The following is a 55,313-nucleotide window of genomic DNA, read 5'->3' as shown; positions in this document are numbered from 1 at the left end:
TAGTTGCGCAGGGGCTTGCCGGTTTCCAGGGTGTGCTCGACCCGGGCCAGGGTGCCGGGGGTGCGCACGAGGCGCATGAAGGCTTCCCGCTCCATCTTCAGAACCGCGTCCTCGCTCACCGGCTCGGTATGGTCGGCGCCATCGCCGCCGGTCAGAACGTCGGCGAGTTCGCTCGCCACCACCATGTCGTGCTCGGTCGCTACACCCTTGGCGTAGAGGTCGCGCAGGGCAAAAGCGATGGAGGCCTTGCCGGAGGGGCCGGGCAGGCTGAGCTCGACAGGCTCCGGCGGCTGGTAGCCCTCAACCAGGGAAAGCGCCTTTTCCTTGGCATCGGCCAGCAGACGCTCGCGGTTGAAGGTGACGTGGTCCTCGCCACGCAGGAAGCCCAGTTCCTTGGCCTCGAAGGCGGACTTGGCGACCTGCGCCATGCCGATGGTCTCGAAGGCCTTGGCGACCGGCGGCATCGGTCCCTTGGGGCGCTTGGGGTCGCGGGCGAGACGGCTCAGCAGTTCCTTGCAGCCGCCCCAGGCCGGCACCACGCCGACGCCGGCCTCGACGAGGCCGATGTAGCTCTCGGCATGGGCCTGCACGGCGTCGGAGGCGAGCAGGATCTCGCAGCCGCCGCCCAGCGCCAGGCCGGAGGGCGCGGCCACCACCGGGAAGGGTGCGCGTTTCAGGGCCGTGTAGATCTTCTGGCCCTGGGCCACCATGTCCTCGATCATCGGCCAGGCGCCGACATTGGCGGCGAACATGGCCAAGCCGAGGTTGGCGCCGGCGGAGAAGTGGCTGCCCTCGTTGTAGATCACCAGCGCCTTGTGCTCCTTCGGCACGAACTGAACGGCCTGGCCGATGATCTTGAAGACCTCGGGATCGATGGTGTTGAACTTGGTGTGGATCTCCAGGCAGACGACACCGTCGCCGATGTCCCAGAGAGAGGCCGAGCCGTTCTTCGCCAAGGGCTCGCTGCCAAGCTTCACGTCGGAGAGCAGCAGGACGCCCTCGCCCCGTTCGACATCGGCATAGCCGCCCTCTACGGTCAGGTGCTGCAGGCGGCCGTCCTGGACCCGGTAGAAGCCCTCCGCCGCCGCAGCCTTTTCCAGCAGCGGCGGAACAGGACGCCCTTCGGCCTTCAGCCGTTCGGCGAAGTCGGCGGCGCCCAGTTTGTCGATCAGTTCGAAGGGCCCGAATTTCCAGTTGTAGCCAAGGCGCATGGCCCGGTCGACGGCGGGCACGTCGTCGGCAATCTCCGGCACCAGGGCGGCTGCGTAAGAGAGAGTCCGGGAGAGGACTGCCCAGGCGAACTGCCCGCCCTTGTCGCCATGGGCCACCAGCGCCTTAGGGCCGCCGCGACGGCTGGCGGAGACGCTGGCCAGCGACGGCTTCTGCGCCGGCGCGTAGTCGCCGCTCTCCAGATCGATGGCCTCTTTCACCCGCGCGCCGTTGGCCTTGTTCAGGCGGTAGAAGCCACCCTTGCCTTTGCGGCCCGTGTAGCCCTCGGCAATCATCTTCTCCAGAAGGGGGAAGGGCTTGCGCAGGCCCTGGTAGGGATCGTCCTTGGTCAGGGTGGCGGCGAGCGAGGCGTCCACCTTGGGCATAAGGTCGAGGCCGACCAGATCCAACAGCGCGAAGACACCGGTCTTGGGCACGCCGATGGGCCGGCCCATGACGGCATCGGCCTCCTCGACCGTCAGCCCGCGCTCCAGGGTCTCCACCACCGCGCACTGCAGCCAGAAGGTGCCGATGCGGTTGGCGACAAAGCCCGGCGTGTCGTGACAGAGCACCACGCCCTTGCCGAGCGACTGGTCGGCGAAGGCGGTCATGGTGTCCAGCACCTCGGCCCGGGTTTTCTTCCCCACCACCAGCTCCAGCAGCGGCATGTAGCGCGGCGGGTTGAAGAAGTGGGTGATCAGGAAGTCGCCCTGAAAGCGGGCCGGCATGTCCTGGGTCAAAAGCGACAGCGGCAGGGTCGAGGTGTTGGAGGAGACAATGGAGCCGTCCTTACGCACCGCTTCGATCTTCTCATAGAGGGCGCGCTTGATCTCCGGGTCCTCGATCACCGCTTCGACGATCCAGTCGACCCCGGCCAGCTTCTCCAGGTCGTCCTCGACGTTGCCGGGAGTGACGAGCTTGGCCAGGCGCTTGGACATGAAGGGCGCCGGATCGGCCTTCAGCATCTTGGCGATGGCCCCCTCGGCGAGGGCGTTGCGGTTGCCGCCCTCCTTGGGCACGACGTCCAGAAGCAGCACGGGCACGCCCGCGTTGGCAAGATGCGCGGCGATGCCCGCCCCCATCACGCCAGCGCCGATGACGGCAGCGGATGCGATGGTCATCAGGCCGCCTCCAGCACCGTGGCGATGCCCTGGCCGCCGCCGATGCACTGCGTCGAGAGGGCGAGTTGCTTGCCTTCGCGCTTGAGCAGCTGCGCGGCCTTGCCGGTGATGCGTGCGCCGGTCGCGCCCAGGGGGTGGCCGAGGGCGATGGCACCGCCGTCGATGTTGGTCTTGTCGAGATCGAGGCCCAGCTCGTCGGCGCAAGCCAGCGCCTGGGAAGCGAAGGCCTCGTTCAGCTCGATGATGTCGAGATCGCCGACCGCGATGCCCGCGCGCTCCAGCGCCTTGCGGCTGGCCGCCACCGGACCGATGCCCATGACCTCCGGATCGCAGCCGGCCACGGCGATCGAGCGCAGCTTTGCCAGCGGCTGCAGCCCGTGGGCCTTGGCGTAGTCCTCCGAGGTTACCAGCACGGCGGAGGCGCCGTCGGTGAGCGGAGAAGCAGTGCCGGCGGTGACGCTGCCGTCCGTCGAGAAGGCCGGCTTCAGCTCCGCCAGGGCCTCGGCGGAGGTGTCGGGCCGGATGCAGCCGTCGGCCTCCACCGCCATGCCGTTGGCCTGGATGGGGACGATCTCGTCGCTCAGCTTGCCGGCAGCCTGGGCCGCGGCGGCCTTGACGTGGCTGGAGACGGCAAACTCCTCCTGCCGGCCGCGCGGGATCTGGTGCTTCTGCGCGACGTTCTCCGCCGTTTCGCCCATGGAGATGTAGGCCTGGGGGAACCGTTCGGCGAGGCCGGGGTGGAGCAGCGGGTTGAAGCCCGCCATCGGCACCCGGCTCATGGACTCGATGCCGGCGCAGATAAAGGCCTCGCCGGCGTCCATCTGAATGTTGCCGGCAGCCATGTGGATCGACTGCATGGAAGAACCGCAGAAACGGTTCACCGTCGTGCCGGCAACCGAGATCGGCAGGTCCGCGAGAAAGCCGATCAGCCGCGCCACGTTCAAGCCCTGCTCGCCTTCGGGGAAGGCGCAGCCGACGATCAGGTCCTCGATGTCCTTGGGATCGACCCCGGTCTTGCCGATCAGGCCGCGCACCACCTGGGCCGCCATTTCGTCCGGGCGAACCTTCACAAGGTCGCCCTTGTTGGCGAAGTGAAAGGGGGAACGGGCGTAGCCTGCGATAACAACGTTCTTGTGCATGGGTCGGACCTTTCGGCGTTGAACTCCGGACCGCAGCGCAGATGCCGGCGGCGGAGCGTAAGACGGTTACTCGGCGGCCTCGATACTGGCGCCCTTGGACTTCAGAAAATCCTCCACGTCGGAGGCAATGCTGCGCAATTCGTCGAGCGTCTGCTGCAGATCGCGATGCTGCGCCTCCAGGGTCTCGATGCGATCACGGGCCTTGTTGAGGGTCAGGCGCATCTGTTCGACCTGGCCCGGGTCGCTGTCATAGAGATCGAGCCACTCGGCAATCTCCTTCAGCGAAAACCCGAGGCGTTTTCCGCGCAGGATCAGGATCATGCGTCCGCGGTCGCGGTGCGTGTAGACGCGCGTCTTCCCGGCGCGCTGCGGCGCGATCAGGCCCTTGTCCTCATAGAAGCGCAAGGCCCGCGGCGTGACGTCCAGTTCCTGCGCCAGCTCGGTCACCGAGTAGAGCTTTGTCATGAACGGTTTTGCCCCTGGTTCACCGACCCCGCCTCTTGCGGCGATGCTGCAGCGGCGTGTTTGGCACGCTCCTCGGCGATCAGTTCTTTCTTGGAGAGCTTGCCGATCATGGTCTTCGGCAGCTCGTCCCGGAACTCTGCCTGACGCGGCATCTCCATGGGCGAGAGCTTGTCCTTCAGGAAGTCCTGCAGGGCTTCCAGTGTCAGGTGCTCACCCTCCTTCAGACGGATGAAGGCCTTGGGCACTTCGCCGCGATAGTCGTCCGGCACGCCGATGACCGTGACCTCCGCCACCAGCGGATGCCGGTAGATCGCTTCTTCTATGTGACGTGGGTAGACGTTGTAGCCGCCGGAGATGATCACCTCCTTGAGGCGGTCGATAAGGAAGGTATAGCCCTCCTCGTCCATGTAGCCGACGTCGCCGGTATGGACGCTGCCGGCGCGCAGCGTCTGTGCGGTTTCCTCGGGCCGCTGCCAGTAGCCGGCCATCACCTGGGGTCCGCGGATGCAGATTTCGCCCACCTCGCCCAGGGGCATCAGCTTGTCGGGGTTCTCCAGGGAGCGGATCTCGATGGTGGTGCCGGGCATGGGCAGGCCGATGGAGCCATCCTTCTGCGTTCCGATCAGCGGGTTGCAGGTAACCACCGGGGAGGTCTCGCTGAGGCCGTAGCCCTCCAACACGTTGCAGCCGGTGAGGTTCTGGAAACCCTCGCGCACCTCCTGCGGCAGAGAGGCGCCGCCGGAGAGGCAGTAGTTGATGCAGGAGAGGTCGTAGCGCGCCAGCTTCGGGTAGTGGATGATGGCGTTGTAGAGCGTAGGTACACCGGGAAAGCAGGTCGGCTTGGTGCGGGCGATCGCCTTCAGCAGCATGGTGATCTCGAAGCGCGGCAGCAGAACGATCTCCGCCGCGCCGCGGATGCCGAGATGCATGATCACCGTCATGGCGAAGACATGGAACAGCGGCAGCACCGCCATCATGCGTTCCTTGCCCATCTCGGCGCCGATGAACCAGGTCCAGAGCTGGCTGGTGTTGGCGGAGAGGTTGCCGTGGGTCAGCATCGCGCCCTTGGGCGTACCGGTGGTGCCGCCGGTGTACTGCAGCACCGCGACGTCTTCGACGGCCACTTCCGCCGGCTCGAACCGGCCGTCGTTGTCGATCATGCGGGAAAAGGCGAGATAGCCGTCGTCCTTCGGCATCTTGGCCAGCTCGCCGCGCTTGGCGATGGCGAAGAGCTGGCGCTTTGGGAAGCGCAGGATGTCGCCCATGGCGCAGACCACGACCTTCTTCAGCGGCGTTTTCCTGAAGGCGGTGACCAGCTTGGGCAGCAGCAGCTTCAGGTCCAGGGTGACCGCCACCTCGGCGCCGGAATCCGCCAGCAGGTCGATGACCTCCTCCTCGGCGTAGAGCGGGTTCACGTTGACGACGATGGCGCCCAGCTTCATCAGCGCGAAGTAACAGATCACGTAGTAGGGCGTGTTGGGCAGGAAGAGCGCGACCCGGCTGCGCTTCGCGACCCCCAGATCCTGGAAGCCCCGCGCGGCGCGGTCGACAAGATCGCTGACCTGCTGATAGCTGTAGCGCTTGCCCAGGAAGTCGAGACAGGGCTGGCCGCCGTACCCGGCCACCGCCCGGTCGAAAGCCAGATAAAGCGGTTCCTGAAGCACCGGGCCGTCCCACGTGACGCCGGGCGGATAGCTTTTGTCCCAGGGCTGCCCGGGATCAGCGACACTGGATTGGTCTAGGGCCATGTCTCACCATGCGGTTGTTGTCGGCAGCGATGGTTTGGCGCCGCCGCACCCTGTGCCTCAAACCCGGCGGCGAGCGGCAGGCCCGAAGGCGCACCGCAGAAACCGCCGGCTCACAAGTGTCCGACCAAGTGATTACGACTCTCTATACATGTAACGTTTTGCCAGATAACGTCAAGAACATGACGCATACGTGAACTAGCGGACATTGTGTCAAATTCGGTCAGGTTTCGGCATCGCCGATTGCCACCTGGAAGTGTGTCAGGATGAGATGCTGACGGGAATGGCGAAAAATGCGCCGGCCCGGCCTCCGGGGAAGGGAGAGGCCGGGCCGGCAGCCCGCGCAGGCCTGGGACCGGCCGCCGCTATTCGGGGGACGCTGCGATCACGGCAATGGCGATCCGTCCGAGACGGCTGCTGCTGTGCTCCACCCGGTCGCCCGGTTGCAGGAAGCGCCGGCTTTCCAGATCCCGCTCGATGGCGCGCTCAATCACGTAGTCGCGCGGCGAGGCGACGGAGAGGAAGCCGGCAAGACAAACATAAGCAACCGCCCCGCAGCCGATCTCCCGCTCCGTCGGCGGACGGAACAGGATGCCCGCCGGTGTGCCGGACAGCAGCACCGTGCCCCGGCGAAGCACACCGTCGGCGGTCAGAGGCACAGGGCGGCCTTCGAACACCCAGCGCGCGGCATCGCCGGCCTCCAGCACGAAGCCGGCCATCTGCCGGAAATCGAGGATCATCTCCGCACCGGAACCGGACTGCATCGGCGTGCCGTTCCGGACGGTCGCGATCGCCTCCTCCGAGACAAAGCGGCGCCAGTCTTCGGGCACCACCAGGTAGGGCCCGGTCGGCATGCGGCCCTGACCGCTTTTCGCGTCGCTGAAGCCGAGGCCGCTCAGATTCTCTTCATCGGGCAGGTTGCGCAGCAGCGCCGCGCGGTCGGTGAAGTCGCCGCAGAGAAAGACTCCTTTCAGGGCGGCATCGAAGTCACCGATGTTGCGGATATCCCGGTCGAAGCGCATGCAGAGTTCGACCTCGTAGTCGAAGAGCCCGGCCTCGGCATCGACGCCAAAGGCGCCAAGGGCAGCCGTCGGGCGGGTGAACTTCGGAAAAGCGAAAACGCCGTCGTTGTTCACCTCCTCCCCGTGGTCGGCGAAGTTGGTGCCGAAGGCGATGTGTTCTTCCCCCTGCGCCACCGGCATCAGCCGCTCGACCCCGTAGCGCCGGGCCATGCCCGCGGGGTTGCGCGCCAGTTCGAGCAACGCCGGGCGGCCGAGCCTGCGGATGGCGTCGAAGGCATCGCCGACCTGCCCGTCCAGCAGCGGCGCGAGGTCGATGCCGATCACAGCTTCCTCCGCCTCACCGGTCACCAGCAGCACTGTTTCGGACCCCTCGGCGCCGCCCAGCCGCGCGAAGGTCAGCGCCTCCTCGAAGGGCGCGATCGATCCGGCCGGCTGCGGGCCGACCTCCGCCGTCTCGAGGGACCCGGACGGGGATGCACAGATCAGGAAGTAACCGGCATAGACCGCCGCGACGACCACGGCCGAAACCAGAAGTGCGCATCGTTTCTTGCTGATGGTCATGATGGACTCCCGATTTGCGTCAGAAGGAGAAGGAAATGGCGAGACCGGCGAAGACCTGGTCCGGCGAACCCTCGTCATCGACGACCGGACTGTCGGCGGCATCGCCGACGAGACGGGTGTATTCGAGACGGCCGACGACGCCCCAGCGTTCGGAGAAGGCATAGCCGAGCGAAATCTCCGCCACGACGTCCTTCAGGCCGCCTTCGGCGTCGAACGCCGAGAGGCCGCTGCGCGCGGAGTCGGCCGCGTCGATCCCGAAGTAGGTCTCCGCATAGTCGTCGCTGGCAAAGGTGACGCCGGCATCGAAACCGAAGCGCCAGCGCTGCGCAAAGAAGGTTGCATAGCCGCCGCCGAGGCCGACGGTCAGCCCTTCATGGGTGCCGGTGACATCGGCCAGGACCTCGATGCCAAGTTCCAGTTCGTCCTGCGGCCGCAGGACCTCGACGAACTGGTAGCGCAGAAAGCCGCCCAGTTCGATGGCGTCGTCGATTTCCGACAGGCGGTCGACGGCATTGCTGCTCACGTCGTCGCGGCCCGGACGATAGGTGAAGGAGGGGCCGAACTGCAGCCCCGGCCGGTTGCGCAGGTTGAGCCGCGCGTCGAGGCCGTCGATCTCCAGACCCAGGCCATAGCCCTCGATCCGGCTGATGATGAGGGGCACGGCCTCGTAATCGGAGGCGCCCTCGTACTCCGGCGAGAGAGCGGGGCCGAGCGCGATAAAGCCGCTCACCCCGCCGCCGCCGTCTTCGGACTGGCCGTCCTGGGCCAGGGTTGCGACGGGAAACAGCATGGCGCCGCCGGCAAGCGCCGGCAGTAAGGAACGAAAGGACACGAAGTGCTGCTGCACGTTCCGGAACCTCCTCTTGCATTGTCCACTTGAGAGCTGATCGGCGCCGCCGGCCCGGTGCCGGGTCTTGGCGGCGGTTGTGGCTGCAGTGTGAGCAAGGGCTTACGTTCTGGAAACTCGCATTCCGCAGTGCAGCAAAACCGTGCCGCGCGAACTGCGGGGGCTCAGGAATGCTGCTTTATATAAGCATCGTCAAAAGGATAGACGGGACACCCTGCGCTGCACCCTACTCGCGTTTCGGGCCGCCCAAGGCAGTCGACGGGACCGCGGAAGCGGGTTAACCTGCCTCCAATATGAGTAAATCCTCACGTCCATCCGGGGTCTGCCGCCCGGCCAAGGTACGGCGCCAGCCGCGCCAGGAGCGCTCCCGCGCGATGGTCGACGCCATCGTCGAGGCGACCTGGAAAGTGCTCGCCGAAGAAGGCTATGCCGCAGCCAGCACCAACCGCATCGCCGAGCGGGCCGGCACCAGCGTCGGCTCGCTCTACCAGTACTTCCCCAACAAGGACGCCATCGTCGCCGCCGTGCAGCGGCGCCACCATGCCGACCTCAGTGCCGTGATGGCCGCCGCCTTCGCCGAGGCCGCCGGACAACCGCTGGCGGTCGCCACCCGCCTGCTGATCCGCGCCAGCCTGGACTCCCACCTGCTGGACCCGGACCTGCACCGCACGCTTTCGGAAACCGTGCCGGCCTCGGTGAACCCGGAGACGCGCACGACGCTGCTCAACGGCATTCACGCCCAGATTCGCGGCTGGCTGATGAGCCACCGGGCCGAAGTGACGGTGACGGATTTCGACACTGCGGCCTTCATCATCCTCAACATGGTGGAGTCCTGCTGCCATGCCGCCGTTCTCGGGCAGGGGCCGGCGGTGGATGCCCAGAAGGTCGAAGACGAGCTGACCGCAGCGGTCGTGGGCTACCTGACTCGGTAACGGTCGATCAGGGCCGCAGCACCGCGGCGCCCTGAAGCCGCCCCGCGCGCAGGTCGTCCAGCGCCCGGTTGGCCTCGGCGAGGGGATAGTCGCGGGTGTGGGTCCTGACCGGCACCTTGGGCGCCAGGGCCAGGAACTCCTCGGCATCCCGGCGCGTCAGGTTGGCGACGGAGCGGAGCGTGCGCTCCTCCCAGAGGATGCGGTACGGAAAGCTCGGGATGTCGCTCATGTGTATGCCGGCGCAGACCACGGTGCCGCCGCGCGCCGTGCGTCTCAACGCCTCCGGCACCAGAGCGCCGACCGGGGCGAAGAGAATGGCGGCGTCGAGCTCCTCGGGCGGCGCCTCGCCGGAGGCGCCGGCCCAGGCAGCGCCGAGGCCGCGGGCGAAGCCTTGCGCCTCTTCATCGCCGGGACGGGTGAAGGCGAAGACCTCCCGCCCCTCCCAGAGTGCGACCTGGATCATGATGTGGGCGGCAGCGCCGAAGCCGTAGACGCCGAGGCGCTTCGCCTCGCCGGCCATGCGGTAGGCGCGGTGGCCGATGAGGCCGGCACAGAGCAGCGGCGCCGCCTCGGAGTCGCTGTAGCCCTCCGGCAGGGCGAAGGCATAGCGCGCGTCGGCCAGGCAGTGCTCGGCATAGCCGCCGTCGATCTGGTAGCCGGTGTAGCGCGCTTCGCCGCAGAGGTTCTCCCGCCCCGTCGTGCAGTAACCGCAGGTGCCGCAGGAAAAGCCGAGCCAGGGCACGCCGACGCGCTGTCCGACTTCGAAGCGCTCGACGCCCGCGCCCAGCGCCTCCACCGCGCCGACAATCTCGTGGCCGGGAACGATGGGCAGCTTAGGGTCGGGCAGCTCGCCGTCGACGACATGCAGGTCGGTGCGGCAGACCCCGCAGGCACTGACCTTCAGGCGGATCTGACCGGGGCCCGGCTCGGGCAAAGGAAGGTCTGCCGCTTCCAGTGCGCCGGCGGCCTCGTGACGCAGAACCATCGCTCGCATAGGCCTCAGCCTAGCAAGCACCCCGCCTCAGCGATAGATCAGGGTCGGCAGGAACATGGAAATCCCGGGCACGAAGGTGATCAGCATCAGGACGGCGACCAGCGGTACGAGAAAGGGCACGGTGGAGGCGACGCAACGCTCGAAGGGCACGCCGGAGACCCGCGAGAGCACGTAGATCACCATACCGACCGGCGGCGTCAGCAGGCCGATCATCAGGTTCAGCACCATCACCACACCGAAGTGCACGGGGTCGATGCCGAGCTTGACGACGATCGGCAGCAGCACCGGCACCAGAATGGTGATAGCGGCAATGGTTTCCATGAAACAGCCGACGATCAGCAGGATGATGTTGATCATCAGCAGGATCAGGATCGGGTTCTCGGTGACCTGCAGGATCAAGTCGGCGAAGAGCTCGGTCACCCGGTTGCTGGTGAGGATCCAGGCGAAGATCGAGGCCGCAGCCACGATGAACATGACGATCGCCGTCGTCTCGATGGTGTCGTAGCTGACGCGCAGCAGGCGGCGGATGGTCAGGGTGCGGTAGACCAGCACACCAAGAAGCAGGGCATAGGCCGAAGCGGCGATGGCCGCCTCCGTCGGGGTGAAGACGCCGCCCAGGATGCCGCCGACGATGATCACCGGGGTCAGCAGCGAGAGGAAGGCGCGGCGCAGGCTGCCGAGCAGCAGGCCCCAGGCGAAGCGCGCATCGCGCGGGTAGTTCCGCTTGCGCGCGTACCAGGCGACCATGACCATCAGGGCGGCGGCCATCAGCAGGCCGGGAATGAACCCGGCGGCGAAGAGCTGGCCGATGGAGGCCGAGGCGACGACGCCGTAGATCACCATCGGCAGCGAGGGGGGAATGATCGGCCCGATGGTCGAGGAGGCCGCGGTCACGCCGACGGCAAAGTCCGCGTCATAGCCGGCGTCGCGCATCGCCTTGATCTCGATGGTGCCAAGCCCGCCGGCGTCGGCCACCGCCGCCCCCGACATGCCGGCAAAGACCACGCTGGCACCGACGTTGACGTGGCCCAGCCCGCCGCGCATCCAGCCGACGCAGGCCTTGGCGAAGTCGAAGATGCGGTTGGTGATGCCGGCGGTGTTCATCAGGTTGCCCGCCAGGATGAAAAAGGGCACCGCCAGCAGGGGAAAGGAGTCGACGCCGTTCACCATGCGGTGGATCACCACCAGGTCGGGCACCTGGCCCGACAGCAGGATGAAGACCAGCGACGAAAAGGCCAGTGCAATGGCGATCGGTACCCCGAGCACCAGCAGCACGAAGACCATGATGAAAAGAAGCGCCATCAGCATCGCAAAAGGGTCCCGGTCAAAACGGTCATCTGGTCAATCGATCACCTGGCCAATCGATCATCGGGTCAATCGATCATCTGGCGCCCGCCGGGCCGCGTCAGTGCGGAGTAGCCCTGGCGCCAGTGACGCCAGGCCACGCGCAGCGCATAGAGCGTCATCGCCACGAAGGCAGCGAAAACGACCCAGTAGACCACGTCCTTGCCCAGCTCGATGGAGGCCATCTTCTGGTTGGTTCTGAGCGCCAGCTTGGCGGTGATCCACGTGCAGGCGGCAAAGAAAACCACCCGCAGCAGGTCGACGAAGGTCGAGAAGGCCCGTCCCCAGACACCGGGCAGGTAGCGATAGAAGAACTCGACCGCGATGTGGCTGTTCTTGCGCACGGCAAGGCCGGCACCGACGAAGGTGACGCCGATCAGGAGGTAGCGCGCAATCTCTTCCGTCCAGCCGATGGAATCGTTCAGGACGTAGCGGGAAAAGAACTGGAGAAAGACGACCGCCGCCAGCACCCAGAAGATCACCAGAACGAGCCCGTCCTCCGGCCTGATGTCGCTCAGGTCGATGGCCTTGTCGCCCTCTTCGGACAGGGGGTCTTCGGACAAAGGGTCTTTGGCCGACGGCGGAGCGGGAGGCGCGGGCGGCGCCTCCCTTCCTCCGTTCCGGTCATCGCTCACGTGACGCTCGGGGATGCAATGCTCGGGTCCAGGGCCGGCTACTGGATGGCCTGAAGCTTGTCGTAGGTCGCCTGATCCCAGGTCGCCGCCGGCCCGTTGTGCAGCGGCACCACCGCGGCGCGGAAGGCGGCCCGGTCAACCTCGTTGACCGTCTTGCCCTGGTCGCGGAACCAGGCCACCAGGCTTTTCTCCGCCTCGATGATCTCGTCCGTCGCGCCCTGCGCGGCCTCTTTCAGGACGCCCTCCAGCAGCGCCTTGTCGTCATCGGAGAGGCCGTTCCAGGTCGACCCGGAAACGATGGTCATCAACGCGTCGGTGATATGACCGGTGAGCGTGATGTAGTCCTGGACCTCGTAGAACTTTTTGAACTGGATGGTCGGCAGCGGATTCTCCTGCGCATCCACCACGCCCTGCTGCAGGGCCAGATAGACCTCCGCGAAAGCGATCGGCGTCGGGTTGGCGCCGACGGCCTCCGGGAACATCTTGTAGAGCGGCGCGTTGGGGACGCGGATCTTCAGGTTGTTCATGTCGTCCGGCGCCTTGATCTCCTTGTTCGAGGTCACGTGGCGCTGGCCGTAGTAGGTCAGGGTGATGACTTCGTTTCCGGTGCTGTCGCGGTAGCCGCCGACCATCTCCTGAAACAGGCCGCTGTCCCGGTAGGCCGCCCAGTGATCGTAATCCCTGAACATGTAAGGCGACCCGCCGATGGCGATCGGGCCGTAGGAGCGCCCGGCAAAGAGCTGGCCGGTATAGATGATGTCGACCGTGCCGAGAGTCAGGCCCTCGTTGATGTCGACTTCCTTGCCCAGGGAGGAGGCCGGGAAGACCTCGACCGCATAGCGGCCGTCCGAGCGCTTCTTGACCTCCTCGGCCGCCCATTCGGCCCACTTGTGGTAGGGAGATCCGGTCTCGTAGACGTGGGCCCACTTCAGGGTCTCGGCCGCAACGGCCGGGCCCGAGGGGCCGCCAAGGACGGCGGCTGTGGTGACAGCGGCAGCGACAATCAGAGCTGATGACTTCCACGAAGTCGGCATCGTTTCCTCCCGATGGTTCTTTGTTGAGACGCCACATCCTTGGGATGTGCGCGGTACCGAATAATTGGTCTGACCACCTGATAGCTTGACCTTCCTACCATTCCTTTGCACCCTGTGACCAGAGGGAATCAGCGCGCGCCGGCGCCAGGAACCCTGTAGCCTTCGGGCTCCAGGCGGGAGTCCCGCAGCGTGCCTGCCGAAACGGAGGAAAGCCCAGCGTCATGCCGGTCGAGGCGATTCAGACCAAGCGCCTGTTCCAGCAGGTCTTCGAACAGCTCGCGAAGCTGATCGCCGCGGGGGAGTTTCCAAAGGGCGAACGCCTGCCGGCGGAGCGCGACCTGGCACGGCAGCTGGGCGTGAGCCGGGCCACCGTGCGGGAGGCGATGATCGCGCTGGAGCTTTCCGGCCTCGTCGAGGTGCGGGTCGGTTCAGGAATCTTCGTCGTTGCAACCGAACGCCAGGGCACGCGCCCGGCGGCGTCAGAACCCGGCGGCGCCGACCCGGTTCCCGAACTCGGGCTCGGTCCCTTCGAGTTGATCGAGGCGCGGCGGCTGATCGAAGGCCAGGTTGCCTACCTTGCCGCCCAGCAGATCCAAAACAGCGACTTCGCAGCCCTGGAGGCGAGTCTCAGCCTGATGGCGGAGGAGCACCGCTCCGGCTTTCAGACCGAGAACGGCGACCGGAGCTTTCACGTGGCCATCGCCCGGGCGACCCGCAACAACGCCTTGATCAAGATGGTGGAGTTGCTGTGGGATCTGCGCGAAGCCTCCCCGCTCTGGGCCAAGCTGCACGAGCGGGTACGCGCCGCCCAGGTCCGCCCGGCGTCGCTGGATGACCATATGCGCGTGCTCGATGCTTTGAGAGCGGGCGATCCGATGCGTGCGCGGGAAACCATGGATGCGCACCTGCGCCGGGTCGCCGACGACCTCCTGCGGATCTCGGAGGCGGAGTTTGCCGGCGAAGTCGATGATGAGGAGCGCCGCCGCGGCCAGCGTGCGGTCGGCCGCTAGAAACCGGAACACACAGGACACAGAGCCAAAGCCATGACAGCACCGGACCACGGCGGCGAGACCGCCAGCGCTCAGGGCGCGGGCCTGACCATCCGCCTCAGCCCCCAGGACAACGTGGTGGTGAGCCGCGCCGATATCCTGGAAGGCACCGACGTGCCGGGCGAAGGCGTGACCACGGTCAACCGGATCCCCACCGGCCACAAGCTGGCCATCCGCGCCATCGACAAGGACGCAGCGGTGGTGAAGTACGATCAGGTCATCGGCTTCGCCTCCAAGCCCATCGCGGCCGGTGAGCACGTGCATGTGCACAACTGCTCCATGGGCGAGTTCGAGCGCGACTACGCCTTCTGCGAAGCGGCAAAGCCGACCGAGTTTTTCCCCGACGACCGGCGCGCCACCTTCCAGGGGTACCGCCGCGCCGACGGGCGGGCCGGCACGCGCAACTACATCGGCATCCTCACGTCCGTGAACTGCTCGGCGACGGTGGCGCGCTACATCGCCGAGGCCTTCAACAAGACCGGCATCCTGGAGGACTATCCGAACGTCGACGGGGTCGCCGCCTTCGTGCATTCCACCGGCTGCGGCATGGCCGACAGCGGCGACGGCTACGAGGCGCTGCAGCGCACGCTCTGGGGCTATGCCCGCCACCCCAACTTCGCCGGGGTGCTGATGGTGGGCCTGGGCTGCGAGGTGAATCAGATCCCCTTCCTGTTGGATGCCTATGGCCTGAAGCAGGGCGAGAACTTCCAGACCCTCACCATCCAGCAAAGCGGCGGGACAAGGCGCACGGTGGACGAGGCCATCGAGCGCATCAAGGCCATGCTGCCCGCTGCGGATGCCGCGCGCCGCGAGACGGTGCCGGCCAGCGAACTGACCCTCGCCCTGCAGTGCGGCGGCTCGGACGGCTACTCCGGCATCACCGCCAATCCGGCCCTCGGCGCCGCGGCGGACCTGCTGGTGCGCCACGGCGGTACGGCGATCCTCAGCGAAACGCCGGAGATCTATGGCGCCGAGCACCTCCTGACCCGCCGCGCCGCCAGCCGCGCGGTCGGCGAGAAGCTGATCGAGCGCATCCGCTGGTGGGAGGACTACACCAAGCGCAACGGCGGAGAGATGAACAACAATCCCTCCCCCGGCAACAAGGCCGGCGGCCTGACCACGATCCTGGAGAAGTCCCTGGGCGCGGCGGCCAAAGGCGGCACCACCAACTTGATGGGCGTCTACAAGTATGCCGAGGCGGTGACCGCCAAGGGCTTCGTCTTCATGGACTCGCCCGGCTACGACCCCTGCTCGGTCACCGGCCAGGTGGCATCGGGCGCCAACGTGGTCTGCTTCACCACCGGGCGCGGTTCGGTCTTCGGCTTCAAACCCTCCCCCTCCATCAAGCTCGCCACCAACACGGCCATGTACCGGCGCATGGAAGAGGACATGGACATCAACTGCGGCGGCATCGCCGATGGCGAGGCTTCGGTGGCCGAGGTGGGACAGCAGGTTTTCGAGCGCATCCTGGCAGTGGCCAGCGGCACCCCCTCCAAGTCCGAGGCGCTGGGCTTCGGCGATGCCGAGTTCATCCCCTGGCAGATCGGAGCGGTGATGTGAGCCAGGTTCTGGACGACGCCACGGCGCAACGGGCGAGCGAAGCCCCCGGCGCCCCCCACCGCGTTGCGGCGGCGGCGCTGGAGAACTTCGTCGGCGCGGTGCTGCGCGCCGCCGGGGCCGACGAACCCTCCGCGGAGGCTGCCGTACGGGCCCTGGTCGGCGCCTCCCTGCGCGGCGTCGACACCCACGGCGTGCGCCTGCTGCCGCACTACGTGAAGGTGCTGGAGGGCGGACGGGTGAAGGGCCGCCCGCAGATGCGCTTCGACAAGCGCGCGGCCGCCGTGGGCATGCTGGATGCCGACAACGCCCTGGGACACCTCGCCGGTTACCGCGCCATGGAGGAGGCCGTATGCCTGGCCGAAGACGCCGGCGTCGGCGCCGTCTCGGTGGTCAACTCCTCCCACTTCGGCGCCGCCGGAGCCTACAGCCTGGCGGCGGCGGAAGCCGGCTGCCTGGGGCTCTGCGTCTGCAACAGCGATTCGGGCGTGCTGGCGCACAGCGGCCGGGAGAAGTTTCACGGCACCAATCCCATCAGTTTCGCTGCGCCGGTCGCCGGCGCCCGGCCCTACCTGCTGGACATGGCGACCTCGTCGATCCCCTTTAACCGGGTGCTGCAGTTCAGGGCCCTCGACCGGACGCTCCCGCCGGAGGTGGCGGTCGACGCGGAGAGCCAGGTGACTCGCGATCCCGAGGCCGCACGGGCGCTGCTGCCGCTGGGCGGCAGCACCTACGGCTACAAGGGCGCCGGCCTCGCGGGCATGATCGAGGTGCTTTCCGCTGCGCTCACCGGCATGCGCCTCAGCCACGAGATTCCGAACATGATCGAATCCGACTGGGCCGAGCCGCGGGTGATGGGACAGTTCTTTCTGGCGCTCAAGCCAGAGACCTTCCTGCCGAAAGAGAGTTACGAAGAGCGCATGACCGCCTATCTGGACGCCCTGCGCGGCCAACGGAGCCAGGCGGGCGAAACCGTGATGGCGGCCGGCGACCGGGAGTGGGCGGTCGAGGACGAACGCAGTGCCGGGGGTATTCCGCTCGACGCCCACAACTGGCAGGTCTTCGCCGAACTAGCGGACCGCTTTTCCCTGGAGCCCCTGAGCGCCATCTAAGCGCCATCTGAGCGCGGCTCATCCGGTCAGGTGGTCGCCTTGAGCCGGGTTCTGTGGCACAACAGGGTTCAGGGCCGCAGGACAACACCTCCGGAAAAAGGGGTCGGGCATGAATCTGAAGGACCGTTCACAGGAAGCCGTGCAGGCCGCGCGCGAGGTTCTCGGCGCCGAACTGTCGGAAGAGCAGAAGGCGGCTCTTTCCAAGGTCATCGAAGCGGCGATGGCCGATGCGATGCGGGAAACCGCCCAGCAATCCGGAGAGGCAGCGCTCGCCTGCTGCAGTCACGACAAGGACATGGCGCACAAGATCGCCGATGAGATCGAGCGCTCCAACCAGGCCCTGATCGCGAACCTCTCCAGCCTGCGCTAGGCCGGGACCCTGCGTCCGCCAGCGGCGTCAGCCGCGCGGGAGGACCCGGCGCCCGGAGGAGACCAGGAAAACCAGAGCAGATCCGCGAAGACGCGCGACTAAAGAAAGCGGATCTCGGTCCTGCCATAGCTCGCGCGGAGCTGGCGCAGGATGAAGGTGAGGAATATGAGGAGACCGGCGTACTCCAGGCTCTCCTCCACCGTTGCCAGCAGTCGGTAGCGCAGGCTGTCGATGCCCGCGACCTCGGCCTCGGCCCCCGCCAGCATCTCCATACCGACCGCCCCCGACAGAAAAACGATGGCGGAGCCGATCAGCAGGACGCGATCGAGGCCCCGAAAACGGAGAATGAAGGGCAGGAAGCACACCAGCCCCGGCAGGCAGATGATGAGGGCAGGCAGCGTCCAGGCGAAATAGAAGAGACCGCTGTTTTCGATCCTTGCGGCCAGGGCGGCTGAAATCCACTCGTGCACCATCGCGATCTCGTCGAGCGACAGCAGAAGGAAAATAGCCGCCAGCAGAAACCAGGGTAGCGCCGGCCAAAGACGGTCCTGTGCCGCCTGCGCCGCGACCAGGAAAAGCATCAGGCTGCAGAGCATCATCAGGGCGCAGGAGAACCACGTTGGCAGGCTCGCCTCGGCATCGAGATCCAGCCGATAGATGCGATCGGAAAAGCCGGCCTCCGGGACGAGGAAGATGAGGATGTCCTGCAGCAGGCTGAGCAGGACGATGGTCGCAGCCGCCAGCCACAGCAGGGACAGGAGCCGGCGCGCGCTGATCGTCACGCTGCGCCCTGCAGTGGCAACCCCCGTGACCGCGCCCCTCACCTCCGCCGAAACGGCGGAGGGTTTTTTCGTCGGGTGCTCCAAAGTGGTTGCAGCAAGCTGCGCCATGTCCGGGTCCGGTCGCGGCGAATTGTCGGCTGCAGCCAGACTGCGTCATAAAAGATTCATCAATGTGTAACAAAACTGTGGCGCACGGCGACCTCTGCGCCGCGCCCGAACGGGGGAACGGCGGCAAGGCTCGGCCTAGGCGGTCTGCGCGGCCCCTGCGGCGACTGCAGGAACGGTCTTGCCTCTGCCCCAACGCTCCCAGGCGCGCTCGTGGAAGAAGAACGCCACCGTGTTCACCGCCGGCTCGATAAGCGCCACGCCGGTGGCGATCACCACCGAGCCCGTCAAAGCGTAGGTCACGCCGAAGCCGACGGCGAAGTGCACAACCGCGAAGGAGGCGGTTTTTGCCAGGTCCCGGGTCATGGCTCGTCCTTTCTTTAGAATAATTCTAATTGCGAATTATTATCATTTAAAGGTGAACGAGGCCGAAGTCAAGGGCTGTGACGCAGGAAAACGCTCCCCCCGGCCCCGTCGCCATGGCATGCTGAAGGGATAAAGCTCAATGAATATCAGGAATTTAGCTTCGTTCCGTGGTGCGCCACGAGAATGACGGGTGAGCCGGCTTGTCAGTCTGCCGGCTCCAGAACGAAGTCGAGAACGCGCCGACTGCCAGAGTAGAGATCTTTGCAGTACTCCATCTGCGCGAACATCGGGCAGACCCCGCGGAGCACTGGCGCACCGCTCCGCAAGGTTACCTCGTAGCGGCGCTCCTGGGCCGTCGCAGGCAGAAAGTCGCCCTTGCTTTTGGAATCCTTGAAGGTGCGGCCTTCGGCCGTGGATGGCGCCAACGTTAAGACACCGTTTTCGAGCCACCACCGACCGGTCTCACGATGTTCGCCATCCCGGTTGATCCAGTCGCCGTCATCCAGGGCCATGAAGAGGGACTGCCAGTCCGAGCTGTAGTGACCACCGGCAGCCAAGGTCAATGTCTCCACGCCCGCGTCTACAATCGTAACGTCGGTGGGGCTGGTGTCTTTGAAGGTTGCCCTCCCGATAATGTTGCGCGTACGCCAGGACCCAATCAGATCCTCGTTCTCAGGCGCTGTAAACTGAGGGGCTCCAGAAACACGCTGATAAAGCGGGCCGCCGCGAGACGGACGCTTGGCAATGCGTACAGACTCAACGAGCGTGACAAGAAACTCCGCCCACTTCGGATTCCCTGGGTCCTCCTCGTAGACGAACAGGACTGCGTTCAGTCCGGGAATCCGGTCGTCACCCCGCCGTAAGACAACGATCTGGTAAGGCGAAGCCGGAGAATTGTTGAGCTCCGCCATACCGCTCCGCTCGGTGAAACTCGGGTTGAAGACCGTAAGCCGCAGCTTGTCATCGAGCAGCCATTCATCGCTGAAGATCTCGACGTCGTAGTTGGGGTCTTTGGTGAGCCGTTGCATGTGGTAGCTGCGCGCACGCGCCAACTGGTCGTCCCGCTCATAGCGTGCGACGATCGAAACACTGTGGCGTTCCGGCGACTCGGCCTCCAAGACAGTGCCGCTCTCGTCCAGGGCGGCCACCCAGCCGTCCGGCAGGAGAATGTCGAAGCTGCCCTGGATGAAGCGGGTGTTCAGATCCAGATCCGGGTCGTCCAGGTCAGGGGCCGCGCGCAGCGCTTCCGGCGCAGCCAGGAGCGTCAGCATCGCAATGCCGCAGACCATAGAAAAAGCGCGCAGAGGTCGCCTCCCCAAACGTCAGGTTGGCTCAACTATAGCACGAGTATCCCTGAGGCAATTCCGATCGGCCGACGTCGCCGATCAGGCCGGCGCGCCGACCCGCAGCCATTGCTTGAGCGTTTCGCCCGCCGCCGCTTCCAGCGCCGGGCCCTCCTGGGCGGCCTGGGCGCGCAGGGCCGGCACGTCGACGCCGGGGGTCGTCGCGATCTCCAGGGTATGGCCGATGAACCAGCGCTCCAGGCCCGCCGCCGTCGCCTCGATATGAAACTGGGTGGCCAGCGCAAAGTCGCCCAGGGCGAAGGCCTGGTTTTCGTAGTGCGCGTTGGAGGCAAGGCGCACGGCGCCGGCGGGCAGATCGAAGGTGTCGCCATGCCAGTGCAGGACGGCGGCCCCGGCCTCCGCCACCGGTGCCAGCACCTGCTCGCCCTCCAGCGTATAGGTCAGCCGGCCGTAGCCGATCTCCTTCACGCCGCCTGGGTAGACGCGGGCGCCCAGGGCCCGGGCCATGAGCTGGGCGCCCAGGCAAATGCCGATGGTCGGCCGGCGCGCCGCCAGGCGCCGCTCGATGACGGCGATCTCATCACTGAGGAAAGGATAGGACGCCTCCTCACAGGCGCCGATGGGCCCGCCCAGCACGACCAGCAGGTCGGCATCCATCAGCGCGGGATCGGCGAAGGAATCCAGCCCCGCCTCCCGGTAGCCGATGCGATAGCCCAGCGTTTCCAGCGCCGGGCGGAAGGATCCCAAATCTTCGAAATGAACGTGGCGAATGGCGAGCGCCCGCTTGGTCATGAAGGACAAACTCCCGTGTCACAGCCGCCGGGTCCCGGTGCCGGGTCCGACGACATGGCTGTCTGCGGCGACAGTGGGTCGTTCTGCTTCGGGTCGTTCTGGTCTGGTTCGTTCTGGTTTGGGTCTTCTGCAATCAGCCGGCTGAGGAGCACACCCAGGTGCAGGTCCGCCAGCCGGCCGAAGTGATGGTGCCGCAAACGGCCTCGGCGGTCCACCAGCAAGAGGCTGGGGGTGCCCCGCAGGCCATAGCGGGCCATGGTCTCGGGCAACGGACTGTCCTTTTGAGGGCGGTCGATGCCGATGGGAAAGGTCAGGCGGTACTCATGGATAAAGGCCGCCAGGGCCGGCGGTCCCATGGCCTCGTGATGCTCGAAGACCGTGTGCAGGCCGACCACGGCGAGATCGTCGCCGGCCAACTCGTTCTGCACCATCTGCGCCTGCGGCAGGGCCTGGGCGACGCAGCCGGGGCAGAGCATCTGGAAGCTGTGCAGCATGACCACTCTGCCGCGGAAGTCGGCGAGGCTGAGCGGTCCCGCCGCATTGAACCAGCGCGCCACCGACCAATCCGGCAGGACCGGCAGTGGCGGGGGCAGCGCCCCCGCATTGCTCTCCGCCGGTGCCATCGTTTCCGCGGGCGCCATCAGAAATCCCCCTCGCGGATATAGGGGTGGCTCCAGAGAATGGTCTGCAGCACGACGGCCTTGGTCCAGGCGGCATGCATTTTCTCGACCGTCCCGGCATCGTGGCCCTGGTTGGCGAGGAAGGGCTTCACGGTCGCGGAGATCGGGTAGATGAAGGCGACCAGATAGCGGAAGTGGATGTGGTCGACCGAAGGCGCGGCATCCACCTCGTTCTTGCCGATGCGGTGATGGCGGCGGCCGATCTCGTGCTGGTAGTCGAGCCAGGCCTGGTCGTAGTCGGCCGCGGTGGTGTCACGGATCCACTGGGCGAAGCGCTGACGCACGCGGCCGAGGTATTCCATGTTCGGTTGGCCGTCGGCTTTGTTGGTGAAGTAGTAGATGAGATGGGGATTGGCGCCGACGTAGCCGTACCAGACATCCAGCACGTCCTCGATCTGATCCGCGAGAACCTCGCCGGCGAGGTTCAGGTGCGCCGCATCTTCGTCGGTGAACAGCAGGGTCTGTTTGAGGAGTTCGAGGTCCTCCAGGCTGACCGGCGAGCGCGGCAGATCCGGGCTGCCGAAAGTGTAGCCGGGAACGCTCTCCGCGGCGGCGGGCAGGCTGACGGCAGACAAAGCGGTGACGTTCAGGGACATCGCCAGCGCGGCGATCCCCGCTCTCAAAGCGGACATGGGGTCTCTCCTTTTGCTCTACGGGCTGCTCTGGGGGTCGTTCAAGGGCGGAACGACCTGCTCCAGAAAACGGCTCCAGTTCTCGTCCTGGAGCGCAGGTTCGGCGGCGACGTGATCGGGACAGTCGAGGCGCAACTCCGGCTCGCCGAAGGCGGCATCGACAAAGGCGCAGTGATGCGGGCGCTCAGGGTCGTCGTGCACCCCCGGGCGGAAATAGCGGCAGGTGACGCACATCTGCGAGACGGGGATCTGCCCGCGCCGCTGCAGGCTGCGGATCATCTTGATCAGCGCGCGGTAGAAGACCTGCCGCTCGGCCGGATCGAGACTCTCGACGGCGGCATGCAGGAAGTCGGGCCAGAGCGCCGCCTTGCCTGCCTGCTCGCGCCCCGCCTGCGTCAGGCTGAGGGCCACGGCCCGGCTGTCGGCCGGGTCCGGCTGCTTCACCACCAGGCCTTTGCGCACCAGGGCGGTCACGGCTTCGCTGGCGGTTGGCCGGCTCACGCCCAGCGCCTCGGCCACCTCGGCGAGACGCAGCCCCGCGTTGCCCGGAGCAGCAGCCAGCGTCGCGAGCGCCTGGCCCTGCGTCGGGGTCAGGCCCTGGCTGCCGGCCCCTTTCCAGGCTTGACTGCGGATCGCCTGGCCCAGCTTGCTGAGGCCGGTTCCGATCTTTTGATCGAGGATCGCGTGTTCCTGGTCGAAAGGGTTCCGGCTCATGGCAGCCTCTATTGTTTGGACTCCTAACTAAATAGCGATCTGCTCACCCCTGTCAAGGGGCGGCCATCGCAGAAAGGCAGAGCTCCTCCGGTTCCCTCTCCCGATCGTCCACCAAATTGGTCAGGCCACTTTACCCCCTGACCGCGCTCTGCCATAGTGCCGCCAGCGGCCCGCAAGAGGCCGCGGCAGCCGAACCCGCGCGGTTCGGCGGGATGCATCGAGGGAGGCCATGCCGCTTCGCGCCATAGAGCCGCAGCGACTCTATCAGCAGGTCGCCGCCCAACTGGCCGAACTGATCCGCCAGGGCGAGTGGGGCCTGGGCGAGCGGCTGCCGCCGGAGCGCGACCTGGCCGGCACCCTGGGCGTCAGCCGCCCGGTGGTGCGCGAGGCGATGATCGCCCTCGAGCTCTCCAACATCGTCGAGATCCGCCCCGGCGCCGGCACCTACGTGGCCAGCGCCAACGGTCTGCACTCCCTCTGGCTGCAATCGGACCTGGACACCGGCCCTAGCCCCTTCGACCTGATCTCCGCCCGCCGCATCATCGAAGGCGAGACGGCGGCCATGGCCGCGACCATGGCCGGTGCGGCAGAGCTGGCCGGCCTGGAAGAAGCCATCGCCAAGATGGAACGGGATATCGAAGCCGGCACCCAGGTGATCTCCAACCAGGAGGACGGCGACCTGCTGTTCCACATGCGCCTGGCAGCAGCGACCCGCAACTCGGTCATGGAGTCCATCGTCCAGCAGCTTTGGGAAGGCATGCGCCGGCCGATGTTCGCGGCGATCAGCGACCGCGCCCAGCTGCCGCGCAACGCCAAGCGCGCCGCCGGCGAGCACCGGGTCATCCTGGAACAGGTGCGCGCGCGGGACCCGGAAGGTGCGCGCCGGGCCATGCAGGACCATCTGGACCGCGTCGCCAGCCTGCTCTTGAGCGAATAGGAAAAGGAGAGTCGAACGGCCATGGGTCAGCCCCTGCAGCTTCACGAAGACCGGCTCTTTCCCTCCGACCCGGCGCAGCGCGCCGTTGCCCGGCGCCTCTATGCCGAGGTGAAGGATCTGCCCATCGTCTCGCCGCATGGTCATACCGACCCGGCGTGGTTCGCCGAAGACGCACCCTTCGGCAATCCGGCCGAACTCTTCATCATCCCCGACCACTACCTCTTCCGCATGCTCTACAGCCAGGGCGTGGCGCTGGAGGACCTCGGCGTGCCGCGCAGCGACGGCGGGCCGGTGGAAACCGACGGCCGCAAAATCTGGCGCCGTTTCGCCGAGCACTATCACCTCTTCCGCGGCACGCCTTCGCGATTGTGGTTCGACCACGCGCTTTCCGTCGTGCTCGGCATTGAGGAGAAGCTGACGTCGGAGAGCGCCGAGCGCATCTACGACCGGCTGTCGGAGCGTCTGCGCGACGACGACACACGCCCGCGCGCCCTTTTCGACCGCTTCAACATCGAGGTGCTGGCAACGACGGAGTCACCGCTTGACGATCTCGCCCATCACCAGACGATCCGCGCCAGCAACTGGGCCGGCAGGGTCATCACCGCCTTCCGCCCGGACCCGGTGGTGGACCCGGATTTCGAGGGTTTCCGCACCAACCTGGAAGAGCTAGCAGACCTCACCAGCGAAGACTGCCTGACCTGGGAGGGTTATCTGGCAGCCCTGCGCCAGCGCCGGGCGTTCTTCGCGGAGATGGGCGCCACCTCGACCGATCATGGCCACCCCAGCGCCGCCACGGCGGACCTGGACGCCGGCGCCTGCCGGGACCTCTTCGCCAAGGTGCTGACCGGCGAAGGCAGCGCGGTCGAGCACGAACTCTTCCGCGCCCAGATGCTGACGGAGATGGCGCGCATGAGCCTGGACGACGGGCTGGTGATGCAGATCCACCCCGGCTCCTTCCGCAACCACAATGCCCGGCTGTTCGAAGGCTTCGGGCGCGACAAGGGCGCGGACATTCCGGCGCGCACCGACTACGTACGCGCGCTGAAACCGCTGCTCGACCGCTTCGGCAACGAGCGCGGTCTCTCCATCATCCTCTTCACCCTGGACGAGACCAGCTACAGCCGCGAACTGGCGCCGCTGGCCGGTCACTATCCGGTGCTCAAGGTCGGGCCGGCCTGGTGGTTCTACGACAGCCCGGAGGGCATGCTGCGCTACCGCCGCGCGCTGACCGAGACGGCGGGCTTCTACAACACCGTCGGCTTCAACGACGACACCCGCGCCTTTCTCTCGATCCCGGCGCGGCACGACGTCGCCCGCCGCGTCGACTGCGCCTATCTGGCCGAGCTGGTCTGCACCCATCGCCTGGATGAAGACGAGGCACTGGAGGTCGCCCACGACCTCACCTACCGCCTGGTGAAACAGGCCTACAAGCTGTGAGTTTCAAGCAACCGGCCCCGGGGCGAAACGCCGCTGTGCCGAGACAACAATGTGAAGAAACAACGATGTGAAAGGGAGGAAAGAATGAGATTCGTGAAAACGGTAACCGCCGGTACCGGCTTGGCCCTGGCGCTCGGCCTGACCGCGCCCGCCGCCGCGCAGGAGCTGCGCGCCGCCGACACCCACGCCGACGGCTACCCCACCGTCGAGGCGGTGGAGTACATGGGCGAACTGCTGTCGGGTTGGACCAACGGCCGCCTCTCCATCAAGATGTTCCCGGGACGCCAGCTCGGCGAGGAAAAAGACACCATCGAGCAGACCATCCTCGGCGCCATCGACATCAACCGGGTGAATCTGGCGCCCCTCAACAACATCGTGCCGGAAACCGCGATCCCCTCGCTGCCCTACATCTTCCGCTCCATCGACCACATGCACAAGGTGATGGACGGCGAGATCGGCCAGGAGATTCTGGCCGCCATGGAACAGCACGGACTTGTGGGGCTGGCCTACTACGATTCTGGCGCCCGCTCCTTTTACAACACACAGCGGCCGATCACATCGCCCGCCGACATGCAGGGCATGAAGATCCGGGTCCAGAACTCCGATCTCTTCGTCTCCATGATCGAGGCGCTGGGCGCCAACGCGACGCCGATGGAATTCGGCCAGGTCTACGAGGCCCTGAAGACCGGCGTCATCGACGGCGCCGAGAACAACTGGCCGTCGTATGAGTCGACCCGCCATTTCGAGGTCGCCAAGCACTACACCCTGGACCAGCACTCGCTCTCCCCGGAAGTGCTGGTGATGTCCAAGGAGTCCTGGGACAAGCTGAGCGCCGGCGACCAGCAGTTGGTGCGCAAGGCCGCGGCGCTTTCGGTGCCGGAGATGCGCCGCCTCTGGAACGAGCGGGTCGCGGCATCCAAGAGCAAGGTCATGGCCGCCGGGAACGAGGTGGTCGAGGCGGTGGACAAGCAGCCCTTCATCGACGCCATGCAGCCGGTCTACGAGCGCTTCGCCAGCACACCGGAACTGGCCGATATGGTGAAGCGCATCCAGGCGGTCGAATAAAGCCCCTGTCGGGACGCGCCCTGCGGGCGCAGCCTTCCCACTTGGCCGGCGGCGACGCGCCGAAGCCGCCGGCCACCTTTTTCGCAGGGGACTCGTTCCTCAGACGACTCTCGGGGATTTGATGGACAGCACATCAGGCAGGGTTTTGCTGGACAGACTGGCGGTGGGCACCGCAGCCCTGGCGCGCGTGTGTCTCTGGCTCAGCGCGCTGGGCCTGGTGGTCATGACCGCGGTCATCGGCTGGCAGGTCTGGGGCCGCTATGTCCTGAACGACACGCCCCACTGGTCGGAGCGGCTGTCCCTCTTCCTCATGCTCTACTACGTGATGTTCGGGGCGGCGGTAGGCGTGCGCGAACGCTTCCACCTGGGCCTCGTGTTCTTCAAGGACGGTCTGCCGCCCGGACCCCGCCGCGCCGTGGACGTGGCGGTCAATCTCTGCATCGGCGGCTTCGGTCTCTTCATGACCGTCTACGGCCTGCAGATCACGGACTCGACCTGGACCCACAGCATCCCCTCGCTGGGCATTCCCACAGGCATCTCCTACCTGCCCTTTCCCATCGCAGGTGTGCTGATCATCCTGTTCAGCCTGGAGCACATCCTGAACGACCTCGCCGGACGGGAAACGCCCGAGGCATGACGCTGATCGTCCTCTTCGGCACCTTCCTGGTGCTGCTGCTGCTGGGCGTGCCCATCGCGTTCACGCTCGCCATCGCGTCTCTGGCAACAGTGGTCTACATGGACCTGCCTCCGGTGGTGGTCTTCCAGCGCCTCTCGGCCGGCATCAACGTCTTCGCGCTGATGGCCATCCCCTTTTTCATCTATGCCGGCGAACTGATGCTGCACGGCGGCATCGCCGACCGTCTGGTGCGCCTCGCCAACGCCGCCATCGGCCACATCCGTGGCGGCCTCGGCCTGGTCAACGTGCTCGCCTCCATGCTGTTTGGCGGCATCTCCGGCTCCGCGGTCGCCGATGCCTCGGCGCTGGGTTCGACCCTGATCCCGATGATGCGCCGCAAGGGCTACGACCCCGACTACGCGGTGAACGTGACCGTTACCTCGGCGACCATCGGCCTGACGGTGCCGCCCAGCCACAACATGATCATCTACTCCATCGCCGCAGGCGGCACGGTCTCGGTCTCCTCGCTTTTCCTGGCCGGCATGGTGCCGGGTATCCTGACCGGCCTCTGCCTGATGGTGGCCGCCTACGTCGTCGCCCGGCGGCGCGGCTACCCGGCCGAGCCGCGCCAGGCGCTGGCCGTGATCCTTACCACCTTCGCCGTTGCCCTGCCGGGGCTTCTGGTGGCGATCATCATCATCGGCGGCGTGCTGACCGGCATCTTCACCGCCACCGAGTCCTCCGCCATCGCCGTCATCTACGCCATCGTCGTCACCCTGATCGGCTACCGCAGCCTGACCTGGGAGGCCTTCGTGAAGGCGACCCTGGGGGCGGTGCGAACCACCGCCATGGTGCTGCTGGTGATCGGCAGCGCCGCCGCCTTCGGCTGGCTGCTGGCGCTGAACCAGGTGCCGGCGCAGCTCTTCGACCTCCTGCAGGCGATCTCCCAGAACCCGCTGGTGATCCTGCTGATCATCAACATCATCCTGCTGTTCCTCGGCACCTTCATGGACATGTCACCCTTGATCGTCATCACCACGCCGATCTTCCTGCCGGTGGTCCAGCAACTGGGCATGGACCCGGTGCAGTTCGGCATCGTGCTGATGATCAACCTGGGAATCGGCCTGGTAACGCCGCCGGTGGGCTCGGTGCTCTTCGTCGGCTGCGCGGTGGCCAAGATCCGCATCGAGGAAACCGTGCGCACCATCTGGCCATTCTACCTTGCGCTGCTGGTGGCCCTGGTGCTGGTGACCTACGTCCCCGCCGTCTCCATGACCCTGCCGAACCTGGTGGCGCAATGAGACGGCTGAGCGCAGCGACGCTGAAGGACCTGCCGCCCGAGGTGCCGCGCCCCGGCTACGACCGCACTGCCTGCACAGTCGGCATTGTTCACCTGGGTATCGGTGCGTTCCACCGAGCCCACCAGGCGGTCTACTGCGACGAGCGGCTGGCGGCAGGGGAGCACGACTGGGCGATCTGCGGGGCCAGCCTGCGCAGCCCTGCGGTGCACGACCAGCTGGCGCCCCAGGACGGACTCTACACCGAGGCGGTTTCCGGCCCGGACGGCGAGAATCTGCGCGTCATCGGCGCGGTGAAGGAGGTGCTGGTCGCCCCGGAAGACCCGGCGGCGCTGGCGGCGCGCCTGGCCGCGCCGGAGACCCGCATCGTCTCCCTCACCGTCACCGAGAAGGGCTACTGCCACGACCCGGCAAGCGGCGCGCTGCTGCACGATCATCCGGACATCCGCCACGACCTGCAGCATCCTGAGCACCCGAAGTCCGTTCTGGGCTTTCTCCTGGCGGGCCTGCGCCGCCGCCGTGCCGCAGGCCTGGCGCCCTTCACGCCGCTGAGCTGCGATAACCTGCCGCACAACGGGGCGACGCTGCGCGGCCTGCTGTTGGAATTGGCAGAGGCAAGCGACCCGGCACTGGCGCGTTGGATCGAGGCGGAGGTGCCTTTCCCCGCCACCATGATCGACCGCATCGTCCCGGCAACGACGGATGTGGACCGCGACCGCATCGCCGCACGCCTCGGCCTGCGCGACGAGGGCGCGGTGATCTGCGAGCCGTTCCGCCAGTGGGTGATCGAGGACCGCTTCGCCCAGGGGCGGCCGCGCTGGGAGGAGTCCGGCGCGCAGCTGGTGGACGACGTCGCCCCCTATGAGGAAATGAAGCTGCGCCTGCTGAACGGCAGCCACTCCCTGCTCGCCTATCTCGGTTATCTCTGCGGCCACAAGACCATCGCCGCCACCATGGCCGACGAGCCGCTGCGCAGGCTCGCGCGGATCTTCATGGACCGCGAAGCGGGGCCGACGCTGAAGATGCCGCCGGGCGCCGATCTGGAGGGCTACAAGGCCGACCTCATCGCCCGCTTCGCCAACCCGGGCCTGCAGCACCGGACCTGGCAGATCGCCATGGACGGCAGCCAGAAGTTGCCGCAACGCCTGTTGGGCACGGCGCGCGATAGGCTGGAGGCCGACGCGCCGATCGATGTGCTGGCGCTCGCCCTGGCCGGCTGGATGCGTTACGCCGGCGGCCGCGACGAGCAAGGCCAGGGCATCGAGGTCCGCGATCCCCTGGCGCCGATACTTGCAGAGGCCTACGCAAGCGGCGCAAGCGATGCCGAACGCATCGTCGCGGCCTTTCTGAAGATCGCCGATGTCTTCGACTCGGATCTCGCCGGGGACCCCCGTTTCGCCGGGTCGGTGACCGCCGCTCTGCACTGCATGCTGGAGAAAGGCGCAGCGGCTGCCGTCAGGGAAACGCTGGCGCGGCTTGACAGCTAGACGGCGCGCCGCGAAGCCGGGAGGGTCGGCCACGCCCGCAGGACTTCGGCCATCGCAAGGAAGAGGTGATAGAGGCTGCTGGCGGGGACCGCCTTGGCGATCATCGTACCTTCGCCATCGAACTGGTCACGCCACAGGGCGTGGTCGAGCCCGGCGAAGTGGTCGAAGAAGGATTGCAGCAAGGGGGAGATGCCCGCGGCGGCCTCTGCGTGGCCGCTGCGCTCCGCAAGGGCAAGACAGGCCTTCAGGGCCTCGGTCTGCGGCCAGAGGCGCTTGCTGCCGCCCTGGAGCACGCGCCCGTCCGGATCGATGGCGTCATAGGCGCCGAAGATGCCCTCCGCGCGGCGGTCGATGCCTTTCGCCCAGGCCCAGGCAAAGAGCCCTTCCATGGCCGGCACAACGCTGTCGTCGCCGCTGAGCTGGCCGTAGCGGTGCAGCAGCCAGACCCACTCGAAATGATGGCCCGGTTCGCGGATGAAGCTTCCATCGACCGGCGTCTCCCGCCAATCCGCGTCGAAGAACTCGGCCAGCTGGCCACTTGCCGCGGAAAAGAAACGCGCATCGAAGAGGCCGCGAAGCGCCACCGCCCGTTCGAGCCACTCCGCCCCGCCCGTCGCTTCGTGCAGAGCCAGCAGCGCCTCGAAAAGATGCATGTGCGGGTTCTGCCGCCGCCGTGCCGGCAATTGCGCCGCGCCCTCGGCCCGATGCTCGGCATAGCCGTCGAAGGCGCCGCCACGCTCCAGACGCAGGCTTTCGTCGAGGAACGCGACGGTCTTTCGCGCGGCCGCCAGGACCCCTTCATCTCCGCCTGCCCGGTAGAGCCAGGCCAGGGCCAGAAGAACGAAGGCGTGATCATAGAGATCCTTCGTGCGGTCGAGAGGCTGCCCGTCGCGCCGCAATCGCTGGAACCAGCCGCCGCCGGAGTCATCCCAGGCATGGCGCTGCAGAAAGGTGAAGGCGTCTTGCGCCCGTGCAAGGCCGCCGGTGCTGAGCCCCAGGGTTTCGGCATGGGCATAGACATAGATCTGGCGCGCCTGCACGCGCACACGGGTGTAGTCCTCCGGGCTGACAGTTCCATCCAGGTTCAGTTGTTCGAAGAAGGCGCCGTTTCGGCTGTCAAAGCCCGTGCTCTCCCAGAACGGCAGCACTGTCCCGGCAAGCCACTCCTTGAGGATGGCAGCGGTGAAAGGGGGAGCGTTTTGTGACATTTTTTGGCTCCTGACGCGGCGCGCCGCCGAGGTTTCTACCTTTGGGCGAGGCTTGCATAGCCCGGGGGCGGTCCCGGCTCAAGGCTCATGCAAGCGCCGAGACCTCTAGCATTTACAGGCGACAAGAGTGAAGGTGCCCGATTGCGCCCTAGGGCTGTTGTCATCAGCCGGTTGCATCGAAAACGCTGCGGAGTAGTATTGCGCAGGCTTTCCGGTGCCTTGATCGCCCGGAGAGAACCGAGGCCGGGTAGTGTGAGGGGTACCCGGGCAATCCTCGCGATCTGACTTGGCGGCAGCGGCAGTCTCTGTCTGCAGCGGCCTCAGGTCCAAAAGAAGATGGGGTCGATGACAGCCAAGCAACGGCTTTCCGGGGGTAGCGGTTATGCCCTCGAGCGAATCGAGATCTTCAAGGGTCTCGAGCCGCGCGAGATCGAGCGCATTTCCCAGCGCATGAACTGGCGCAATTACACCGCCAACCAGCAGATCATCGGCCACCAGGAAGCCTCCACCGATGTCTACTTCATGGTCTCGGGAACGGTGCGGGTGATCCTGTTTTCCAGCGCCGGCAAGGAGGTCGCCTTTCGCGACATCTCGGCGGGGGAGTGCTTCGGGGAGTTCGCGGCCATCGACGGGGAGCCGCGCTCGGCCAATGTCATCGCGCTGACCGACGTGATGATCGGTTCGGTGCCGGCCGAAACCTTCCGCGGTATCCTCATGGAATATCCGGCCGTCTCCATGGCCATGCTGACCTACATCACGCGCCTTGTGCGCTCGCTGAGCGAGCGGATTTTCGAATTCAGCACGCTTGCCGTGAAGAACCGCATTCATTCGGAACTGTTGAGGCTGTCGCGCGACCATCTGGGCGACGACAACACGGCCCGCCTCTCGCCGGCGCCGACGCATGCGGATATCGCCAGCCGCATCTCGACCCACCGCGAGGCGGTGACGCGCGAACTGAACGATCTGACCAAGAGTGGCCTGATCAGACGCGACGGCCGCACTCTGATCGTCACCGATGTCGCCGAGCTGGAGCGTATGGTCCACGAGGTCTCCGGCGACTGAAGCGTCAGCGGCGGTCGCAACTGCGAAACCTCCGCAGGCCCACTCCCTCGGGCCCCCTCCCTTGCAGCAGCAGGCATCCGAAGCGGACCCCGCACAGGCGAAAGCCCCGTCCGATGGGCGGCGGACGGGGCTCTCATGGGCTCACCTAAGGTCCGTCATCGTGGCTTGAGGGAGGACCTCCACAACAACGATTTAAACATAGGGAGCCGGCGCCGGAGACGGTGTGGGATTTGTCACACGGCCGGCACAAAAGAGGCCTGATCGGCGAGAAATCCGCACTCCTAGGGCGTAGGCGCGCTTCCATGGGTCTAAGCCGCAAGAGCCACGCGCCTCTCCGCCTGTTCCCTCGCGCCGGACGGCACGGCGGGCCAGACTCTCCGGAACCATCGCTTCACAGCAATTCCGGGAGAATGTGTCATGACCGATGTTTCCCGCCCTTCCAGATTGGCCCCTCGGCGCGGGCCATTCTCCTTAAAGACCTTCTTGCTCGCCGGCGGCCTGCTGGCGGCCGGCAGCCTGGGCATCGGCATCGCCGCTGCGCCGGCGCAAGCCGAGGTCGAGCGCTGGACCGTGGTCTGCGGGCAGTCCGCCTGCCTCGCCGACTATCAGGCGGCGGGCCTGCAGATCCTCATCGCACCGGAGCGCGGCACCCGGCGGCTGCGCGCCATTCTGCGTGTCAGTCACAAGGCCGGCCCCGATGCGCCGATCGCCCTGCGCCTCGACAGCGGCTGGACCGCGCATCTGCGCACCAACGCCTGCAACGACCTGTTCTGTCAGGCCGTTGTCGGTCTGGACGCCACGGACGAGGTCCTGGCCCGCTTCCGCAAAGACTTCGAGGGGATGGCCGCCTACCGCGTCGGCGAGCGCACGGTGATGGCCCGCTTCTCGCTGAAGGGCTTCAGCCATGCGCTCAACCAACTGCAGTGACCCGGGCAAGCGGCGGCGCGGGCACAGGAACGATCCTGCGCTGCTTCTGGGCACCGCCCTTCTGGCCGGGTTGTTCTGGCTGCATCTGCCGTTGATCGCACCGGCAAAGGGTGACGAGATCGCCGAGGGTCAGGCCATTGCGGCCCAGTATTGCCTGCGCTGCCACGCTGCGCCCGATGCGCCGTACAGCACCACCGCGGCCCCGACGCTGCGGGAGATGGCCCAGGCGGCCGACTGGTCGACCCTTCGTTTCGAAGCCTGGCTGGCCGCCGATCACCCGCCGATGCCGCGCTTCATCCTCACCTCCGGAGAGATCTACGCCCTGCGCAGCTACCTCTCCTCGGTGAAGAGCGATTCGCTGTTGTCGCCGGCGTTCTGAGAACCCCTAACAACTCCGACGGAGGTTCGCAGCACATGACGACACGCAATTGCGCGCGCCGGACCCTCGGCGGGCTGCCTCTGCTGCCGTTGGCCATCGCTCTGCCGCTCTGTCTCGGCGGCTGCATCACCGGCCTCGCCAGTGCCGCACTTGGCGCGTTGGGCGGCGGCGGGGGCGGAAGCGAAAGCAGCCCAGCCAGCGGACCCTTGAGCGCCAATTCACCCGAAGCCCTGCAACAGGCCCTGGCCCAGACCGACGACCGGGTCATGCCCCTCTGCCGCAGTCGCCTGAAGGCCTACCTGGATGCCAAGGCCGCGAACGATGGCGGCGCTTCAGAGGAACCCGCCGGCGACCCTGCCGCGCGCTGCGGTCTGCAGCCGCTTTGCCTGCCCGGCGCCGAGCACCCCACGGAAATGATGGTCTGCCGCCGCCCGCCGGGTCCGGCAACCGCCCTCTGACAACATCGCCAGCCGCCCCCGCTCGGCAAAGGGCTTCGGATAGGGCCCACAAAGGAAAGCGGCGGCCGAAGGCCGCCGCTGTCTCTGTCTCTCCCGAATACCGGGCGCAAACGCCGGGCGATGCCGCGATACCAACGGCCCGGTATCACTGAGCGGCGCCGTCGCCTTCCAGGATTTCACTGACCTCATCGGCGCCGTTGTTCTGGGTCTGGGTGACGGTGTTCTCGGCCGTCTGGTCGCCGACGGCCTCCTGGCCAGTGTTGATCGCGCCGTCGGAGTTGTTGAGAATGATGCAGGACGAATTGCCGCGGGCGCCAGCGCTGCCCTCTCCGCCGCAGACAAGGTAGGTCGTGGTGCCGGCCACTGCCGCTGCGCCGCTGCCGGCGCTGCCGTCCAGCATGCCGGCGTCCACCTGCTTCATGAAGATGGCCATGCTGCCGCCGCTGCGGGCGGCAAAGCCCCAGGGCTGTTCGTACATCTGGGCCGAGGCATCGCCGGCCAGGCGCGCCATAAAGGCAACCGCGAAGGCGGTGTAGACGAAGACCGTCAGAACGTCGACCGCGATCCGCATGACTGTGCGTTTCATTTTCTGCCTCCTGGAGGTCGCATCGAGCCCCGGCGGAACCTTCGGGAGCCGGGGGAAGAGGGAGCGGAAAAGACCGCTCCCTCCCCGGGGTTGGTAGGCTTTGGTTGTGCGATTACTCGCCGCCACCGCCGCCGATCTCCGGCGTGCTGACGCTGATGGACAGGTTGTTGCCCACGGCCGTGGCAACAGACGACACCAGCGGACGGTCCAGCTGACCGAGGTTGGTGTAGTTGTTGACCTGGACGCCGTAAGGCTGGGCACCGAAGCACTGTTCATCACAGAAGCTGGTGCCGACCTGCGAAAGCGCCGAGGTATTGGCATAGGCGAACTGGGTGATGTCGCCCATGACCACGGCATCGTCGCGCACCTTGGCCTCGACAGTGATCGCCTTGTTGTTGGCAACCGCGGTCGCGGCACTGTCAACCGAGGCGTTGAGGATGTCGTCCACCTGCGACACGGCCGAGATCTCAGACGGCTCGATCACGTTGAAGAGCGCCGCCAGGGTCAGGATGGCCGCCGCATCGTGGAACTCGTTGCGGTTGTTGCCGAAGCTTTCGCCGTCTTCCAGCGAGGCCAGCACGGGACCGTCGCCACCCGGCACAATCGGCACCGGGAAGGAGCCCGGATCGTCGCCGAATTCGCGGGTATTGAAGACGTACTGGCCTTCGTGGATCTCAACCATGACATCGCTGTCGATGCTGACGTTGTTGGCGATCGCCGTTGCGGTGCTGACCACCTCGGGCAGCTCGGTCAGGGCATCGAAGGAGCCGGTGGGCTCGATCTCGATGTTCTCGACCGGGATGTCCTCGAAGGTCATGACCACGTCGAGCTGATCGTCACCCTCGTCGAGTGTGCCAGAGACGTCGGTGGCGCTGCCTGTCAGGTCGCCGCCCAGATCGGCAACACCGGAAACGATGCTGGGGTCTTCAGAGTCATCGGTCATGCCGTCCAGGGTGACCGTGAAGTCGACCGTGCCGCTGGCCATGCCGCCGCCTTCGTTCGGCTGGTTGTTGTAGACGCCGTTCACATAGGATTCGGCCGTCACGTCGCCGATGTAGATCTGCAGGTCTTCCAGCAGCACCAGACCGACGGGATCGATGTCGACATCAATGTTCACGTCCTTGTCGACATGCTCGATGATCTCGAGATCCCAGTGCCAATCGACCTGGTCGAAGGCGGTCGCAGGCGAAGCCGCAAGAGCCAGCGCAGCAATGGCCGCCCCGCAAAGCAGTACAGACTTATTCGCTTTCATCGTTCATCTCCTCTAGATATCCAGCGAAGTGATCGGTCTCCACGAGATCGCAGCCTTGGATCGCGGGAAGACCAAGGAAGTCCGTCATGAGCAGGTAGACACCCATTTCCACGACGGATCTGACGCCGAGCTGCAACGGCTCGTTGCGGATCATTCCAGCGTCAAATTCGATGAGCGTATTGCCGAAGAAGCGGAACACGTTGGCTTCGACCTCGAAGCCGTATATCTGCTTCTGCAGCGAGGTTGCATAGGCAACCGAGAAGTTGCGCGCGTTGACCACGCGAAGGTCCAGCGCCACGTTGATGACCACGGTGCGCCCACCGCCGCCGATGCCGTTGACGAAAAGCCGCGCACCGCCGGAGGTGATGTTGTAATTCAGCTCGGTCAGGGCGCCGACGACGATGAAGTCGCTGGCCGGCAGATCGTATTCCGTCAATCCGCGGCCCAGCCGGCCCTGCTCGGAGAGCTTCATTTCCGCAAGGGGTATGCGCAGGTCGAGCCGTTCGATCAGGCGCGCCTTGCGCGTCTTCCAGAGCGCGGAGATCACCATCTCCGAAACGCCCTGGCTGAGGGCATGGCCGTTGTCGTCGTAGTTCACCTGACCGGTCTTGTCGGCCACCTCGCCGACCGAGAAGACGGGCAGATTGTTGCCCGGCGATTCGGCCAGACTGCTGAGGCACTGGCTGTAGGGCGTGTGATTGCTGGTGACCGGGAAACTGAAAACCGGCGCCACACCGGTGTCCGGAAACGGTGGCCCGGCACAGGCGCTCAGCGCCAGTCCGGCTGCCATTACGAAGGCGCTCGCCTTTGCTCGCATAATCCATCCCCTATGCATCGATCTGTCTTCTTCGACCCGACAGCGCAAAACTTGCGCGGGATCAATGTTCGGGGATGTTACGGGAAATATTTATTGAATAAAGCGAGCGAAGGTATATTTCAAAATAAACATGAATTAATACTTTCAAATGGAGGTAACTATATATATGAAAACCCCGCGAGTATTAATACGCTATACCAAAGTATTACTATGCCTGCGTGGGCGAATGTGGGATTTCCCCGTGCTAGTCTCTCGGTGATCAAAGCGCTGAAACGCGCCGAATTGGGCCGAATCATCCCCTCGGCCCGGCTTTCTGGAGGACCCGCAAAAATGTTCGATCGCAACGCGCAGACCCCCAACCCGAACGCCGCGGCCGACGACCGCCGTTGCGCGTTGTTGGCATCGGGAATCGACACCGCCCCTCTTTTGGACGCGCTCAAACGCGTCCCCAACACCCGGGTGGGCGACATCTGCATCTTTCCCGCAAACGGCCTGGGCGAGCCGGAGGCGGACTACCTGATCCTCGCCGCCGAAGACGGCACCAAGCTGACCCGGCTGGAACAGCAGATCGAGCGCTGGTCGGGGGAGCGAACCCGCGTGCTTCTCGCCGTGCCGGAATCGAAGTGCGCGTTTCTGGGCGATCTTGCGCAGCGCGCGGACGGCCTCATCCTGCTGGAGGCCGGTCTGGACTATCTGGAGGAAAGCCTCTGCCTGGCACGCGAAGGCTATTCGGTCATGCCCAGCCCGCGCCAAGGCGGCAGCGGCAGCTACAACCACCTCGATATGCTCTGCCGGCTGAGCGAAAGCGAGCAGGCGATCCTGGCACTGCTGGCCACAGGCGAAAGCAACCGCGCCATCTCGGCACGGCTTGGGGAAAGCGAAACCCGGATCAAGTCTCTGGTGCGGGCGATCCTGGTCAAGCTGGAATGCCGCAACAGGACCGAGGCTGCGGTTCTGGCCGCCACCGTGCTCCTGCCGCTTCAGGAGAGCCTGCGAAACGCGGAGGCGCAGATCGCAGCGGGCGAAGCGGATCCGGTGGACGACGAAAGCGCGGCGGACGAAGCGCCGGATACCACCAACGGCTCGCCTTCAAAGGGCCCCACGCGCTGGAACTGAAGCGATATGGGGGTATTACCTCTTCTGGCACATTGAACGAAAGCGCCATTCCCCGAAAGTGATAGGAGAGACGCCGTCTCTCAGTGCCCGGCGCCCCATGGCACCCGGCAAGCGAGAGACGCAGCGCAACTCTTCGCTCACCACAGGAGTTCGCAGAATGGCCTTTCGTTTGCTGCCCTGCCTATTCGTCGCAGGGCTGATCCTTGCCGGCACCGCGCCAGAAGCACAAGCGCAGTGGAACAACCGGCCCTTTTCCTTCAGCAGTGGCGGGGGCGTCGGCATGAGCTTTGCCGGGCGCCAGGCAATCCTGCAGGAAGAGATCCTGGGCATCCGGCCCGACAATCTGCTGCGCGGACCGGGCGGCGCCCTGGTTGACGTGACCGAGGGTCCCGGATCGACCGCCATCGTGCAGGGCCAGGCAAGCCCCTTCCTTCCCGGCTTCGCCCCGCGCGGCAGCAGCTTCCGGCGCAGCGCCGCCGATGGAGCGGGGATCTTCAATCCGTTCTTCGCGCCCAGGTCCGGCGGCTCCAGTACGCCGAGCGTCCTGACCAGCCTCAAGACCTCGGCCACCATCGCGTCCTGGACAAACATGGTCTCCGCCGGCTCCGGACGCGGCGCCGTGGTCATCTATCCGGGGGCCGGCAGTTCGATCGACGCCTGGACGGCCCTGGTCGGCGGTTAAATCTGGTCGGCGGTTAAATCTGGGGCGGATAAGGAAGCCAAAACGCAACGAGGCCCGGCTGCGGCTGCAGCCAGGCCTCGGGTGCGGGGGAGAGCAACGGGGGCTGACCCCTTGCCCTACCCCGTCAGCTGTGAGAGGGCCGGCGTCCCGGCGGGGTCTGGAAACATAGGCTCGGCCCCACCTCCGAAAGGCAGACCCGGTGCCAAACCGTGGTTCAGCGCCCAGATCGCGGCTTGGGTGCGGTTCCCCGCTTTGATCTTCCTGAGCAGGCTCTTCATGTGCACCTTGACGGTCGCCTCGGTGATATCGAGACGGTTTGCGATCACCTTGTTGGCATCGCCGTAAACGAGGCAGCGCAGGATCTCCTGCTCGCGGTCCGACAGACCGTACTCCTCAATGCGCTTGCAGCTCGACGGCGCCACACCGACCGCGCCGTTGATCAGGGCCGCGGCAAGGTCCGTCGGCATGACCTTCTGGCCCATCATCGCCAGCTTCAGCGAGTGAATCAGGGCTTCCAACGAGATATCCTTCAAAAGAAAGGCATCGGCGCCGGCGTTCAGGCAGGCGGCCAAGGTGCGCGGATCGCGCTCGTCGGTCAGCACGACGACCGGCACATCCGGCATGTCGTCCTGCAGTTGACGCAGATCCTCGACCAGCAGCGCGACATCGCCGCGCAGTTCGATCAGGATGAGGTCCGGATCGTCCCCGTCGATGACATCTTCGATGTCGGAAACGCTGGAAGCCTCTGCGCAGACGTCAAAGGAGCTGCCCTTCAGCAGGCTCTTAAGACCTTCAAGAAACAGGCGGTTGCGCCCCACCAAAAGCGTGCTTGTCTCAGACATAACGGTGCTCTCCCTTCCCTTTTGTCCACCAACCCCTGGCTTGACAAAGGCCTCCCTGGTCCCCGGATCTGCCCCCTCGGCAGCGAGGACTGATGTCTCTTGAGCAAAACCCTAAGAGTCGGCGCGGGAAGGGTCTGTGAGGATTACCACAGAAGGAGGATTTCGCACTTTATGAAGCGAAAACAGAAGCTTGGTCAGAGCGACCGGAGCGGATCGCGCGTCGCCGGAAGTCCTTTGCGGCTGCGCCGCTGCCCTGCCGCGCGACCAATGCGCCACACATGAAGCCGCTCTAGAGCCCCAGTGGCGGCGCCGGGCCCAGCGATGTGGCGAACAGGCCAAGTCCGAGAAGGATCAGCAGAACCGCACCCCCCAGACCGAGAAGGCGGTAAGTGGTGTCGATCCAACGGCTTTTCGCCCCCATGGCCGCAAAAGCAAGCCGTTTCGAGTAGAGCGTCGCCAGGGCCAGAAGCGAAACCGTTGCCGCGGTGCCGAAGGACATCGCCGCCGTAGCCACCACACCGGCAGCGAAGACTCCATGAAACAGGGCGAAGAGCAGTACAAGCACCGCGCCGCTGCAGGGTCGGAGGCCGACCGCCGCGACGATGCCCCCGGCCTTCGAGAGCAAGCCCCTGCCGGACAGCAGGGCCGGATCGGGCAGATGGTTGTGGCGGCAGCCATCCGCATGCCCCCCCGAACCGCCCCCCGCGGCGTGAGCCTCGGCCCGCTCCGAGCGACGCCGGCGCGCGACCGACCAGAGAAGCCAGAACCCGACAGCGGCAACCAGCGCATAGCTGGCCGATTCCAGTGTTCCCACGGCTGCCGTCACCTTGAGCCCGCTCATATCGAGGAACACGGCCAGGACAGCGACCAGGACGACAGCTGTCAGGCCCTGCACGAAGGCCGCCAGGAAGGCCAGGGCGATCCCGCGGCGCACGGCGCTTTCGTTGGCCAGAAGGTAAGTGGAAATGACCGCCTTTCCATGACCCGGACCGGCGGCATGGAAGATGCCGTAGAGAAAGCTGAGGGTGATGAGAAAAAGCAGAGCCGCACCGCCGTTTTCCCCCTTCAGCGCGCGCACCGCCGTGGCGAGGCGGCGGTGCAGCTCGCCCTGTTTTTGATGCAGATACTGAAGCGCCGTCTGCCAAGGCCCCCCCGAAGTCTCCTCGGCCGCGGCCTGCGGCGGCGGCACCAGAGCGCTCTGGGCGTCAGCCGCAGGCGAAAGCGCGGCCAGCAGGGCCAGCGCCAGCACGATCGCCAGCACCCAGCGGCCGGCGTCTGCGCAGGAACCGAGCGCGATTGTGGGCCTCGAAGGAATCATCGGCAGGAGGATCATCGGCCCTGAAACGTCACTGGGTGGCCACCGCAGGCGGGCAGTCCAGGGTCACATGCGTCGCGAACTGCGCCGCGATACTGAGCCCGGCGGAATCAAAGATGTCGGTTTCGGCGATGTTGAGGCTTTCCGTCCCGCCACCCCGTTCCATACGAAGGTCGCATCTTTCCGGCGCCGGCCCGGCGAAAGTCACCGGACGGTCTTTCGCCGCGTCGATGGAGATGTAGAAGCTGGGGTCGTAGCTGGTGAAGCCTACATTCTCCAAGCGCGGATCCACCGGCTGCGCGAGCGGCAGGACGAAGCGCAGGCTGAGGAGACCGTCCTCAAACGTCGATCCGAAGTCCACGACCTTGCCGTACTCGGCATCCCGGCCATCGACGCTGACGTAGGTGAAGTAGCGATAGTCCCTCAGCGACGTCACGTTCACCTCGGCCAGCGGCTGCAGTTCCGGTTCGTCGAAGCGGCCGTCGCCATTGACATCCAGGCCTTCGACCGCAAAGACGCTGTAGAACTCGTCAAAGCGCCATTCAATCTCGAGAGCGCGAACACGCTGATCCGCGTCGAAGAGGATCCTGGTCTTGGATTCGATCCAGACATGGGGATGCGCCTGCGCCGGCTGTGATACCGGGAACAATGCCGTCCCCAGCACGCCGGCGGCGCAGAAAAGTGCGGTCAGTCGTGCGGTGGCTCGAGGCACCTGCATCTCCCTCGGAACGGCAGAATCCTTCATACCCCGCAGGCCAGAGGCCCGCGCATCAGAGATATGTAAGCACGATGCAGCCTACAACTGGTTAACGGGCGCTGCGAGGGTTTTACAGGGCCAGCCCGTGAAAGTCACCGCAGTGGCCCCGAGGGCTGCGGCGCCAGCGCCTTGGCCGCTGCGGCCTCAAGAACCCAGGCGGCGCGGATGTGAAAGGCCCCCCAAACCACCAGACCAACGAACTTGGCCCCGTCCTCGAGAACCCACGGCCAGACCGCCGTGGTCGTTGCGGTCAACTTGCTGATGTCGACCGCCACGCTGAGCGCCAGGAGGCAGACCGCCAGCAGGAGCGGGAAAGAGCCCAGCTGTTTCAGCAGGCCGCGGAAGGCGATGCCATAGCACAGCGTACAGCCCCCATAGACGGCAAACAGGGCAAGATCGCCCCAGGCCGCGCGCAAACGCAGGTTCTCGTGCAGCATGAAGAGGTCGTCGAACAGCAGCACGCCAGTGAAGGCCGCCGCCACGAAAAGAAAGAGGCTTTCCCGGCGGGCATCGCCGCGCTGGGCCAGGCGCAGCGCAGTGAACGCACAGACGGCGGCCGTCGCGCACCAGACAAGAGCGCCCAGGTTCGACAGCAAGCCCAGATGCGGGGCCCCCTTCTTGCCCATGATCGCCAGCGGATCGCGCGTCAGGTCGGAAAAGGGAATGCGTGTCTGCAGCGCCAGCACCGCCACCACCAAGGCAGCGCCACAGCAGGCGGCGGCAACGATCCACGCCGTTACCGCCGCCGGCGTCAGCCGTCGGCTCATCGCGGGTCCGGACTCCCTCCGGCTCCCGCCAAGCGAGAAGAAGGACACGGCGACTCCTGAAACGTGACGTCCGGATGACGTTTCTTTTGCTGTTCGATGAAGCCTAGCGGAGGGAGCGCGGCAGGTGCAAATGACCTATTTGGGGCGAGTTTGTCATTAGCTTTTTCTTGCGATGATTGCTGTCTCTCAGGATCTGCCCATCATGATGCGGCAACAGCTGCCGCCGTGGTCCGGGCAGTCGCCCCCCTGTTTCAATTGTTTCTGCCGGGCCCCGCCGCAGCGCTGCGCCAGGATTGCGCCTGAACATCCCCCGGCTGTCGTCCCGACCAGATCAAGCCATTGATATTCCTAGAGACCTGAAACCACCTCCGGCTGTACTGCCCATCCCCTGAAGCACCGGCGGTCGAATCGTTTCAGGACGGGGCCCAAGCGTACATCCGTTGCACCTGCGAACAATTGATACCAAATCGCGCGCGCCGCGAAATCGGCGGGAAACAGGGGGCCCCTATATCTGCCATCCATACGGAACGGCTGCGTGGCTCACACTGATCGCGAGTATCCGCTCGCGGGCACGGCAGCAGCCGCTTCGATGGGCGAACCAAACGTACTTAATGACCAAATCGAATTTCAGGAGCTTGGTGGAGAGATGAACAATTCAAATCTGTTTGGCTCGCCGATGATTCTGCCCGGTGTTCGACCGGCCAGCCCTTTCGGCGCAGCCCCGCGGCCCTCTTTGCGCGCAAAGCTGGTCCGCAGCATCAACGAAATCATGGAGCAGTTCTTCGGACCGCTCATGAGCCGTGCGCGGGTCCGCAGGACGGTTTTTGAGCTCTCGCAGCTGGACGATCACATGCTGCGTGACCTCGGTCTGAACCGCGGGTCGATCATCAGCACGGCGCACGAGGTCGAAGAAAGGCTCCATGGTCGAGGTCGCGACTATGGCGTGTAAGTCTTAGGTCATCGGATCGGTGCGTGGGGAGACGCACCGGTCCGGTCGACGTTGAGTTGGGGAACGTCGGCAAGGATTGCGGTGCATTCTGGTCAAAAGTACAGGTCACAAATACTGGGGTGGGCAAAGTCGATGGTGGGACCATCACAGCACTCATTGGTCAAGACATCCGGGCAGACGGGAAAACCCGCCGCCAAGACCACCACCTCCATCACTTCTTTTCTCTGGTGTGCCCCTCGGTTACTCTCGCTGCCTGCCCGTGGCTTGCAGAACCGGGGAACGGCTTGTTCTGATGCGGCTTCCGGGCGGAACAAGTCCGTGACAGGAGGGCTCGCCATGGCGCGGGCGAAACCCGACAGCCCCCGCACCTTTGCTCCGCCGGCCGGCGCAGATCGCCAGCTGCTCGAGATGATGGCCGCGCGCCTGTCCGTCGTGCTCTACCGGGGCAGGCTGAAAGCAGGCACGCTTTCGCTCGACTACGTAAGCCCCGGAAGCGAAGCGCTTGTCGGGAAATCCGCAGCGGACCTCTCTTCCACCCCAAACCCCTTCGCGCCTCTCATGCATCCGGATGACCGGCCGCGCTATGCGGCTGCGCTCGAGGCCGTTCTCGCCGGGGGCGAGGCGAGCGTCGATTATCGAATCGCCCTGGGGCAGGAGCGCGCCCCGGAGCGCGACCCGGAGCACATCCCGGGCTCGGAAAGCGCAGCGGAAGCCGGCTATGCCTGGCGCCGGGACGAACTCTCCCTCGCAGCGGAAAGCCGGGAAAGCCCGGCAGGCGAAGTTGTCGTCAACGGCTGCATTCGCGATATCGCCGCCGAGGCGGCCGTTACCGGCGCTCCCGGCGCCCTGGAGTCGCAGCGCAAGGCCATGATCGACCAAGCGCCGCACCCCATTGTGATCTGCGCCGCCGACGGAACCGTCAGCGACCTCAATCAGGTCGCACGCGGCCAGTTCTTTGCCGATCTGGCGCAGGACGCAGCGCGGCCGCGCGCCAACAGCATCTTCGATGCCGGCTGCCGGCTGCAGTTCGACGAAGCGATGGCCGCGTTGCTGGCGTGCGAGGGCGAACAAGCCAATGCCGAGCCGCTGACGCTGACCGCGCGCCAGAGCGATGGCCGCGCCCTGCCCGTCGAGGTCATGCTGTCGGTGGTCAACCTGGGGCACAACCGCACAACCATCGTCGAACTGCGGGACATCAGCGAACAGGTTTCCGTCGAAGCAGCCTTGAACCGCCTCTGGGCGATGATGCAGGAAGCCGTCGAGGCAATCCCCAACGGCTTTGCCATCTACGATGCTGAGGGGACCCTGGAGCTCTGCAACGCTTCCTACGCCTCGATCTATGGCGAGACCGCGGAGTCGATGCTTGGGTCTTCGTCCTACGAGAACTATCGCCGCGCGCTGCCGCTTTTGACCAACTACAGCGGCGATTCGCCGGAAGACGTACCGGTCACGCCGGAAAACTGGATGATCAACGTCCACAAGTCGGAGTACGAGCCGGTCGAATTCCAGCTGAAAAGCGGCGAATGGAAACAGACGACCACCCACCCCTTGCCCGGCGGCGGGCGCGTTTATGTGCGCACCGACATCACGAAGTTGAAGGAAGCGGAGATCTCGCTGCGGGAGAGCGAGCGGAAGTTCCGCAGCCTCGTCGAGAACAATCCCTTCCCTCTCTGGCTGACGGACGTCGAGACCGGGATCGTTCTCTACCACAGCCCCCAGGCTGCGGCGATCCTGGGCTATGAATGGCCGATCAACGAACACTACGAGTCCCGTCTGTCCTACGCGGATCCGGAAGACCGCGTCCACTGCACCAACGAGCTCCTGGAGAAGGGACGCCTGGACGGCCGTGAAACCCTGCTGCGCAGGGCCGACGGCAGCGCCTTCTGGGGCGCCGTCTTTTCCCGGCTCGGCGAGTACGACGGCCGGACCATCGCGATCGGCGGCGTCATCGACCTGACGGAACAGCGCGAGAAGGAGACCCAGCTGCGGCAGATGCAGGATACCCTGCAGGATGCCGTCGAGTCCCTGCCGCTCGGCTTTGCGCTCTACGATGCGGAAGACCGCCTCGTCACCTGCAACCAGCGCTACCGCGACTTCAACAAAATGAGCGTCGACGTGCTGAAACCCGGCGTGCCCTGGATCGATTTCATCCGCGCCGGCGCCGAACGCGGCCAGTACGTGGGCGCCGAGGGACGGGTCGAGGAGTGGCTGGAGGAACGCAAGCGCCTGCGTCTGCAGTTCGGTACCGACATGGAGTTCCAGCAGGCCGACGGCCGCTGGTTCCAGTTCGCCAACCAGCCGACCCGCCAGGGCGGCATCGTCGTCACCCGCATGGACATCACCAACCGCAAGGAGATGGAACGGGCGCTGCGGGAGAGCGAGACCCTGGTGCGCAGCATTCTGGAGGCATCGCCGGTCCCCGTCGCCATGACCCGCGTCAGCGATGGGTTGATCATCTACGAGAGCCCCTCCTCGCGGCAGCTCTTCGGCCAGATGCAGCAGTCGGGCGAACCCTCCTATGTGCGTGATCTCTATGTCGACCCGCGCGACCGCCAGCGCTATCTCAAGCTGCTGCGCGAGCGCGGCACCCTGGAGGGCTTTGAGGTGGAGTTCCGCAAGGCCGACGGATCGCATGTCTGGGTGTCCCTGACCGCCAGCCTGATCGAGTATCAGGGCGAAGAGATGGTTGTCGCGAGCGCCTACGACCTGACCGAACGGCGTGCGGTGGAGGCGGAGATGGCCCGCCACCGCGAAGCCCTCTATCAGAGCGAAAAGCTGAGCGCCCTCGGCTCGCTCCTGGCCGGCGTGGCGCACGAGCTGAACAACCCGCTCTCCGTTGTCGTCGGCCATGCGCAGCTGTTGAAGGAAACCGCGGCCGATGCCCGCACCGTCGAACGGGCGACGAAGATCGGCAATGCCGCCGACCGCTGCTCACGCATCGTGAAGTCCTTCCTGGCGATGGCACGGCAGCGGCCGCCGGAGCGCCGTGCCGTCGACCTTGCGGACATCGTGCAGGCGACCTTGGATGTAACCGGCTATTCGTTGCGCACCGCGAACATCGAGGTTTCCCTGCGCATCGATCCGGCGGTTCCGCCGATCTGGGCCGATCCGGACCAGCTCAACCAGGTCGTGACGAACCTCGTGGTCAACGCCCAGCAGGCCATGATGGAAAGCCAGAGAACGCGCAAACTGAGCATCGCCGCCCGCTATGACAGCCACCGCCAGGAGATCGTCCTGGAGCTGGCCGACACCGGGCCGGGCATCCCGGAGGAAATCCGCGGCCGCATCTTCGACCCCTTCTTCACCACTAAGGACATCGGGGAAGGCACGGGAATCGGCCTTGCGGTCAGTCACAGGATCGTCGAAGCCCACCACGGCCAGATCCGTGTCGACAGCCAGGTCGGCGAGGGTGCCGTCTTCACCGTCACCCTGCCTGCGACCGGGGAGCAGGCGGAAGAGCGGCCCAGGGTCGCCCGCGCAGAGCGGCACCAACCCGGCACCCAGGCCCGCATTCTGATCATCGACGACGAGCCGGAAGTCGCCCAGATGCTGGGCGACATCATGCTGGCCGAGGGGTACGAGGTGGAGACGGCGGACTCCGGGGAGAAGGCGCTGCAGCTGCTCGGCAGCCGCAACTTCGACGTCATTCTCAGCGACGTGCGCATGCCGCACCTTGACGGGCCCAGCCTCTATGCCGCCCTGGAACGGCGGGACCCGGCCCTGCTGCAACGCACCGCCTTTGTCTCCGGCGACACGCTCAGTCCTTCGGCCCGCGTGTTCCTGCAGCGGGTGCACCGGCCCTTCCTCGAAAAGCCTTTCACTCTGGAAGAGGTGCGCGAACTGGTCGACCAGATCCTGGGGCGCGAGGCAGCGGACGTGGAAGAAGCCGGCAACCAGGCCGCAGCACCGGAGCGACAGTGAACCGTGAGCGGCGTAGAGAACAAAGTGCCCCCGGGCACGGCAGAGAGAGCGGGTAAGGGAGCCTTTAAGATGCAGGGCCGCAAACACATAGTGGTCGTCGACGACGAACCGGGAATCCGCGAGACCATCGAGGAGTACCTGGAACTTCACGACTTTCAGGTGACGGCCGTGGGCGGCGGTGAGGAACTGCGCGAGGTGATCGACGGTCATGATGTGGACCTCGTGCTGCTCGACATCCGGATGCCGGGAGAGGACGGCCTCTCCCTGGCCCGTTATCTGCGCGAGAGCACCAAGGTCGGGATCATCATGCTGACGGCAGCCGGCGAAGTGGTCGACAGGATCGTCGGCCTGGAGATGGGCGCCGACGACTATCTGGCAAAGCCGGTCGATCTGCGGGAGCTGCTGGCGCGGATCAAGGCCGTTCTGCGCCGCGCAGGCCATGACGGCGACACGGCCGCCGAGGACAGTGCGACGCCGGCCCGCGTCGTACGATTTGGCGAGTTCACCCTCAACCTCGACTCCCACAAGCTCTTCGAGGCCTCAGGGGCCGAGGTGCCGCTGACCAGCATGGAGTTCGACCTTCTGAAAGCCTTCGCCGACCACCCCAACCGCGTCCTGACCCGCGATCAGCTGCTGAACCTGGCGCACAACCGCGATTGGGAGCCCTTCGACCGCTCGATCGACATCCGCATCGCCCGCATTCGCCGCAAGATCGAGAGCGATCCCGCCAAGCCGCAGGTGATCAAGACTGTGCGCGGGGCCGGATACATCTTCTCGACATCCAAGTCATAGACAAGCCGGACTCACCTTTCCTTCTTCCGGGTGCCCGCCACGGCCAGACGTCGCCGGTACTGGGCCACTGACACCGGGCCACTGACACCGGGCCACTGACACCGGGCCACTGGCACAAGAATGACCCAGAAGCGTGACCGGGGCGTCACATAGGTGTCATCGCCAGCTTGGTAGGCTCAAGCCGCTAACGAAACCGAACAGACTTTGCGCGATAGGGTGCTGGCCGGAGAAAACCGCAGTGCCCGGCAAAGGCAGATGTCGAAGCGGCTTACACGCAAAATGAAAAGGCCGCGAACGGGGGGTTTGTCCTCACGCAAATTGATGAGGACCCAATTGGTCTAGACAACCGGATCTTTTAGAGAGACTGTCGACCAGAGGCTGGTTGCGGAAGCGAGGGGCGGGGATGCTGGAGATCACTGGTCTTTCAAAGAGCTTTGGCCGGATCACGGCCGTCAAGGGGGTAGACCTCGAGATACCGGAGGGCCAGATGGTGGGGATCATCGGCCGCTCCGGCGCGGGCAAATCCACACTGCTGCGCCTGCTGAACAGGTTGCTTGAGCCCAGCATCGGGACCATCCGCTGCGGCGGAAGCGAGGTGACGGCGCTGAGAGGGCGGGACCTGCTGGCCTGGCGCGCCGACTGCGCGATGATTTTTCAGCAGTTCAACCTGGTCAATCGCCTGGACGTCCTGACCAATGTACTGATCGGGCGGATCAACAGGCACGGAACGCTGTCGTCCCTGATGAAACGCTTCTCCGCCGCCGAACGCGCTCTGGCGATTGCGGCGCTCGACCGGCTCGATCTGGCCGACCAGGCCCTGCAGCGCGCGGATACGCTCTCCGGCGGCCAGCAGCAGCGCGTGGCCATCGCCCGCGCCATGCTGCAGGACCCCAAACTGATCCTGGCCGACGAGCCCATTGCCTCCCTCGACCCGCGCAACGCGACGCGGGTGATGGAAGCTCTGAAGACCATCAACCGCGAGGACGGCATCACCGTCATCTGCAATCTCCATACGCTGGACACGGCGCGCAGCTATTGCGACCGCATCGTGGGCATGGCGGCGGGCGCCGTTGTCTTCGACGGTCCGCCGGAGGCCCTGACGCAAGCTGCGGTGCGCGAAGTCTATGGCGCCGGCGGAGCGGAAGAGGCGATTTCCGAGGCCGTGACCTCCACCGCCCTGCCGAACCTCGGCCAGATGAACGGCGCCGCACCGAAGACGCCCCGGAGTGGCGGCGAGAACGGCGGCCGCGTCGCGCTCTCGGCCTGATGATCCACAGCGGCCCCGCCACCGCGATCACGCTTTCCCTGCGGAGAACCGCCAGGGCTTCGACTGGCATCCGACCCACATCGCAAAGGAGATTCCAACCATGCTTCGCAGAGCCTTTTTAGGCGGAACGGCCCTCGCCGCCGCTCTCATCGCCGGCATTACCCTGCAGACCGCCGAGGCTGCCGACTGGAAGTCCGACTTCAAGGAACTGCGCTTCGGCATCCTCTCGGGCGAGAACGAAAAGGACCGCATCCAGCGCTACGCGAAGTTCAAGGAGTACCTGGAGAAGGAAACCGGCCTGCCGGTGAAGATCTACACCGCTTCGTCCTATGACGGCGTGATCCAGGCCATCGCCGCCGACCAGATCGAATTCGCCTTCTTCGGTTCCTCGTCTTACGCCGCGGCCTACACGGAGACCGAAGGCGGTGTCGAACCGCTGGTCTCGCGCAAGCAAGCCGACGGCAGCACGGGCTACTACTCCATCGTCGCCGTGCGCTGCGACAGCGGCTACGAGAAGATCGAGGACCTGAAGGGCAAGACCCTGGCCTTCGCCGACCCCGATTCCACATCGGGCTATGCGGTGCCCTACTACAACCTTCTGAAGCAGGGTTACGATCCGGAGACCTACTTCGCCGCGACGCCGTTTTCCGGTGCGCACGAAACGGGCGTGCTGGGCGTCACCAACGGCCAGTTCGACGCCGCCGCCACCTACATGACCAACGAGGAGTCCGGCATTATCCAACGCATGGTGACAAAGGGCATGCTCCAGGAAGGGGTCGTCTGTCCGATCTGGCAGTCGCCTGAGATCACCTCGGGCCCCTTCACCGCGCGCAAGAATCTGCCGGGCGCAATGAAGGAAGACGTGGCGACGATGCTGATGGAGATTCCGCAGAAGGACCCGGAAGCCTTCGCCGCCATGACCGGCAATCCCAAACAGGTCGGCTGGATCCGCGTGAACCACGAGCGCTACGACTGGATCGTCGAGATGCGCGAGGAAATCCGCAAGATCCGCCGCAACCGCGGGAGCTGAGTCACGTACCTCGCTGACCGCCGGTGCGGGGATGGCGCCCCCAAGCACGCTTCCCCGCACCGGTGGTCATCCTTTTTCAAGATCCCAGCAGCTGCACAGGCTGCGCTTAGCGACAGGCCGACGTGACCGACCTCACGCTTTCTGCCTCCTCAGCCTCCAGCGACGCGGTCGCGCGCTTTCATCACGCCTATGCTGCCGCACGGCGCCGCAAACGGCTGATGGACGCCCTCTTCGCGCTGGCCTTCCTTGTCTGCTTTTTCATCGCCGCGGTGATCGGCGATCTCGACCCGGTGAAGATCTGGAACGGCCTGCCGCGGCTCCACGAGTTCATCGTCAAGATCCTGCCGGTCCTGCGCTGGGAGAGCCTGGGCGCCGATCTTGCCGAGTGGTTCCTGCCGGTGAAGCTGTGGCTGAAGCTGCTGCTCGAGACCCTACTGATCGCCTTCCTGGCGACGGTCTTCGGCGTGATCGGTGCCTTCCTGCTGAGCTTCCCTGCCTCGCGCAACCTGATGCCCAACCGCGTCATCCTCTTCACCTGCCGCCGCCTGCTGGAAATCGCGCGCACTGTGCCGGAGCTGGTCTACGCGCTGATCTTCGTCTTCTGCTTCGGCATCGGCCCCATGGCCGGTGTCCTGGCCATCGCCGTGCACACCATGGGCGCCCTCGGCAAGCTCTATTCGGAAGTCAACGAGAACATCGACATGAAAGCGCCGGAGGGTCTGCGCGCTGCAGGAGCCAACTGGGTGCAGATGATCCGCTATGCGGTCGTGCCCCAGGTCCTGCCCAACCACGTTAGCTATACCTTGCTGCGCTTCGAGATCAACGTGCGCTCCTCCTCGATCATCGGCTTCGTCGGCGCCGGCGGCCTGGGCCAGGAAATCCGCACCGCGATCTCGTTCCAGTACTACACCGACATCTCCGCGCTCTTCCTCATCATCCTGGTCACCGTCGCCAGCATCGACCTGATCTGCGAGCGCGTCCGCCACCGTTTTATCGGCCGCGACGGCCTGGCCTAGAGGATCGAGATGCGAAACCCGAGCGACGTGACGCCGCAGGAGATCGCCGCTGCCAAGGCACGCCTCCCCCTTGCCTTCAAGGAGACGCCGCGCCAGAAGCTGATCAAGCTGGTCGGCTGGAGCGTTTTTTCGGCGCTGACGCTCTACACCCTGATCGCCTTCAATTTCTCGCCGGAGCGGATCTGGACCGGGCTCGGCAAGCTGGGCTTCGTCTTGAGTTTCATGCTGCCGCCCTATGTCTGGCCGAGTTGGGAGCTGTTCATGGAACCGGTCATCGCCATCGGCGAGACCCTGGCCATGGCCTTTCTCGGAACCCTGGGCGCCAGCCTGATCGCGTTGCCGCTCGGCTTTCTCGGGGCCAAGAACATCCTGAAGGTGGAATGGCTGCGCTTCGGCGTGCGCCGCGGCTTCGACACTCTGCGGGCCTTCGAGCAACTTGTCCTGGCGCTGATCTTCATTCGCGCCTTCGGTCTCGGCCCGCTCGCCGGCATCTTCGCCATCATGGTCTCCGACATCGGCTCGCTCTCCAAGCTCTTCGCAGAGGCCATCGAAAACGTGGAGAAGAAGCAGATCGAGGGCGTCCAGGCAACCGGCGCCGGCCCCCTGCAGACCCTGCGTCTGGCGGTTCTGCCCCAGGTCTTGCCGGTCATGCTGTCCAATGTGCTCTACTACCTGGAATCCAACACCCGCAGCGCCACCATCCTGGGTATCGTCGGCGCCGGCGGTGTCGGCTTCCTGCTCTACGACCGCATCAGCGCCAACAACTGGGACGAGGTGATGTCCATCGTCGTCCTCATCCTGATCACCGTCTATGCCATCGACAGCCTCTCCGGCTGGCTGCGCGGCAAGATCATCGGCAAGAACGACTACCGACCCTGAGAGTAAACGACCCCGACCATGAGCGAAGCCATCAAGCCCCTCGCCGTCCAACGCCCGCCGAAGAAGATGATGGGCGAAGCCCCGCTGATCCACGAGACCGCTATGGTGGTCGGCTCCACCCTCGGTATCTACACCGAGGTCGGCGCGCGCAGCACCATGATGGACAGCCGCTTCGGCGACTACAGCTACATCACGTCCGACTGCCATGTGGTCGGCAGCGAGATCGGCAAGTTCTGTTCCATTGCCAACCAGACCCGGATCAATCCCGGCAACCACCCGACCTGGCGGGCGAGCCAGCACCACTTCACCTACCGCAGCCGCCAGTACGGCCTGGCGGAGGAAGACGACAGCGAGGTCTTCGCCTGGCGGGACGCCCATGCGGTCACCGTCGGCCACGACGTCTGGATCGGCCACGGCGCGACGATCCTGGCCGGTGTGATCATCGGAACCGGTGCGGTGGTCGGCGCCGGCGCGGTGGTCAGCAAGGCGGTCGCCCCCTACAGCATCGTTGCCGGGGTCCCGGCAAGGCCGATCCGCCCGCGCTTCAACGCGCGGATCGCCGCGCGGCTGCAGGTTCTGGCCTGGTGGGACTGGGACCACGCCAAGCTGCGCCAGGCCCTGCCCGACTTCCGCAGCCTCAGCATCGAGGCCTTTCTGGAGAAGTACGGGGGGTAACGCCCGCCTCGACGCAAATCAATGCGTCGCAACAAAACTGTCACGCAAATCATGCATGGTGCGGCGGCAGCGATCAGGAGGGGGAAGCGCCATGGAGTTCCCGGAACACAGGGACATGGACCTGACCATGCTCACCAGCATGGGGGTCGAGGTCCTGCGGTTCGACGCAGGCCAGCACATCATCGAGCAGGGGTCGAGCGGCACAGACATGTTCGTCCTACGGTCGGGCCGGGCCGCCATCGCCATAAATGGCGCAACCATCGAGGAAATCGGCCCCGGCGGTTTCTTCGGCGAGATGGGGCTGGTCGACGGCTCCCCGCGCAGCGCCACCGTGGTGGCGCTGGAACCCTGCGAGGTCGTCCCGGTCGGGGAGCGCAGCTTCCTCTTCCTGGTCCACGAGACGCCTTACTTCGCCCTCGACGTCATGCGCACCATGGCGGCGCGCGTCAGGCGCATGAACGAGAAGCTGCTGACAGTCTAGATCCTCGGCTTAAGGTCAACCCGCTTCGCAAGCGCCCGAGAGCGCCAGCGTCATGAAGACGCTGTTGGGGTCCAGGCGGTAATCGGCGAAGGGCGCGCAGTACTGGAAGCCGAAGCCGCTGTAGAGCGCCCGCGCCGCGGCAAAGCCCTCCATGCTGCCGGTCTCCAGACTGAGCCGTTCATAGGCGCGGCGCCGGGCCTCCACGATCAGGTGTTCGAGCAGCCGCCGGGCCACGCCCTTGCCGCGCACGGCCTGGGCAGTGTGCATCGACTTCACTTCGCCGTGGCTGGGGGTGAGTTCTTTCAGGGCGGCGCAGCCGAGAAGCTGAGCATCCTCCCAGGCGGTCCAGAAGGTGATCTCCGGCGCACGCAGGCCGGGCAGATCGAGGGCATGGCGGCTCTCCGGCGGCGAGTGCTCGGCCATCACCTCCAGATGGGCGGTCAGAAGCGCCGCAATTTCGCGCCCGCGCAGGTCGTCTTCACGAATGATCATCGTTCGTCGTACCGAAACTCGTATGAATACGGATAGAGCGGCGGGATTCCGCCTAGTAGAATACTGCCCTGCGCCCCTCCGGCGCGGCAAACATTTCCGCGCCTTCGTGGCCAACGCCCGGAACCTCGACAATCCGCGTGCCGTGCCGGCCGAAGAGGCGGTCGAGATGGGCCTTGAACAGCCGGCCGCGCTCCAGGCGGTGACGGCCCTGCAGGGCGGCCGCGCACTTGCGGTTCAGGGTTTCGTGGTCGGGGTCGCTGTCGTTGCGCCCGAGGAGCAGGACAACATCGCGGTCCTGTGCCCGCGCCCTCAGGATATCCTTGCCCGCGCGCGCCATGAAGCCGTTCAACTGACCGAGCCCATACTGGTAGCGGTCATACTTGGCGCAGTCCGCCCCCGACGGCACGGCGAAGTCGCCGTCGAAGTCCGGCCCGGGCCGCTCCGGCCCCAGGTAGAGATAGGTGCCGGGGTTGGCGACGACGTAGCGCAGCCTGACCGAGGACAGAGCGGCCAGCGGCGCGTGACCCACCGCGAAGCGCTGGACGAACTGCCCGCCGGCGGAGTGGCCCGCCAGGGTGATCCTGTCAAGATTCGGAAACAGGCGGCGGTCGCCGAGATGAGATAGCAACCGCTCGACCGCGCCGAAGGAACTGATGCGCCCCGGCGGTAGACTGACGGAGGCATCGCCGTGCCGCCAGTTGCGGTTTCCTGCCCAGTAGACCTCGCCCGGGCGGCGGTGGGGGCGGTCGTCGCTCGCGATGGAAAAGCTGGGCGCCAGGACGAGCGTCTGGCTGCGCAGCCCTTCGATGGCGGCGGCTGCCGTGATCATCGGGAAGTACTGGTGGGCATTGCGCCTGATGCCGTGCACGACGATAACGGCGCGGCGAATCTGGGGTGCCGGCGCATCGAGCGCATGACTGGCATAGAGCGGGAGCTGCAGGCCGTCCTGCAGCGGAAAGAGCGCCCAGCAGTCGGGTCCGCCCAGGCAGGGGTCAGCGGCTTCCGCCCGCCGCAGCCCCTGCTCTGCGGCCAGGATGACGGCAACGACAGTCACAAGGACAAAAAGGCCGCGCCCGGCGGCATGCATTGGTCCGCGCACTCCGGTTTACCCTCGTTGCCCGCCACGGGCGGCCGCGGCGGCAAAGCTCCCCACAGGCCATGGTCCGCCAGACCGCGGGCACGCGCAAGGGCGGAGCTGTGTCAACAACGCCCCTCGAGTCGCAGGGATCGACACGGCTTGTCTTTCCGGGTTTCCACACCGAAGCTGTAACGCAAAGCCGGAAAGCAAGCGCTGTAACGATCAGGAGGGCCGATGCCCAACGAGCCACTGCCTTGCACGCACAGGCGCATCCTTCTGCGCCGGCTGCGTGTTGACGACCTCATGGCATTCCAGGCCTACCGCTGCGATCCGGCGGTCGGTCGCTTCCAGGGCTGGCAGGTCATGAGCGATGCCGAGGCCCGCGCCTTCCTGACCGATGTGAATGCCGCCGCACTGCTGCAGCCCGGCCGTTGGAGCCAGATTGCCATCGCGCTTGCGTCAGACGAGAGCCTGATCGGCGATATCGGCCTCTGCGTCGCCGAGGACGGGCGCGAGGCGGAAATCGGCTTCACCCTGGCGCTCGGCGCGCAGGGCCAAGGCCTCGCTCGGGAAGCCGTGACGGCGGCGCTGCGCCTCGTCTTCGCGCAGACCGTCGTAGAGCGGATCGTCGCCATCACCGATACCCGCAACCTGCCTTCGCTCCGCCTGCTGGAGCGGCTGGGGATGGAGAAGATCCGAACCCAGCAGGTGGTGTTTCAGGGCGAACCCTGTACCGAGGATGTCTTCGCGATGACGCGCGGCCGCGCGGACTCAGAACCCGGATAGCGGCGGCCTCACGCCACGCGGTCGCCCGCGGCGTAGACCGTGCGCACAACCGGATGCCCCTCCACCAGGCGCACGCGCAGCAGGTCGGCGCGCTTGCCGACGGCGATCTCGCCGCGGTCGTCAAGGCCGGCCGCTTTGGCCGGAGCGAGGCTGGACATCTTCACCGCCTGGGGCAGTGTGAGACCGACATCCTCCTCGGTCAGGCGCAGCGTCGCCGAGAGCATGGAGACCGGCACGTAGTCGGAGGCGAGGATATCGAGCAGACCCGCCTTCACGAGCTCAATGGCCGAGACATTGCCGGTCTGGGAACCGCCCTTCACGACATTGGGCGCCCCCATGATGGTGGCCATGCCGCATTCGCGCGCCGCCTCTGCGGCGACCAGGGTGGTGGGGAACTCCGAGAGGACCATGCCCAGATGGGCGGCCTC

Annotated in this window: 55 protein-coding genes (2 of these 55 only partly in view); 27 read left to right on the top strand and 28 right to left on the bottom strand. The window is 65.9% G+C overall.

Annotated elements, in window-relative coordinates; genetic code table 11:
• The 6 genes from ACO06P_RS18775 to ACO06P_RS18750 all read right to left on the bottom strand — a co-directional run.
• On the bottom strand, positions 1–2,330 hold the 5' portion of the coding sequence (locus ACO06P_RS18775; RefSeq protein ID WP_420346750.1) for a 3-hydroxyacyl-CoA dehydrogenase NAD-binding domain-containing protein. It extends 1 nt beyond the left edge of the window; the window shows 2,330 of its 2,331 coding nt (coding positions 1–2,330); it begins with the start codon at positions 2,328–2,330; its stop codon straddles the left edge of the window (only 2 of its three bases are visible, at positions 1–2).
• Positions 2,330–3,469: a thiolase family protein gene (locus ACO06P_RS18770; RefSeq protein ID WP_420346749.1), complete on the bottom strand. Its 1,140-nt coding sequence runs from the start codon at positions 3,467–3,469 to the stop codon at positions 2,330–2,332. The genes ACO06P_RS18775 and ACO06P_RS18770 overlap by 1 nt, the downstream gene beginning before the upstream one ends.
• Positions 3,470–3,535: 66 nt before the next feature.
• Positions 3,536–3,934, bottom strand: a complete 399-nt coding sequence (locus ACO06P_RS18765) for a MerR family transcriptional regulator (protein WP_420346748.1) — start codon at positions 3,932–3,934, stop codon at positions 3,536–3,538.
• Positions 3,931–5,598 (bottom strand): long-chain-fatty-acid--CoA ligase, encoded by a 1,668-nt coding sequence (locus ACO06P_RS18760; protein ID WP_420346747.1) that lies wholly within the window; start codon positions 5,596–5,598, stop codon positions 3,931–3,933. The genes ACO06P_RS18765 and ACO06P_RS18760 overlap by 4 nt, the downstream gene beginning before the upstream one ends.
• 446 nt (positions 5,599–6,044) lie before the next feature.
• The gene (locus ACO06P_RS18755; RefSeq protein WP_420346746.1) at positions 6,045–7,262 is read right to left on the bottom strand and encodes a fumarylacetoacetate hydrolase family protein; all 1,218 of its coding nucleotides are present in this window, start codon (positions 7,260–7,262) and stop codon (positions 6,045–6,047) included.
• Between the two features lie 19 nt (positions 7,263–7,281).
• The gene (locus ACO06P_RS18750; protein WP_420346745.1) at positions 7,282–8,109 is read right to left on the bottom strand and encodes a MipA/OmpV family protein; all 828 of its coding nucleotides are present in this window, start codon (positions 8,107–8,109) and stop codon (positions 7,282–7,284) included.
• 374 nt (positions 8,110–8,483) lie between these two features.
• Between ACO06P_RS18750 and ACO06P_RS18745 the strand changes: the two genes are divergently transcribed.
• Entirely contained in the window at positions 8,484–9,041 is a 558-nt protein-coding gene (locus tag ACO06P_RS18745) for a TetR/AcrR family transcriptional regulator (protein ID WP_420346744.1), read from the top strand.
• A gap of 7 nt (positions 9,042–9,048) precedes the next feature.
• Here the strand turns inward: ACO06P_RS18745 and ACO06P_RS18740 are convergent, their stop codons facing one another.
• From ACO06P_RS18740 to ACO06P_RS18725, 4 genes are all read right to left on the bottom strand, one after another.
• Positions 9,049–10,035: a zinc-dependent alcohol dehydrogenase family protein gene (locus ACO06P_RS18740; protein WP_420346743.1), complete on the bottom strand. Its 987-nt coding sequence runs from the start codon at positions 10,033–10,035 to the stop codon at positions 9,049–9,051.
• A 27-nt stretch (positions 10,036–10,062) separates the two neighbouring features.
• Complete coding sequence (locus ACO06P_RS18735) at positions 10,063–11,343, bottom strand: TRAP transporter large permease (protein WP_421938143.1); 1,281 nt, start codon at positions 11,341–11,343, stop codon at positions 10,063–10,065.
• Positions 11,344–11,408: 65 nt separating this feature from the next.
• Positions 11,409–11,942 carry a TRAP transporter small permease gene (locus ACO06P_RS18730; RefSeq protein WP_420346741.1) on the bottom strand — a complete coding sequence of 178 codons (534 nt, stop codon included), beginning with the start codon at positions 11,940–11,942 and terminating at the stop codon, positions 11,409–11,411.
• 110 nt (positions 11,943–12,052) lie between these two features.
• Entirely contained in the window at positions 12,053–13,048 is a 996-nt protein-coding gene (locus tag ACO06P_RS18725) for a sialic acid TRAP transporter substrate-binding protein SiaP (RefSeq protein ID WP_420346740.1), read from the bottom strand.
• Positions 13,049–13,269: 221 nt separating this feature from the next.
• On the opposite strand from ACO06P_RS18725, the gene ACO06P_RS18720 reads away from it, so the two are divergent.
• From ACO06P_RS18720 to ACO06P_RS18705, 4 genes are all read left to right on the top strand, one after another.
• The gene (locus ACO06P_RS18720) at positions 13,270–14,058 is read left to right on the top strand and encodes a FadR/GntR family transcriptional regulator (RefSeq protein WP_420346739.1); all 789 of its coding nucleotides are present in this window, start codon (positions 13,270–13,272) and stop codon (positions 14,056–14,058) included.
• A 33-nt stretch (positions 14,059–14,091) separates the two neighbouring features.
• Positions 14,092–15,657, top strand: coding sequence for a UxaA family hydrolase (locus ACO06P_RS18715; RefSeq protein WP_420346738.1), 1,566 nt, complete (start codon positions 14,092–14,094; stop codon positions 15,655–15,657).
• Entirely contained in the window at positions 15,654–16,766 is a 1,113-nt protein-coding gene (locus ACO06P_RS18710) for an Ldh family oxidoreductase (protein WP_420346737.1), read from the top strand. Before ACO06P_RS18715 ends, ACO06P_RS18710 begins: the two co-directional genes overlap by 4 nt.
• Before the next feature lie 109 nt (positions 16,767–16,875).
• Positions 16,876–17,136: a hypothetical protein gene (locus ACO06P_RS18705; RefSeq protein WP_420346736.1), complete on the top strand. Its 261-nt coding sequence runs from the start codon at positions 16,876–16,878 to the stop codon at positions 17,134–17,136.
• Between the two features lie 98 nt (positions 17,137–17,234).
• On the opposite strand, the gene ACO06P_RS18700 is transcribed toward ACO06P_RS18705, so the two are convergent.
• From ACO06P_RS18700 to ACO06P_RS18670, 7 genes are all read right to left on the bottom strand, one after another.
• On the bottom strand, positions 17,235–18,026 hold the full coding sequence (locus ACO06P_RS18700; protein ID WP_420346735.1) for a hypothetical protein: 792 nt from the start codon (positions 18,024–18,026) through the stop codon (positions 17,235–17,237).
• A gap of 135 nt (positions 18,027–18,161) precedes the next feature.
• Positions 18,162–18,389 (bottom strand): DUF2061 domain-containing protein, encoded by a 228-nt coding sequence (locus ACO06P_RS18695; protein WP_420346734.1) that lies wholly within the window; start codon positions 18,387–18,389, stop codon positions 18,162–18,164.
• 203 nt (positions 18,390–18,592) lie between these two features.
• Positions 18,593–19,660, bottom strand: coding sequence for a hypothetical protein (locus ACO06P_RS18690; protein ID WP_420346733.1), 1,068 nt, complete (start codon positions 19,658–19,660; stop codon positions 18,593–18,595).
• 114 nt (positions 19,661–19,774) lie between these two features.
• Positions 19,775–20,485, bottom strand: a complete 711-nt coding sequence (locus ACO06P_RS18685; RefSeq protein WP_420346732.1) for a glutamine amidotransferase — start codon at positions 20,483–20,485, stop codon at positions 19,775–19,777.
• Positions 20,482–21,126: a TlpA disulfide reductase family protein gene (locus ACO06P_RS18680; RefSeq protein ID WP_420346731.1), complete on the bottom strand. Its 645-nt coding sequence runs from the start codon at positions 21,124–21,126 to the stop codon at positions 20,482–20,484. Before ACO06P_RS18680 ends, ACO06P_RS18685 begins: the two co-directional genes overlap by 4 nt.
• Positions 21,126–21,797 carry a protoglobin domain-containing protein gene (locus ACO06P_RS18675; protein WP_420346730.1) on the bottom strand — a complete coding sequence of 224 codons (672 nt, stop codon included), beginning with the start codon at positions 21,795–21,797 and terminating at the stop codon, positions 21,126–21,128. Before ACO06P_RS18675 ends, ACO06P_RS18680 begins: the two co-directional genes overlap by 1 nt.
• An 18-nt stretch (positions 21,798–21,815) precedes the next feature.
• Complete coding sequence (locus ACO06P_RS18670) at positions 21,816–22,511, bottom strand: MarR family winged helix-turn-helix transcriptional regulator (RefSeq protein ID WP_420346729.1); 696 nt, start codon at positions 22,509–22,511, stop codon at positions 21,816–21,818.
• Positions 22,512–22,740: 229 nt separating this feature from the next.
• Here ACO06P_RS18670 and ACO06P_RS18665 point away from each other — a divergent pair, with 229 nt between their 5' ends.
• The 6 genes from ACO06P_RS18665 (at position 22,741) to ACO06P_RS18640 (ending at position 29,351) form a co-directional block, all read left to right on the top strand.
• Complete coding sequence (locus ACO06P_RS18665; RefSeq protein ID WP_420346728.1) at positions 22,741–23,448, top strand: FadR/GntR family transcriptional regulator; 708 nt, start codon at positions 22,741–22,743, stop codon at positions 23,446–23,448.
• Positions 23,449–23,469: 21 nt separating this feature from the next.
• The gene (gene uxaC / locus ACO06P_RS18660; RefSeq protein WP_420346727.1) at positions 23,470–24,885 is read left to right on the top strand and encodes a glucuronate isomerase; all 1,416 of its coding nucleotides are present in this window, start codon (positions 23,470–23,472) and stop codon (positions 24,883–24,885) included.
• Positions 24,886–24,969: 84 nt separating this feature from the next.
• On the top strand, positions 24,970–25,950 hold the full coding sequence (locus tag ACO06P_RS18655; RefSeq protein ID WP_420346726.1) for a TRAP transporter substrate-binding protein: 981 nt from the start codon (positions 24,970–24,972) through the stop codon (positions 25,948–25,950).
• A gap of 121 nt (positions 25,951–26,071) precedes the next feature.
• Positions 26,072–26,587, top strand: a complete 516-nt coding sequence (locus tag ACO06P_RS18650) for a TRAP transporter small permease (protein WP_420346725.1) — start codon at positions 26,072–26,074, stop codon at positions 26,585–26,587.
• Positions 26,584–27,867 carry a TRAP transporter large permease gene (locus ACO06P_RS18645; RefSeq protein ID WP_420346724.1) on the top strand — a complete coding sequence of 428 codons (1,284 nt, stop codon included), beginning with the start codon at positions 26,584–26,586 and terminating at the stop codon, positions 27,865–27,867. Before ACO06P_RS18650 ends, ACO06P_RS18645 begins: the two co-directional genes overlap by 4 nt.
• Entirely contained in the window at positions 27,864–29,351 is a 1,488-nt protein-coding gene (locus ACO06P_RS18640; RefSeq protein WP_420346723.1) for a mannitol dehydrogenase family protein, read from the top strand. The genes ACO06P_RS18645 and ACO06P_RS18640 overlap by 4 nt, the downstream gene beginning before the upstream one ends.
• Here the strand turns inward: ACO06P_RS18640 and ACO06P_RS18635 are convergent.
• The gene (locus ACO06P_RS18635; RefSeq protein WP_420346722.1) at positions 29,348–30,559 is read right to left on the bottom strand and encodes an AGE family epimerase/isomerase; all 1,212 of its coding nucleotides are present in this window, start codon (positions 30,557–30,559) and stop codon (positions 29,348–29,350) included. The genes ACO06P_RS18640 and ACO06P_RS18635 overlap by 4 nt on opposite strands.
• A gap of 345 nt (positions 30,560–30,904) precedes the next feature.
• Here ACO06P_RS18635 and ACO06P_RS18630 point away from each other — a divergent pair, with 345 nt between their 5' ends.
• From ACO06P_RS18630 to ACO06P_RS18615, 4 genes are all read left to right on the top strand, one after another.
• On the top strand, positions 30,905–31,621 hold the full coding sequence (locus tag ACO06P_RS18630) for a Crp/Fnr family transcriptional regulator (protein ID WP_299399956.1): 717 nt from the start codon (positions 30,905–30,907) through the stop codon (positions 31,619–31,621).
• 483 nt (positions 31,622–32,104) lie between these two features.
• Positions 32,105–32,548: an invasion associated locus B family protein gene (locus ACO06P_RS18625; protein ID WP_420346721.1), complete on the top strand. Its 444-nt coding sequence runs from the start codon at positions 32,105–32,107 to the stop codon at positions 32,546–32,548.
• On the top strand, positions 32,526–32,927 hold the full coding sequence (locus ACO06P_RS18620; RefSeq protein WP_420346720.1) for a c-type cytochrome: 402 nt from the start codon (positions 32,526–32,528) through the stop codon (positions 32,925–32,927). Before ACO06P_RS18625 ends, ACO06P_RS18620 begins: the two co-directional genes overlap by 23 nt.
• A gap of 35 nt (positions 32,928–32,962) precedes the next feature.
• The gene (locus ACO06P_RS18615) at positions 32,963–33,385 is read left to right on the top strand and encodes a hypothetical protein (protein WP_420346719.1); all 423 of its coding nucleotides are present in this window, start codon (positions 32,963–32,965) and stop codon (positions 33,383–33,385) included.
• A gap of 145 nt (positions 33,386–33,530) precedes the next feature.
• Here ACO06P_RS18615 and ACO06P_RS18610 read toward each other — a convergent pair whose 3' ends face one another.
• From ACO06P_RS18610 to ACO06P_RS18600, 3 genes are all read right to left on the bottom strand, one after another.
• Entirely contained in the window at positions 33,531–33,971 is a 441-nt protein-coding gene (locus tag ACO06P_RS18610; RefSeq protein WP_420346718.1) for a hypothetical protein, read from the bottom strand.
• Positions 33,972–34,083: 112 nt separating this feature from the next.
• Positions 34,084–35,223 (bottom strand): hypothetical protein, encoded by a 1,140-nt coding sequence (locus ACO06P_RS18605; RefSeq protein ID WP_420346717.1) that lies wholly within the window; start codon positions 35,221–35,223, stop codon positions 34,084–34,086.
• Positions 35,210–36,040, bottom strand: a complete 831-nt coding sequence (locus tag ACO06P_RS18600) for a CsgG/HfaB family protein (RefSeq protein ID WP_420346716.1) — start codon at positions 36,038–36,040, stop codon at positions 35,210–35,212. Before ACO06P_RS18600 ends, ACO06P_RS18605 begins: the two co-directional genes overlap by 14 nt.
• 330 nt (positions 36,041–36,370) lie before the next feature.
• Here ACO06P_RS18600 and ACO06P_RS18595 point away from each other — a divergent pair, with 330 nt between their 5' ends.
• Both ACO06P_RS18595 and ACO06P_RS18590 read left to right on the top strand, forming a co-directional pair.
• Positions 36,371–37,156, top strand: coding sequence for a helix-turn-helix domain-containing protein (locus tag ACO06P_RS18595; protein ID WP_420346715.1), 786 nt, complete (start codon positions 36,371–36,373; stop codon positions 37,154–37,156).
• 157 nt (positions 37,157–37,313) lie between these two features.
• Positions 37,314–37,838, top strand: a complete 525-nt coding sequence (locus ACO06P_RS18590; protein ID WP_420346714.1) for a hypothetical protein — start codon at positions 37,314–37,316, stop codon at positions 37,836–37,838.
• A 116-nt stretch (positions 37,839–37,954) separates the two neighbouring features.
• On the opposite strand, the gene ACO06P_RS18585 is transcribed toward ACO06P_RS18590, so the two are convergent.
• The 4 genes from ACO06P_RS18585 to ACO06P_RS18570 form a co-directional block, all read right to left on the bottom strand.
• Positions 37,955–38,680, bottom strand: a complete 726-nt coding sequence (locus ACO06P_RS18585; protein WP_420346713.1) for a LuxR C-terminal-related transcriptional regulator — start codon at positions 38,678–38,680, stop codon at positions 37,955–37,957.
• A gap of 289 nt (positions 38,681–38,969) precedes the next feature.
• The gene (locus ACO06P_RS18580) at positions 38,970–39,998 is read right to left on the bottom strand and encodes a nickel/cobalt transporter (RefSeq protein WP_420346712.1); all 1,029 of its coding nucleotides are present in this window, start codon (positions 39,996–39,998) and stop codon (positions 38,970–38,972) included.
• A gap of 28 nt (positions 39,999–40,026) precedes the next feature.
• Positions 40,027–40,707 carry a DUF1007 family protein gene (locus tag ACO06P_RS18575; RefSeq protein WP_420346711.1) on the bottom strand — a complete coding sequence of 227 codons (681 nt, stop codon included), beginning with the start codon at positions 40,705–40,707 and terminating at the stop codon, positions 40,027–40,029.
• 137 nt (positions 40,708–40,844) lie between these two features.
• Positions 40,845–41,519 (bottom strand): hypothetical protein, encoded by a 675-nt coding sequence (locus ACO06P_RS18570; RefSeq protein WP_420346710.1) that lies wholly within the window; start codon positions 41,517–41,519, stop codon positions 40,845–40,847.
• A gap of 589 nt (positions 41,520–42,108) precedes the next feature.
• On the opposite strand from ACO06P_RS18570, the gene ACO06P_RS18565 reads away from it, so the two are divergent.
• From ACO06P_RS18565 to ACO06P_RS18525, 9 genes are all read left to right on the top strand, one after another.
• Positions 42,109–42,468, top strand: a complete 360-nt coding sequence (locus tag ACO06P_RS18565; RefSeq protein WP_420346709.1) for a DUF1127 domain-containing protein — start codon at positions 42,109–42,111, stop codon at positions 42,466–42,468.
• A gap of 336 nt (positions 42,469–42,804) precedes the next feature.
• Positions 42,805–46,389 (top strand): PAS domain S-box protein, encoded by a 3,585-nt coding sequence (locus tag ACO06P_RS18560; RefSeq protein ID WP_420346708.1) that lies wholly within the window; start codon positions 42,805–42,807, stop codon positions 46,387–46,389.
• 69 nt (positions 46,390–46,458) lie between these two features.
• Positions 46,459–47,181: a response regulator gene (locus ACO06P_RS18555; RefSeq protein ID WP_420346707.1), complete on the top strand. Its 723-nt coding sequence runs from the start codon at positions 46,459–46,461 to the stop codon at positions 47,179–47,181.
• Between the two features lie 403 nt (positions 47,182–47,584).
• Entirely contained in the window at positions 47,585–48,448 is an 864-nt protein-coding gene (gene phnC, locus ACO06P_RS18550; RefSeq protein WP_420346706.1) for a phosphonate ABC transporter ATP-binding protein, read from the top strand.
• Positions 48,449–48,548: 100 nt separating this feature from the next.
• Positions 48,549–49,478: a phosphonate ABC transporter substrate-binding protein gene (gene phnD / locus ACO06P_RS18545; protein ID WP_420346705.1), complete on the top strand. Its 930-nt coding sequence runs from the start codon at positions 48,549–48,551 to the stop codon at positions 49,476–49,478.
• Between the two features lie 122 nt (positions 49,479–49,600).
• On the top strand, positions 49,601–50,494 hold the full coding sequence (phnE, locus tag ACO06P_RS18540; protein WP_420346704.1) for a phosphonate ABC transporter, permease protein PhnE: 894 nt from the start codon (positions 49,601–49,603) through the stop codon (positions 50,492–50,494).
• Between the two features lie 9 nt (positions 50,495–50,503).
• Positions 50,504–51,373 carry a phosphonate ABC transporter, permease protein PhnE gene (gene phnE, locus ACO06P_RS18535; protein ID WP_420346703.1) on the top strand — a complete coding sequence of 290 codons (870 nt, stop codon included), beginning with the start codon at positions 50,504–50,506 and terminating at the stop codon, positions 51,371–51,373.
• Between the two features lie 18 nt (positions 51,374–51,391).
• Positions 51,392–52,048 (top strand): chloramphenicol acetyltransferase, encoded by a 657-nt coding sequence (locus tag ACO06P_RS18530; protein WP_420346702.1) that lies wholly within the window; start codon positions 51,392–51,394, stop codon positions 52,046–52,048.
• Positions 52,049–52,139: 91 nt separating this feature from the next.
• Positions 52,140–52,529 (top strand): Crp/Fnr family transcriptional regulator, encoded by a 390-nt coding sequence (locus tag ACO06P_RS18525; RefSeq protein WP_420346701.1) that lies wholly within the window; start codon positions 52,140–52,142, stop codon positions 52,527–52,529.
• A 15-nt stretch (positions 52,530–52,544) separates the two neighbouring features.
• On the opposite strand, the gene ACO06P_RS18520 is transcribed toward ACO06P_RS18525, so the two are convergent.
• Entirely contained in the window at positions 52,545–53,021 is a 477-nt protein-coding gene (locus ACO06P_RS18520; protein WP_420346700.1) for a GNAT family N-acetyltransferase, read from the bottom strand.
• 52 nt (positions 53,022–53,073) lie between these two features.
• Positions 53,074–54,120, bottom strand: a complete 1,047-nt coding sequence (locus tag ACO06P_RS18515; protein ID WP_420346699.1) for a hypothetical protein — start codon at positions 54,118–54,120, stop codon at positions 53,074–53,076.
• Positions 54,121–54,333: 213 nt separating this feature from the next.
• Here ACO06P_RS18515 and ACO06P_RS18510 point away from each other — a divergent pair, with 213 nt between their 5' ends.
• Entirely contained in the window at positions 54,334–54,885 is a 552-nt protein-coding gene (locus ACO06P_RS18510; RefSeq protein WP_420346698.1) for a GNAT family N-acetyltransferase, read from the top strand.
• Between the two features lie 8 nt (positions 54,886–54,893).
• On the opposite strand, the gene ACO06P_RS18505 is transcribed toward ACO06P_RS18510, so the two are convergent.
• On the bottom strand, positions 54,894–55,313 hold the end of the coding sequence (locus ACO06P_RS18505) for an alpha-D-ribose 1-methylphosphonate 5-triphosphate diphosphatase (protein WP_420346697.1). It continues 774 nt past the right edge of the window; 420 of the gene's 1,194 nt are visible here — the last part of the coding sequence; the start codon falls outside the window, past its right edge; it ends in the stop codon at positions 54,894–54,896.

Source organism: Pelagibius sp. (assembly GCF_965227505.1).
In the GTDB taxonomy this organism is placed as follows: domain Bacteria; phylum Pseudomonadota; class Alphaproteobacteria; order Kiloniellales; family Kiloniellaceae; genus Pelagibius.
This window is presented reverse-complemented; position numbering and strand designations above follow the sequence as displayed.

Coding starts and splice junctions, on each gene's coding strand:
- ACO06P_RS18770 (WP_420346749.1), bottom strand. CDS start 3,469: ATGCACAAGAACGTTGTTATCGCAGGCTACGCCCGTTCCCCCTTTCAC.
- ACO06P_RS18765 (WP_420346748.1), bottom strand. CDS start 3,934: ATGACAAAGCTCTACTCGGTGACCGAGCTGGCGCAGGAACTGGACGTC.
- ACO06P_RS18755 (WP_420346746.1), bottom strand. CDS start 7,262: ATGACCATCAGCAAGAAACGATGCGCACTTCTGGTTTCGGCCGTGGTC.
- ACO06P_RS18745 (WP_420346744.1), top strand. CDS start 8,484: ATGGTCGACGCCATCGTCGAGGCGACCTGGAAAGTGCTCGCCGAAGAA.
- ACO06P_RS18740 (WP_420346743.1), bottom strand. CDS start 10,035: ATGCGAGCGATGGTTCTGCGTCACGAGGCCGCCGGCGCACTGGAAGCG.
- ACO06P_RS18735 (WP_421938143.1), bottom strand. CDS start 11,343: ATGCTGATGGCGCTTCTTTTCATCATGGTCTTCGTGCTGCTGGTGCTC.
- ACO06P_RS18725 (WP_420346740.1), bottom strand. CDS start 13,048: ATGCCGACTTCGTGGAAGTCATCAGCTCTGATTGTCGCTGCCGCTGTC.
- ACO06P_RS18720 (WP_420346739.1), top strand. CDS start 13,270: ATGCCGGTCGAGGCGATTCAGACCAAGCGCCTGTTCCAGCAGGTCTTC.
- ACO06P_RS18715 (WP_420346738.1), top strand. CDS start 14,092: ATGACAGCACCGGACCACGGCGGCGAGACCGCCAGCGCTCAGGGCGCG.
- ACO06P_RS18705 (WP_420346736.1), top strand. CDS start 16,876: ATGAATCTGAAGGACCGTTCACAGGAAGCCGTGCAGGCCGCGCGCGAG.
- ACO06P_RS18700 (WP_420346735.1), bottom strand. CDS start 18,026: ATGGCGCAGCTTGCTGCAACCACTTTGGAGCACCCGACGAAAAAACCC.
- ACO06P_RS18695 (WP_420346734.1), bottom strand. CDS start 18,389: ATGACCCGGGACCTGGCAAAAACCGCCTCCTTCGCGGTTGTGCACTTC.
- ACO06P_RS18690 (WP_420346733.1), bottom strand. CDS start 19,660: ATGCTGACGCTCCTGGCTGCGCCGGAAGCGCTGCGCGCGGCCCCTGAC.
- ACO06P_RS18685 (WP_420346732.1), bottom strand. CDS start 20,485: ATGACCAAGCGGGCGCTCGCCATTCGCCACGTTCATTTCGAAGATTTG.
- ACO06P_RS18680 (WP_420346731.1), bottom strand. CDS start 21,126: ATGGCGCCCGCGGAAACGATGGCACCGGCGGAGAGCAATGCGGGGGCG.
- ACO06P_RS18675 (WP_420346730.1), bottom strand. CDS start 21,797: ATGTCCGCTTTGAGAGCGGGGATCGCCGCGCTGGCGATGTCCCTGAAC.
- ACO06P_RS18670 (WP_420346729.1), bottom strand. CDS start 22,511: ATGAGCCGGAACCCTTTCGACCAGGAACACGCGATCCTCGATCAAAAG.
- ACO06P_RS18665 (WP_420346728.1), top strand. CDS start 22,741: ATGCCGCTTCGCGCCATAGAGCCGCAGCGACTCTATCAGCAGGTCGCC.
- uxaC (WP_420346727.1), top strand. CDS start 23,470: ATGGGTCAGCCCCTGCAGCTTCACGAAGACCGGCTCTTTCCCTCCGAC.
- ACO06P_RS18655 (WP_420346726.1), top strand. CDS start 24,970: ATGAGATTCGTGAAAACGGTAACCGCCGGTACCGGCTTGGCCCTGGCG.
- ACO06P_RS18650 (WP_420346725.1), top strand. CDS start 26,072: ATGGACAGCACATCAGGCAGGGTTTTGCTGGACAGACTGGCGGTGGGC.
- ACO06P_RS18645 (WP_420346724.1), top strand. CDS start 26,584: ATGACGCTGATCGTCCTCTTCGGCACCTTCCTGGTGCTGCTGCTGCTG.
- ACO06P_RS18640 (WP_420346723.1), top strand. CDS start 27,864: ATGAGACGGCTGAGCGCAGCGACGCTGAAGGACCTGCCGCCCGAGGTG.
- ACO06P_RS18635 (WP_420346722.1), bottom strand. CDS start 30,559: ATGTCACAAAACGCTCCCCCTTTCACCGCTGCCATCCTCAAGGAGTGG.
- ACO06P_RS18630 (WP_299399956.1), top strand. CDS start 30,905: ATGACAGCCAAGCAACGGCTTTCCGGGGGTAGCGGTTATGCCCTCGAG.
- ACO06P_RS18620 (WP_420346720.1), top strand. CDS start 32,526: ATGCGCTCAACCAACTGCAGTGACCCGGGCAAGCGGCGGCGCGGGCAC.
- ACO06P_RS18615 (WP_420346719.1), top strand. CDS start 32,963: ATGACGACACGCAATTGCGCGCGCCGGACCCTCGGCGGGCTGCCTCTG.
- ACO06P_RS18610 (WP_420346718.1), bottom strand. CDS start 33,971: ATGAAACGCACAGTCATGCGGATCGCGGTCGACGTTCTGACGGTCTTC.
- ACO06P_RS18605 (WP_420346717.1), bottom strand. CDS start 35,223: ATGAAAGCGAATAAGTCTGTACTGCTTTGCGGGGCGGCCATTGCTGCG.
- ACO06P_RS18600 (WP_420346716.1), bottom strand. CDS start 36,040: ATGCGAGCAAAGGCGAGCGCCTTCGTAATGGCAGCCGGACTGGCGCTG.
- ACO06P_RS18595 (WP_420346715.1), top strand. CDS start 36,371: ATGTTCGATCGCAACGCGCAGACCCCCAACCCGAACGCCGCGGCCGAC.
- ACO06P_RS18590 (WP_420346714.1), top strand. CDS start 37,314: ATGGCCTTTCGTTTGCTGCCCTGCCTATTCGTCGCAGGGCTGATCCTT.
- ACO06P_RS18585 (WP_420346713.1), bottom strand. CDS start 38,680: ATGTCTGAGACAAGCACGCTTTTGGTGGGGCGCAACCGCCTGTTTCTT.
- ACO06P_RS18580 (WP_420346712.1), bottom strand. CDS start 39,998: ATGATTCCTTCGAGGCCCACAATCGCGCTCGGTTCCTGCGCAGACGCC.
- ACO06P_RS18570 (WP_420346710.1), bottom strand. CDS start 41,519: ATGAGCCGACGGCTGACGCCGGCGGCGGTAACGGCGTGGATCGTTGCC.
- ACO06P_RS18565 (WP_420346709.1), top strand. CDS start 42,109: ATGGGCGAACCAAACGTACTTAATGACCAAATCGAATTTCAGGAGCTT.
- ACO06P_RS18560 (WP_420346708.1), top strand. CDS start 42,805: ATGGCGCGGGCGAAACCCGACAGCCCCCGCACCTTTGCTCCGCCGGCC.
- ACO06P_RS18555 (WP_420346707.1), top strand. CDS start 46,459: ATGCAGGGCCGCAAACACATAGTGGTCGTCGACGACGAACCGGGAATC.
- phnC (WP_420346706.1), top strand. CDS start 47,585: ATGCTGGAGATCACTGGTCTTTCAAAGAGCTTTGGCCGGATCACGGCC.
- phnD (WP_420346705.1), top strand. CDS start 48,549: ATGCTTCGCAGAGCCTTTTTAGGCGGAACGGCCCTCGCCGCCGCTCTC.
- phnE (WP_420346703.1), top strand. CDS start 50,504: ATGCGAAACCCGAGCGACGTGACGCCGCAGGAGATCGCCGCTGCCAAG.
- ACO06P_RS18530 (WP_420346702.1), top strand. CDS start 51,392: ATGAGCGAAGCCATCAAGCCCCTCGCCGTCCAACGCCCGCCGAAGAAG.
- ACO06P_RS18525 (WP_420346701.1), top strand. CDS start 52,140: ATGGAGTTCCCGGAACACAGGGACATGGACCTGACCATGCTCACCAGC.
- ACO06P_RS18520 (WP_420346700.1), bottom strand. CDS start 53,021: ATGATCATTCGTGAAGACGACCTGCGCGGGCGCGAAATTGCGGCGCTT.
- ACO06P_RS18510 (WP_420346698.1), top strand. CDS start 54,334: ATGCCCAACGAGCCACTGCCTTGCACGCACAGGCGCATCCTTCTGCGC.